Annotated in this window: 45 protein-coding genes (2 of these 45 only partly in view); 14 read left to right on the top strand and 31 right to left on the bottom strand. The window is 71.7% G+C overall.

The window, feature by feature from the left end; genetic code table 11:
• The 4 genes from QBL25_RS26595 to QBL25_RS26580 all read right to left on the bottom strand — a co-directional run.
• Positions 1-420, bottom strand: the 5' end (the start) of a protein-coding gene (locus QBL25_RS26595) for an ABC transporter permease (RefSeq protein WP_409059490.1). It extends 510 nt beyond the left edge of the window; 420 of the gene's 930 nt are visible here — the first part of the coding sequence; it begins with the start codon at positions 418-420; its stop codon lies beyond the left edge, outside the window.
• A gap of 90 nt (positions 421-510) precedes the next feature.
• Complete coding sequence (locus QBL25_RS26590; protein WP_409059489.1) at positions 511-2,136, bottom strand: ABC transporter substrate-binding protein; 1,626 nt, start codon at positions 2,134-2,136, stop codon at positions 511-513.
• 647 nt (positions 2,137-2,783) lie between these two features.
• Positions 2,784-4,658: a translational GTPase TypA gene (typA, locus tag QBL25_RS26585; protein ID WP_409059488.1), complete on the bottom strand. Its 1,875-nt coding sequence runs from the start codon at positions 4,656-4,658 to the stop codon at positions 2,784-2,786.
• Positions 4,659-5,023: 365 nt separating this feature from the next.
• Positions 5,024-7,366, bottom strand: coding sequence for an ABC transporter family substrate-binding protein (locus QBL25_RS26580; RefSeq protein WP_409059487.1), 2,343 nt, complete (start codon positions 7,364-7,366; stop codon positions 5,024-5,026).
• Positions 7,367-7,844: 478 nt separating this feature from the next.
• Between QBL25_RS26580 and QBL25_RS26575 the strand changes: the two genes are divergently transcribed.
• From QBL25_RS26575 to QBL25_RS26545, 7 genes are all read left to right on the top strand, one after another.
• On the top strand, positions 7,845-8,159 hold the full coding sequence (locus QBL25_RS26575) for a hypothetical protein (protein WP_409059486.1): 315 nt from the start codon (positions 7,845-7,847) through the stop codon (positions 8,157-8,159).
• Between the two features lie 123 nt (positions 8,160-8,282).
• Positions 8,283-9,116: a hypothetical protein gene (locus QBL25_RS26570; RefSeq protein WP_409059485.1), complete on the top strand. Its 834-nt coding sequence runs from the start codon at positions 8,283-8,285 to the stop codon at positions 9,114-9,116.
• The gene (locus QBL25_RS26565) at positions 9,116-11,053 is read left to right on the top strand and encodes a fumarate reductase/succinate dehydrogenase flavoprotein subunit (protein ID WP_409059484.1); all 1,938 of its coding nucleotides are present in this window, start codon (positions 9,116-9,118) and stop codon (positions 11,051-11,053) included. Before QBL25_RS26570 ends, QBL25_RS26565 begins: the two co-directional genes overlap by 1 nt.
• Positions 11,050-11,916, top strand: a complete 867-nt coding sequence (locus tag QBL25_RS26560) for a succinate dehydrogenase/fumarate reductase iron-sulfur subunit (RefSeq protein ID WP_409059483.1) — start codon at positions 11,050-11,052, stop codon at positions 11,914-11,916. The genes QBL25_RS26565 and QBL25_RS26560 overlap by 4 nt, the downstream gene beginning before the upstream one ends.
• Positions 11,917-12,087: 171 nt before the next feature.
• Positions 12,088-13,404, top strand: a complete 1,317-nt coding sequence (locus tag QBL25_RS26555) for an alpha/beta hydrolase family protein (protein ID WP_409059482.1) — start codon at positions 12,088-12,090, stop codon at positions 13,402-13,404.
• Between the two features lie 73 nt (positions 13,405-13,477).
• Positions 13,478-15,583, top strand: a complete 2,106-nt coding sequence (locus QBL25_RS26550) for a TPM domain-containing protein (RefSeq protein WP_409059481.1) — start codon at positions 13,478-13,480, stop codon at positions 15,581-15,583.
• Positions 15,584-15,778: 195 nt separating this feature from the next.
• The gene (locus QBL25_RS26545; RefSeq protein WP_409059480.1) at positions 15,779-16,492 is read left to right on the top strand and encodes a PspA/IM30 family protein; all 714 of its coding nucleotides are present in this window, start codon (positions 15,779-15,781) and stop codon (positions 16,490-16,492) included.
• Positions 16,493-16,543: 51 nt separating this feature from the next.
• On the opposite strand, the gene QBL25_RS26540 is transcribed toward QBL25_RS26545, so the two are convergent.
• From QBL25_RS26540 to QBL25_RS26500, 9 genes are all read right to left on the bottom strand, one after another.
• Positions 16,544-19,162, bottom strand: a complete 2,619-nt coding sequence (locus QBL25_RS26540) for a SpoIIE family protein phosphatase (RefSeq protein WP_409059479.1) — start codon at positions 19,160-19,162, stop codon at positions 16,544-16,546.
• Between the two features lie 166 nt (positions 19,163-19,328).
• A complete protein-coding gene (locus QBL25_RS26535) occupies positions 19,329-19,745 on the bottom strand; it encodes an ATP-binding protein (RefSeq protein ID WP_409059478.1) in 417 nt (138 codons plus the stop codon).
• Between the two features lie 157 nt (positions 19,746-19,902).
• A complete protein-coding gene (locus QBL25_RS26530) occupies positions 19,903-20,289 on the bottom strand; it encodes a (deoxy)nucleoside triphosphate pyrophosphohydrolase (protein WP_409059477.1) in 387 nt (128 codons plus the stop codon).
• 18 nt (positions 20,290-20,307) lie between these two features.
• Positions 20,308-20,493 (bottom strand): SPOR domain-containing protein, encoded by a 186-nt coding sequence (locus tag QBL25_RS26525; RefSeq protein WP_409059476.1) that lies wholly within the window; start codon positions 20,491-20,493, stop codon positions 20,308-20,310.
• Between the two features lie 205 nt (positions 20,494-20,698).
• A complete protein-coding gene (locus QBL25_RS26520; protein ID WP_409059475.1) occupies positions 20,699-22,393 on the bottom strand; it encodes a purine-cytosine permease family protein in 1,695 nt (564 codons plus the stop codon).
• A gap of 178 nt (positions 22,394-22,571) precedes the next feature.
• Positions 22,572-23,324 (bottom strand): GntR family transcriptional regulator, encoded by a 753-nt coding sequence (locus QBL25_RS26515; protein WP_409059474.1) that lies wholly within the window; start codon positions 23,322-23,324, stop codon positions 22,572-22,574.
• A 176-nt stretch (positions 23,325-23,500) separates the two neighbouring features.
• On the bottom strand, positions 23,501-24,766 hold the full coding sequence (locus QBL25_RS26510; RefSeq protein WP_409059473.1) for an alpha/beta hydrolase fold domain-containing protein: 1,266 nt from the start codon (positions 24,764-24,766) through the stop codon (positions 23,501-23,503).
• Positions 24,767-24,904: 138 nt separating this feature from the next.
• Entirely contained in the window at positions 24,905-26,182 is a 1,278-nt protein-coding gene (locus QBL25_RS26505; RefSeq protein ID WP_409059472.1) for a DUF4190 domain-containing protein, read from the bottom strand.
• Positions 26,183-26,421: 239 nt separating this feature from the next.
• Positions 26,422-27,996, bottom strand: a complete 1,575-nt coding sequence (locus QBL25_RS26500) for a S8 family peptidase (protein WP_409059471.1) — start codon at positions 27,994-27,996, stop codon at positions 26,422-26,424.
• A gap of 266 nt (positions 27,997-28,262) precedes the next feature.
• Between QBL25_RS26500 and QBL25_RS26495 the strand changes: the two genes are divergently transcribed.
• From QBL25_RS26495 to fxsT, 3 genes are all read left to right on the top strand, one after another.
• Positions 28,263-29,369 carry a threonine synthase gene (locus tag QBL25_RS26495; protein ID WP_409059470.1) on the top strand — a complete coding sequence of 369 codons (1,107 nt, stop codon included), beginning with the start codon at positions 28,263-28,265 and terminating at the stop codon, positions 29,367-29,369.
• Positions 29,370-29,596: 227 nt separating this feature from the next.
• Complete coding sequence (locus tag QBL25_RS26490; protein ID WP_409059469.1) at positions 29,597-31,048, top strand: effector-associated domain 2-containing protein; 1,452 nt, start codon at positions 29,597-29,599, stop codon at positions 31,046-31,048.
• 363 nt (positions 31,049-31,411) lie between these two features.
• A complete protein-coding gene (gene fxsT / locus QBL25_RS26485; protein WP_409059468.1) occupies positions 31,412-35,314 on the top strand; it encodes an FxSxx-COOH system tetratricopeptide repeat protein in 3,903 nt (1,300 codons plus the stop codon).
• A 151-nt stretch (positions 35,315-35,465) separates the two neighbouring features.
• On the opposite strand, the gene QBL25_RS26480 is transcribed toward fxsT, so the two are convergent.
• The 7 genes from QBL25_RS26480 to QBL25_RS26450 form a co-directional block, all read right to left on the bottom strand.
• Positions 35,466-37,322 carry an HEXXH motif domain-containing protein gene (locus tag QBL25_RS26480; RefSeq protein ID WP_409059467.1) on the bottom strand — a complete coding sequence of 619 codons (1,857 nt, stop codon included), beginning with the start codon at positions 37,320-37,322 and terminating at the stop codon, positions 35,466-35,468.
• 53 nt (positions 37,323-37,375) lie between these two features.
• A complete protein-coding gene (locus QBL25_RS26475) occupies positions 37,376-37,540 on the bottom strand; it encodes a hypothetical protein (RefSeq protein WP_409059466.1) in 165 nt (54 codons plus the stop codon).
• A gap of 124 nt (positions 37,541-37,664) precedes the next feature.
• Complete coding sequence (locus tag QBL25_RS26470) at positions 37,665-38,732, bottom strand: effector-associated domain 2-containing protein (protein WP_409059465.1); 1,068 nt, start codon at positions 38,730-38,732, stop codon at positions 37,665-37,667.
• An 11-nt stretch (positions 38,733-38,743) separates the two neighbouring features.
• Complete coding sequence (locus QBL25_RS26465; RefSeq protein ID WP_409059464.1) at positions 38,744-39,052, bottom strand: trypco2 family protein; 309 nt, start codon at positions 39,050-39,052, stop codon at positions 38,744-38,746.
• 111 nt (positions 39,053-39,163) lie between these two features.
• Positions 39,164-39,571, bottom strand: a complete 408-nt coding sequence (locus QBL25_RS26460; RefSeq protein WP_409059463.1) for a rodlin — start codon at positions 39,569-39,571, stop codon at positions 39,164-39,166.
• A 112-nt stretch (positions 39,572-39,683) separates the two neighbouring features.
• The gene (locus QBL25_RS26455) at positions 39,684-40,769 is read right to left on the bottom strand and encodes an LCP family protein (protein WP_409059462.1); all 1,086 of its coding nucleotides are present in this window, start codon (positions 40,767-40,769) and stop codon (positions 39,684-39,686) included.
• 473 nt (positions 40,770-41,242) lie between these two features.
• Positions 41,243-41,653 carry a rodlin gene (locus QBL25_RS26450; protein ID WP_409059461.1) on the bottom strand — a complete coding sequence of 137 codons (411 nt, stop codon included), beginning with the start codon at positions 41,651-41,653 and terminating at the stop codon, positions 41,243-41,245.
• Positions 41,654-41,857: 204 nt separating this feature from the next.
• Between QBL25_RS26450 and QBL25_RS26445 the strand changes: the two genes are divergently transcribed.
• The 3 genes from QBL25_RS26445 to QBL25_RS26435 all read left to right on the top strand — a co-directional run bounded on the left by QBL25_RS26445 (position 41,858) and on the right by QBL25_RS26435 (position 43,679).
• Positions 41,858-42,268 (top strand): rodlin, encoded by a 411-nt coding sequence (locus QBL25_RS26445; RefSeq protein WP_409059460.1) that lies wholly within the window; start codon positions 41,858-41,860, stop codon positions 42,266-42,268.
• Positions 42,269-42,475: 207 nt separating this feature from the next.
• Positions 42,476-42,733 (top strand): chaplin, encoded by a 258-nt coding sequence (locus tag QBL25_RS26440; RefSeq protein ID WP_409059459.1) that lies wholly within the window; start codon positions 42,476-42,478, stop codon positions 42,731-42,733.
• Between the two features lie 97 nt (positions 42,734-42,830).
• The gene (locus tag QBL25_RS26435; RefSeq protein ID WP_409059458.1) at positions 42,831-43,679 is read left to right on the top strand and encodes a chaplin family protein; all 849 of its coding nucleotides are present in this window, start codon (positions 42,831-42,833) and stop codon (positions 43,677-43,679) included.
• Between the two features lie 245 nt (positions 43,680-43,924).
• On the opposite strand, the gene QBL25_RS26430 is transcribed toward QBL25_RS26435, so the two are convergent.
• On the bottom strand, positions 43,925-45,193 hold the full coding sequence (locus QBL25_RS26430; protein WP_409059457.1) for an FAD-dependent oxidoreductase: 1,269 nt from the start codon (positions 45,191-45,193) through the stop codon (positions 43,925-43,927).
• Positions 45,193-46,560, bottom strand: coding sequence for an ATP-grasp domain-containing protein (locus QBL25_RS26425; RefSeq protein WP_409059456.1), 1,368 nt, complete (start codon positions 46,558-46,560; stop codon positions 45,193-45,195). Before QBL25_RS26425 ends, QBL25_RS26430 begins: the two co-directional genes overlap by 1 nt.
• Before the next feature lie 130 nt (positions 46,561-46,690).
• On the opposite strand from QBL25_RS26425, the gene QBL25_RS26420 reads away from it, so the two are divergent.
• The gene (locus QBL25_RS26420; protein WP_409059455.1) at positions 46,691-47,983 is read left to right on the top strand and encodes a glycoside hydrolase family 26 protein; all 1,293 of its coding nucleotides are present in this window, start codon (positions 46,691-46,693) and stop codon (positions 47,981-47,983) included.
• A gap of 32 nt (positions 47,984-48,015) precedes the next feature.
• Here QBL25_RS26420 and QBL25_RS26415 read toward each other — a convergent pair whose 3' ends face one another.
• The 9 genes from QBL25_RS26415 to QBL25_RS26375 form a co-directional block, all read right to left on the bottom strand.
• Positions 48,016-49,125, bottom strand: a complete 1,110-nt coding sequence (locus QBL25_RS26415; protein ID WP_409059454.1) for a GNAT family N-acetyltransferase — start codon at positions 49,123-49,125, stop codon at positions 48,016-48,018.
• Positions 49,125-49,784 (bottom strand): lipopolysaccharide biosynthesis protein, encoded by a 660-nt coding sequence (locus tag QBL25_RS26410; protein ID WP_409059453.1) that lies wholly within the window; start codon positions 49,782-49,784, stop codon positions 49,125-49,127. Before QBL25_RS26410 ends, QBL25_RS26415 begins: the two co-directional genes overlap by 1 nt.
• Positions 49,781-50,914, bottom strand: a complete 1,134-nt coding sequence (locus tag QBL25_RS26405) for a glycosyltransferase (protein ID WP_409059452.1) — start codon at positions 50,912-50,914, stop codon at positions 49,781-49,783. The genes QBL25_RS26410 and QBL25_RS26405 overlap by 4 nt, the downstream gene beginning before the upstream one ends.
• Entirely contained in the window at positions 50,911-51,612 is a 702-nt protein-coding gene (locus QBL25_RS26400) for a polysaccharide deacetylase family protein (RefSeq protein WP_409062788.1), read from the bottom strand. Before QBL25_RS26400 ends, QBL25_RS26405 begins: the two co-directional genes overlap by 4 nt.
• 73 nt (positions 51,613-51,685) lie before the next feature.
• Positions 51,686-53,356: a murein biosynthesis integral membrane protein MurJ gene (gene murJ, locus QBL25_RS26395; RefSeq protein WP_409059451.1), complete on the bottom strand. Its 1,671-nt coding sequence runs from the start codon at positions 53,354-53,356 to the stop codon at positions 51,686-51,688.
• Positions 53,353-54,621 carry an O-antigen ligase family protein gene (locus tag QBL25_RS26390; RefSeq protein ID WP_409062787.1) on the bottom strand — a complete coding sequence of 423 codons (1,269 nt, stop codon included), beginning with the start codon at positions 54,619-54,621 and terminating at the stop codon, positions 53,353-53,355. Before QBL25_RS26390 ends, murJ begins: the two co-directional genes overlap by 4 nt.
• Positions 54,622-54,718: 97 nt before the next feature.
• Positions 54,719-56,197: a sugar transferase gene (locus QBL25_RS26385; protein ID WP_409059450.1), complete on the bottom strand. Its 1,479-nt coding sequence runs from the start codon at positions 56,195-56,197 to the stop codon at positions 54,719-54,721.
• Positions 56,194-57,348, bottom strand: coding sequence for a glycosyltransferase (locus QBL25_RS26380; RefSeq protein ID WP_409059449.1), 1,155 nt, complete (start codon positions 57,346-57,348; stop codon positions 56,194-56,196). The genes QBL25_RS26385 and QBL25_RS26380 overlap by 4 nt, the downstream gene beginning before the upstream one ends.
• Before the next feature lie 34 nt (positions 57,349-57,382).
• Positions 57,383-57,671 carry the 3' end of a DUF3344 domain-containing protein gene (locus QBL25_RS26375; RefSeq protein ID WP_409059448.1) on the bottom strand. 809 nt of this gene lie beyond the right edge of the window, so only the last 289 of its 1,098 coding nucleotides appear in the window; the start codon falls outside the window, past its right edge; its stop codon occupies positions 57,383-57,385.

Genomic DNA, 57,671 nt, shown 5'->3' with positions numbered 1-57,671 from the left:
CACGAGCAGCGTGAAGAGCGTCACAGAGTTGTCGAGGATGCGTCCTCGCTTCACCCCGGCCAGTACGCCCAGGCTGATGCCGACGACGAGCTCGAACGTCCAGGCCATGGCGGCGAGCCGCGCGGAGACCGGGAAGGCCTGCGTGATCTCGTCGAGGATCGGCCGGTTACCGGCGATGGTGTTGCCGAAATCGCCCTGCAGCAAACCGCCCATGTAGTGGAAATACTGCTGCCACAGCGGCAGATCGAGCCCGCGGTCGTGCTTGATCTGCGCCACCTGTGCAGGGTCTGGCGGCTTGTCTCCCCAGAGTGCCGCGACCGGGTCGCCGGGCAGCACGTTGACCATCAGGAAGATCAGCAGGGTTGTCCCGATGAAGACCGGGATCATCTGGAGCAGTCGCCTCGCGACGTAACGCCCCATGGTGGTGCCTCCGTCCATTGCGGAGCCGTCCGTGAAGCGACGCCCGGGATCGCCGGGCGTCGCTTCACGGATACGGAACTCCGGCGACTGCTACTTCTCGAAGACCTCGACCTCGGTGAGGATCGGGTCACCGGCCTGGTCGAACTCGATCTTCTTCACGTTGTTCGAGTACGCGGAGAGCGTCTTGTTGTACCAGAGCGGAATGCCCGGGAAGGTGTTGACGAGCTGCTTCTCGGCCTCGCCGTACAGCTTCGCGGACTCGTCGATCGTCTTGGCCGCGTCGGCCTTCTTGGTCAGCTCGTCGAACTTCTTGTCCGAGAAGCCGCCCTTGTTGCCGTCGACGTTCGTGCCGTAGAGGTCGGCGAGGAAGTTGCCGTTGAACGGGTAGTCGAGCACCCAGCCGGAGCGGTACATCGACTTGACCTTCTTCTGGTCACGGATCTCCGTGTCCGCCGCGAAGTCGGTCACCGGGTCGCCGACGCACTTGACGCCGGTCGCGTTGGTGATCGAGTTGCAGACCGCGACGACCCAGTCCTTGTGCGGCTGGTCCGCGTTGTACTGGATCTGGATCTTGTTGCCGGGAACGCCGCCGCCGTCCTTGATGGACTGCTTGGCCTTCTTGGCGTCGAACTTGCAGAACTCGCCACAGGCGTCGTTCTGGTAGCCCTTGACGCCCTTGGCGACCCAGCCGGTGGCCGACTCACGCGTGCCGTTGAACACCGTCTTGGCGATGGTGTCGCGGTCGATCGCCATCGACAGGCCCTGGAGGACCTTGACGTCGACGTCCTTCCACTGCTTCGTGTAGAAGGCGAAGTTGACCGTGTTGATCGCCGAGAAGTCCTGCTCGATGGCGCGGTCGCCGAAGTCCTGCTTGAAGTTGGCGATCTCGCTGTTCGGCACGATCGGCATGGAGTCGACGTTGTCCGACTTCAGGTCGGCGTACGCGGCCGTGTCCTTGTTGTACGCCTTGAAGTTCACGCCGCCGTTCTTGGGCTTGTTGGAGCCCTTGTACTGCGGCCAGGCGGTGACCTGGATCGACTTCTTGTGGTCCCAGCTCTTGAACTTGTACGGACCGTTGCCGACCGGCTTCTCGCCGTAGCCCTTCGGGTCCTTCAGCGCGCCCGAGGGCAGCGGGTAGAAGGGCGCGTAGACGAGCTTGTACGCGTAGTACGGGATGCCCGAGTTCAGCGTGATGGTGAAGGTGTTGTCGTCGACGACCTTCAGGCCGTCCATGGCCTTCGCCTTGGCCTTGCCCTTCTCCGGGTGGACCTTGTCGTAACCGACGATGTCCCGGTACCAGGCACTGTTCTGCTGGCCGTTGGCCGGGTCTGCGGCCCAGTTCCAGGCGTCCACGTACGACTTGGCGGTAACGGCCTCACCGTTGTGGAACTTCCAGCCGGGCTTCAGCTTGACGGTCCACACCTTCGAGTCCTTGTCGGGGGTGACCGACTCGGCGTTCTCGTAGGTGATGTTGCCCTGCTTGTCGTAGTGGACCAGGCCCGTGAAGAGCGAGTCGATGACGACGCTGCCGTACGCCTCCATGGTGTTGGAAGGCTGCAGGGCGTTCTGCGGCTCGCCGTTGGCGTAGCTGACGATCCCCTTGGGGTCGACCTTGCCACTGTTGCCGCTGTCGCTGTCGCCGCCGCCGCAGGCCGTTGCCGTCAGCGCCACGACACCCGCTATCGCGACCCACTTGGCGCTCTTGGCACCACGCATGGGGTTCCTCCTCATGAGTCCACTTGTTCACTACAAGAGGGGGTACAAGAAACCGCGCCGACACCCCTGACGGCGCGTAGATCGAAGTACCCCAGTGTGCTCGTGAGTCGGCGCTCCCCACAGCGCGTGACCCATTGACCCGAGCTATACGCGGTCAACTATTAGCCATGAGGTACCGCCCGACCACACTCTTTTGGTCTCGGTTCAATCACACCTGGTGCGTACAACTTCCAAAATCCGGACAAACCGATCCGAGATAGATGGTTGCGAAACGGACGTGTTACACATCTAACGGTCAACGGTGTCCGTATTCCGGACAGATGGCTCAGGAAAACGGGTTGCGGCGGGCCGTGCGGAAGACCGCTCGTGACGCTTCTCGTGACGCTTTCGGAGGCGAAGGCGCGGACGCGCGTAGATGCGCGGAGAGTCGCGACGGCGGGGGAACGATACGGAACCGTCACCCCCGGAGGCCTGGGCCAGCGTAGTGCCGCTGAGGCCCCCGCACAGGGGTATCCCCCGCAGACGCGCGAGAGGCCGGCCTCCGCTTCTCCCCGGGGAGAGGCGGAAACCGGCCTCGGATGCCGAATTCGCCGGGCGTCTGCGGCAGTTGAGCGAGCCCGAGGTTTTAGCCGGGCTTTGCCGCGGCCTTAGCCGTGCTTGGCGCGCGAGGCGGTGCGGCCGCGCTGCTTCTGGTCCAGGACGACCTTGCGGATGCGCACGGTCTCCGGGGTCACCTCGATGCACTCGTCGTCGCGGCAGAACTCGAGCGACTGCTCCAGGGAGAGCTTGCGGGCGGGCACGACGTTCTCGGTCGTGTCCGCGGAAGCCGCACGCATGTTGGTGAGCTTCTTCTCCTTGGTGATGTTCACGTCCATGTCGTCGGCGCGCGAGTTCTCGCCGACGATCATGCCCTCGTACACCTCGGTGCCGGCCTCGGTGAAGATGACACCGCGCTCCTGGAGGTTGACCATGGCGAACGGCGTGACCGAGCCCGAGCGGTCCGCGACGAGCGAGCCGTTGTGACGGGTGCGCAGATCGCCGAACCACGGCTCGTGGCCCTCGAAGATCGAGTGCGCGATGCCGGTGCCGCGGGTCTGGGTCAGGAACTCCGTACGGAAGCCGATGAGGCCGCGGGACGGGACGATCCACTCCATGCGGATCCAGCCGGAGCCGTGGTTGGTCATCGTCTCCATGCGGCCCTTGCGGGTCGCCATCAGCTGCGTGATGGCGCCGAGGTGCTCCTCGGGCGAGTCGATCGTCATGCGCTCGATCGGCTCGTACGTCTTGCCGTCGATCTGCTTGGTGACGACCTCGGGCTTGCCGACGGTCAGCTCGAAGCCCTCGCGGCGCATCTGCTCGACCAGGATGGCGAGCGCGAGCTCACCACGGCCCTGGACCTCCCAGGCGTCGGGACGCTCGGTGTCGAGGACACGGAGCGAGACGTTGCCGATGAGCTCCTTGTCCAGACGGTCCTTCACCTGGCGGGCGGTGACCTTGTGGCCCTTGCCGCCCTTGCCGACGAGCGGCGAGGTGTTGGTGCCGATGGTCATGGAGATCGCGGGCTCGTCGACCGTGATGAGCGGCAGGGCGATCGGGTTCTCGGGGTCGGCGAGGGTCTCGCCGATCATGATGTCCGCGATACCGGCGATGGCACAGATGTCACCGGGGCCCGCCTTCTCGGCGGGCTTGCGGGTGAGCGCCTCGGTCATCATCAGCTCGGTGATGCGGACGTTGGACTGCGTTCCGTCGCGCTTGATCCACGTGACGGTCTGACCCTTGCGCAGCTCGCCCTGCTCGACACGGCAGAGAGCGATACGGCCGAGGAAGTTGTCGGCGTCCAGGTTCGTGACGTGAGCCTGGAGCGGCGCGTCCTCGTCGTACTCCGGAGCCGGGACGGTGTCCAGGATCGTGGAGAAGAACGGCTCGAGGTTCTCGCTGTCGGCCGGGACGGTGCCGTCCTCCGGCTTGGTCAGCGAGGCGACGCCGTCACGGGCGCAGGCGTAGACGATCGGGAACTCGATCTGGTCCTCGTCCGCGTCGAGGTCCAGGAAGAGGTCGTACGTCTCGTCGACGACCTCGGCGATGCGCGAGTCGGGACGGTCCGTCTTGTTGATGCACAGGATGACCGGCATCTTGGCCGCGAGGGCCTTGCGGAGCACGAAGCGGGTCTGGGGCAGCGGACCCTCGGAGGCGTCCACGAGGAGCACCACCGCGTCCACCATCGACAGGCCGCGCTCGACCTCGCCACCGAAGTCGGCGTGGCCGGGGGTGTCGATGATGTTGATGGTGATGACGTCGCCGCCATCCTTGGGGTGGTACTTGACGGCCGTGTTCTTGGCCAGGATCGTGATGCCCTTCTCACGCTCCAGGTCGTTCGAGTCCATCATGCGGTCGTCGAGGGACTCGGCTGCGTGCGCGGCGAAGGAGCCGGCCTGCTTGAGCATGGCGTCGACCAGGGTGGTCTTGCCGTGGTCGACGTGGGCGACGATGGCAACATTACGAATGTCATGGCGCGTGGGCATACGAGCTGCGCTTCTCCCGGGAAGAGTGGATGGCCGCGCGTACGGTCTGGCACGCGTGCCCTGCCGGGCAGAACACGCCACGGCCTCACCCCAGTCTACGTGCCTTACGCGGAGGTGACCTCCGCGGGGGGCTCGCGGCGGCCCTGACCAGGGGTTTAGCCGCTCAGACGGCTCTTGTGGCGGGCCTTCGCCGGACTCCGCCGGACTCCGCCGGACGCGTGGGGCCCGTGAACGCGCCGCCCGTAGGCGCGGGGGTGGGTGTGGGGTGGGGAACGTGCAGGTCAATGGGTGGAGACGACCTTGCCCGCCGCGGGTGGCGGCGGGCAAGGGAGTTGAGGGGAATCTGAGCGTGACCCGCGGCGGAGCTACTTCTCGGCGGGCTTTGCCGCGGGCTTGGCGCCCTGCTTCAGGAAGCCCATGTCCTCGTAGGCCGGGGCCTGGAAGCCGAAGGCGCCCGCGTTCGCGAGGTTCGTGCGGGCCGCGAGGAGCTGGGGCCGCTGATAGAGGGGAATGGAGCCGGCCTCGGCCCAGATGCGGGCGTCGGCCTTCTTCACCAGGGCCCGGCTCTCGTCCTCGTCCAGTTCACCCATCGCCTGGTCGAACAGCTGATCGATGTGATCCGTACCGACCCGCGTGTAGTTCTGCTCGACGTTCAGCGAGCCGTCCGCGGCCGGCACCGGCTTGGCGAAGATCGGACGCGCGTCCGTGGCCGGGAAGGCCGACGCGGGCCAGGAGTAGAGGGCGAGGTCGTACTGGCCGGACGCGATGTGGTCCTTGAAGTAACTGTCGTCGGCGACCTTCGCCGTCTCCGTGCGGACGCCGATCTTCTCCAGCATCCGCGAGATCCGCTCGGCCACCGTCCGCAGGGACTCCGAGCCCTCACCGGAGGGCAGGACGAAGCGGAGCGTGAGGGGCTTGCCGTCCTTGGCCATGGGGCCGCCGGCCGCCGGGTTCCCCGACGCGGGCGCCGCCGTGCCCTTGGGGGCGTACGCGCCGGGCGCGCCGCCCTTCGCCGCCTGCTTGTCCGTGTGCTTCTCGGCGTGCTTCTCGGCCTGCTGCTTCGCGGGCCCGCCGGGGTCCTTCTTCTTCTCCTTGTCCGCCTCGCGGGGAGCCGTGAGGGACGCGGCCTGGCGGGTCAGCGCCGCCCGCTGGTAGGCGGCGGCCGGAGCGGGCGCGAGCACCGAGGTGCCGCTGTCGCCCGGCTTCTGGTCGTCCTCGCCGACGACGTACGTGCCGTCGTCACCCGAGTCCTGTCCCGAACCCGCCGCGGAGTCCCCGTCCGAGTTCTCGTCCGAGTCAGCGTCCGCCTTCGCCTTCTTGGCGTCCGACTCGCTCCCGGCCGTCTTCCCCTTCGGCTCCTTCACCGGGCCGCCCGGCGTCCACCCCGCGTCGGCGAGCAGCGCCCGCGCCTCGGTGGTGTCCTGGTCGCCGAGGGCCCCGCTGTTGTCCGCGTACGCCTGCTGCCCGGCGAGGGCCAGGTGGCTGCCGACCGGCTTCGCGGGCAGGCCGAGCGGCGAGAGGACCGCCTTGGCCAGCTCGTCGCGGTCGAGGGCGCGGGCCACGGCCCGCCGCACCCGGTCGTCGGCGAGCGGGCCCTCGGTGCCGTTGAGGGCGAGCTGCGTGTACGCCGGTTCGAGGGACTTGCGGACGGTGTAGCCCCGCAGGCCCGACTGCTCGGTGGCGTACCTCTTGATCGCCTTGGTGGTCCGCTCGCGGACCTGCTTCTCGCTGTCCGCCGCCTCCTCGTCGGAGCCGTGGGCGAGCGCCCAGGAGCGCAGCGCCTTGGCGGGCGTCAGCTGCGCCTCGGGTCCGTGGCTCAGCGGCCCCTGCGCGCCCTGGTCCCTGGCCGCGTTCGCGATGCGCCGGGCCTCGGGGGCGTCGATCTCGGCCAGGTCGACCTTGCCCTCGGCGAGCGCGGCGGCCCGCTTCTCGCGCGGCACCTCCCGCAGCACCAGCTTGGAGAGCTTCGCGGGCCTGCCCCACCAGCGCGGGTTGCGGACCAGCGTGACCTCGTCCGCCTTGGCGTCGAAGACCTGCACCGCGAACGGGCCGGCGCTCACCTTGAGCTTGCGCCGCGCGCCGTCGTTGAAGGAGTCGGGCGTGCCCATGACCTCCTTCGGGTACAGCGGCGAGAAGAGCGAGCGCCAGTCCGCGTACGGCTTGTCGAAGGTGACGCGCACCTCCAGGTTGTTCGCGCCCCGCTCGATCTTCTCGATGCGGTCGTAGCCCGCGTTGCGCGCCGTCCAGTACGCGCTGTCCTTCCCGGACAGGGCACGCTGCTGCGCCGCGAAGTCGTCCGCGCCGATCTCCCGGCCGTCGCTCCACACCGCCTGCTGGTTGAGCTTGTAGAGCACGACCTGCTTGGGCTCGCTCTCGACGACCTTCGCGGACTCCAGGAAGTCCTTGTTCTGCTGCGCCCTGCCCTGCGCGTCCAGTCGGAACATCGACGGCAGGACGGCTCCCGCGATCCGTGAGGTGCCCGCGTCCGCGTCCGACTGGAAGGAGTTGAGGGTCTCCGGCATCGAGTCGAGGGCCCAGTTCATGGTCCCGCCGTCGGCGACGAGGTCCCGGGCCGCGGGCGCGATGTCCTGGCCCGCGGTCGGGACACCCGCCTCGTCCTGGGAGCTGCAGGCGGAGAGGGTGGGCAGGGCTAGCACGCCCGTGACGAGGAACACGGCAGATCTCAGTCTGGCGCGGTCTGGGGACATGACGGGAACCTCCGGGGCTCGCCCGGCCGCCCGCTACCAGGACCGGGCCGGGTTTGATCACGTTTGGCGGTATATGGAGCTGATCACATCTATCGATCCACTGAAGGGGACGGGAACCGGCGCACGGGGACGACACGGCGTGGGGGCGCCAGATCCCACTCGTGCGGCCCAACCGCGCGTCACCGAGCGTGACCGGGCGGGGCCGCAGGCCCGTACCGGGCCCGCGAGAGGACCAGGAGAGGCCCGGCAGGCATGCGGGAGAGGCCCGGCGGGCGGCCGGGAAAGGCCCGGGAGAGCGGCGAGGGCCCGTTCGGGACGCGGCGGGGGCGGAGGCGCACACCCCCGGCGCGTATCGGCAGCGCGTTTCCGGCCGTACGAGCCGGGAATCCCGGCAGATCCCTTCACAAGCCGGGATGTGACGCGCGACACTCGCAGGCGCATGAACGTTGCCGCCGCACCCCTGAAGTGAGGGCAAGTCATGGCTCTGCAGGATGATCTGACGGCTGTTCAGCGATGCGTCGACGATCTGGTCCGCACCGTCGGCAAGCTGGAGCAGCAGGTAGGCGCGGGCTCCCAGGGTGGCCTTGCCGCGATCGACGTACGCCGCGTCCGCACGGACGCCGACCACCTGCGCGAGAGCGTCGCGCTCCTGCGCGCCGCCGCCACGGATCCCGCGGGAGCTCCGCTGAAGCGGCCCGACCTGGTCACCATCCCCGACACGCCGTACGACAGCTCGCTGTGGACGGACTCGGACGACGAGGGCCTGGGGGCGCGCGACCGGCGTGCCCCCTGAGGCGCCGCCCCCGCACCGGGCACCACCGCTGAACCGGTACCGCCACCGGACCGGTACGCCGCCGGTGCCGTACCGCCGAACTTCCGAGGACCGCCGATCTGAGGACAAAGGAGTGGAGCCTCGTTGGCCACTGGCACGGAACCCCATCTGAAAAGCGGTCAGGATCCGGGCGGCGTACGAGCGGCGACGCGCGCCGCGATCAGCGCTGCCCATCTGCGGACCGACCGCTGGTGGCTCGCGCCCGCCGCGACGGCCGCCGGACTCCTGGCCTTCATCGTCTACTCGACGTGGCGGGCCTTCGCGAACGCCGACTACTACGCGGCGCCCTATGTCTCACCGTTCTACTCGCCGTGCCTCGCCGAGAACTGCGAGCCGATGCGGTCGGGGCCCAACTGGGAGATCTTCGGCAGCTGGTGGGGCCTGTCCCCCGCCCTGCTGATCCTGATCTTCCCGCTCGGCTTCCGCCTGACCTGCTACTACTACCGCAAGGCCTACTACCGCGGCTTCTGGGCCTCGCCGCCGGCCTGCGCGGTGGCCGAGCCGCACAAGAAGTACTCCGGAGAGACCCGCTTCCCGCTGATCCTCCAGAACATCCACCGCTACTTCTTCTACGCGGCGGTTCCGGTGGCGGGCATCCTCACGTACGACACCGTGCTCTCGTTCCGTGACGAGCACTACGAGTGGGGCCACATGGGCCTCGGCACGCTCGTCTTCCTGGTCAACATCGTGCTGATCTGGGCGTACACGCTCTCCTGTCACTCCTGCCGGCACATCGTCGGCGGCAAGCTCAAGCACTTCTCCAAGCATCCCGTGCGCTACCGCATGTGGCAGTGGGTCGGAAAACTGAACGCACGCCACATGCTGCTCGCCTGGGCCTCCTTGGTGAGCGTGGCGCTCGCCGACTTCTACGTGTATCTGGTCGCGTCCGGCGTCTTCGACGATCCGAGGTTGTTCTGATGTCTCAAGTGGAGCGGCAGCAGTGGGATGTTGTCGTGGTGGGAGCCGGAGGAGCGGGCCTGCGGGCCGCGATCGAGGCACGTGAGCAAGGCGCGCGTACGGCCGTGATCTGCAAGTCCCTGTTCGGCAAGGCCCACACGGTGATGGCGGAGGGCGGCATCGCCGCCTCCATGGGCAACGTGAACTCCGGCGACAACTGGCAGGTGCACTTCCGCGACACCCTGCGCGGCGGCAAGTTCCTCAACCAGTGGCGGATGGCCGAGCTGCACGCGCGCGAAGCGCCCGACCGCGTCTGGGAGCTGGAGACCTGGGGCGCCCTGTTCGACCGTACGGCGGACGGGCGGATCTCCCAGCGGAACTTCGGGGGTCACGAGTATCCGCGGCTCGCGCACGTCGGCGACCGGACGGGCCTCGAACTGATCCGCACGCTCCAGCAGAAGATCGTCTCCCTCCAGCAGGAGGACGAACGCGAATTCGGCGACCACGAAGCGCGGTTGAAGGTCTTCCAGGAGTGCACGGTCACGCGGGTCCTCAAGGAGGGCGAGCGCGTCAGCGGCACGTTCTGCTACGACCGCGAGTCGGGCCGCTTCTTCGTCCTCGAGGCGCCCAGCGTGGTGCTCGCGACCGGCGGCATCGGCAAGTCCTTCAAGGTGACGTCGAACTCGTGGGAGTACACGGGCGACGGGCACGCGCTCGCGCTGCTCGCCGGAGCCCCGCTGCTCAACATGGAGTTCGTGCAGTTCCACCCGACGGGCATGGTCTGGCCGCCCTCGGTGAAGGGCATCCTGGTCACCGAGTCGGTGCGCGGCGACGGCGGGGTCCTGCGCAACTCCGAGGGCAAGCGGTTCATGTTCGACTACGTGCCGGACGTCTTCAAGGAGAAGTACGCGCAGTCGGAGGACGAGGGCGACCGCTGGTACGAGGACCCCGACAACAACCGGCGCCCTCCGGAGCTCCTGCCCCGCGACGAGGTGGCGCGCGCCATCAACTCCGAGGTGAAGGCGGGCCGCGGCTCGCCGCACGGCGGGGTCTTCCTCGACGTGTCGACGCGCATGCCCGCCGAGGTCATCCGGCGCCGGCTGCCGTCGATGTACCACCAGTTCAAGGAGCTGGCGGACGTCGACATCACGGCCGAGGCGATGGAGGTCGGACCGACCTGCCACTACGTGATGGGCGGCATCGCGGTCGAGTCTGACACGGCGGCGGCCCGGCGCGTACCGGGCCTCTACGCGGCCGGGGAGGTCGCCGGCGGCATGCACGGCTCCAACCGGCTCGGCGGCAACTCCCTCTCCGACCTGCTCGTCTTCGGCCGCCGCGCGGGACTGCACGCGGCGCAGTACGCGGCCGGGTTCGCCGGGAGCGACGCGCGTCCCCTGGTGGACGAGGTCCAGGTGGACACGGCGGCGGCCGAGGCGCTGCGGCCGTTCAGCGCGGAGGGCCCGGAGACCGGGACCGCGCCGGAGAACCCGTACACCCTGCACCAGGAACTCCAGCAGACGATGAACGACCTGGTCGGGATCATCCGCCGCGAGGCCGAGATGGAACAGGCCCTGGAGAAGCTGGCGGAGCTGCGGGTACGGGCGCGGCGGGCCGGCGTCGAGGGCCACCGCCAGTTCAACCCCGGCTGGCACCTCGCGCTCGACCTGCGCAACATGCTGCTGGTCAGCGAGTGCGTGGCGCGGGCCGCCCTGGAGCGCACGGAGAGCCGGGGCGGGCACACGCGCGAGGACCATCCCGGCATGAACCGCGAGTGGCGCCGCGCGAATCTGCTCTGCCAGCTCACGGACCCCTCCGGCGGTCTGGCGGCGACGGATCCCGTGCGCGGCCAGATCGACCTGGTGCGGGTCACCACCGAGCCCATCCGTCCCGACCTGCTTGCTCTCTTCGAGAAGGAAGAGCTGGTCAAGTACCTGGCCGAAGAGGAGCTTTTCGAGTGAGTACCGCAACGGGCGCTTCAGGACCTTCTGGCCCTTCCGGCCCTTCTGGCACCTCTGGCACCTCTGGCACCTCTGGCACCTCTGGCTCTTCGAACACGTCCTATGACGCGCGGTTCCGGGTCTGGCGCGGGGACGTCGGGGGCGGCGGCCTGGAGGACTTCACGGTCGAGGTCAACGAAGGCGAGGTCGTGCTCGACATCATCCACCGCCTCCAGGCGACCCAGACCCCCGACCTCGCGGTGCGCTGGAACTGCAAGGCGGGCAAGTGCGGTTCGTGCTCGGCGGAGATCAACGGCCGGCCGCGGCTGATGTGCATGACGCGGATGTCGGTGTTCGACCGCGAGGACGTCATCACGGTGACGCCGCTGCGGGCCTTTCCCGTGGTGCGGGACCTGGTGACGGACGTCGGCTTCAACTACACGAAGGCGCGCGAGGTGCCGGCCTTCGTGCCGCCCGCCGACCTCGGTCCCGGCGAGTACCGCATGATGCAGGAGGACGTGGACCGCTCCCAGGAGTTCCGCAAGTGCATCGAGTGCTTCCTGTGCCAGGACACCTGCCACGTGGTGCGCGACCACGAGGAGAACAAGGCGGCGTTCGCCGGGCCGCGCTTCCTCATGCGGGTCGCGGAACTGGACATGCACCCGCTGGACGCGGCGGCGGAGTCCGGCATCGACCGCAAGCAGACGGCCCAGGACGAGCACGGGCTCGGCTACTGCAACATCACGAAGTGCTGTACGGAGGTGTGCCCGGAGGGCATCAAGATCACGGACAACGCGCTGATCCCCCTGAAAGAACGGGCGGTCGACCGGAAGTACGACCCGCTGGTCTGGCTGGGGAACAAGATCCGGCGGCGGGGGGAGTAGCCGCCTGCGGATCCGGATCCGGATCCGGATCCGGGTCCTGAGGCCTGGGGCCTGAGGCCTGAGGCCTGAGGCCTGAGGCCTGAGGTCTGAGGTCCTGGGGGTTATCCCCCAGGGCGAAGACTCGAGATTTCCCCCATGGTCACGGGGGCGGGGCGAGATCAGCATGGAGGCATGAACTCTTCCTCGGACGTGACGTGTTCGGCTGCTCGGTACGCCGTGACCCGCCGCTCGGCGCTCGGCCTCGCGGCGGCGGGCCTCGCGGCGGCCGGCCTGGCGACGACACCGGGCGTATCGGCGCAGGCCCATGCGGGACCGGCGGATCCGGGCCCGGCTGATCCAGGCCCTGCTGATCCAGGCCGCCGGGGCATGGTGGCGAAGCTTCCCGCGCCCACGGGACCGCACCGGATCGGCACGGTGTCGACGCGTCTGGTCGACACCTCCCGGCGCGATCCCTGGGTGAAGTCCGTGCCGTACAGAGAGCTGATGATCAGCGTCTGGTACCCCGCGGCGGGAACGTCCGGCGGCGCGGGCCACCCGCTCGCCGCGTACATGGCGCCGGGCGCGGCGGAGCGCTGGAACGCGACCGCGCCGCACGGCATCCCCGAGGACGCGATCGACTTCGCGGCCCTGCGCACACACGCGCGGGAGGGCGCCCCGGCCGACATGAGCGAGGGCCGGCGTCCGGTCCTGCTGTACGCGTCGGGGGCCAACGATCCCCGTACGTGGGGCACCTCCCTGGTCGAGGAGCTCGCCAGCCGCGGCTACGTGGTGGTGACGATCGACCACACGTATGAGGCGCCGGGGGTGCAGTTCCCCGACGGCTCGGTCAAGGACGACGCCCCGCTCCGCAAGGCCTTCGCGGACGCCCAGCAGAGCGGGACGGTGCCCGCGCTGCTCAAGAAGGTCCTGGACGTCCGGGTGGCCGACTCGAAGTTCGTGACGGACCGCCTCGGTGCGCTGCCGAACGGCCTGTCCGAGGTCGTGGACCGCCGGCGGGTGGGCATGCTCGGCCAGTCGGCGGGCGGCGTCGCGGCCGCCGAGACGATGTACGAGGACCGGCGGGTCAAGGCCGGCCTGAACATGGACGGCACCCTGGAGCACAACCCCGAGCCGAACGGCACGAACCTCACGCCGGTGGCCCGGCACGGCCTGACCGGCCCGTTCCTCCTGATGGGCAGGGAGGGCAGCGACCGGACGACGGAGCCCTCGTGGCGCGCGTTCTGGACCCACAGCACCGGCTGGAAGCGCAACCTCACCCTGCGCGGCTCGATGCACCAGACGTACACCGATCTCTCCGCGCTGCTGCCGCAGGCCGGGGTGGGCCGCGAGGTCGTCGAGGAGCACCTGGGCACGGTCGACCCGGGCCGCGCGATCACGGCGATACGGTCCTACCCGACGTCGTTCTTCGACCGCTGGCTGCGCGGCGATGACGACCACCTGCTGGACGGCCCTTCGGGACGCCACCCGGACGTGGAGTTCGCGGGCTGAGGGTCTTCGCGGGTGCTGCCGCACCGGCGGCCCCCGGTCGCGCGCCCCACAAGACGGTCATACGCTCCCAAATGTGACGCCGCCCTCGCACATAGCCGTGCGGGCCGCAGCGGCAGCCACCGCAGTGCTCACGTGGTGCCTGCTGCTCCTGCCCGCCCCCGCAGCACTCGCCGCCCCGGCCGACGACCCGGTCACGCTCTCCCGTGACGGCCAGATCACCGACAAGGTGGGTGCGCTCGGCGACCGCGAGGACGCCACCGCCCGGGCACTCGACCAGCTCTACGACGATCGCGGACTCCAGCTCTTCGTCGTCTACGTACGCGACTTCTCCGGGCGCGGCGCGCAGGACTGGGCGGACGCCACAGCCCGGCGCAACGGCCTCGGCCTGGACGACCTGCTGCTGGCCGTGGCCACGCACGACCGCCAGTACGCCTACTCCGCGGACGCCGACTCCCGGCTCACCGAGGCCCAGCTCCAGGACGTGGCCACCACCGCGATCAAGCCCGCGCTGCGGCAGAACGACTGGGCCGGGGCGGCCATCGGCGCCGCGAACGGCTACAGCGCGGTCCTCGCGGGCCGGGCCGTCCCCACCCCGGCGATCACCCCGGGGGTGGCCGACCCGGGCGGCGGGGGCGGCGGCAGCGGCGAGGAGGCCGGCGCCGGGGACCTCGTGCTGCCGATCGTGGCGGTCGGCGGCGCCGGGGCCCTCGCGGCGGTCGCGTACAGCCGCCGCAAGAAGCGCACCCGGACCCGTACGACGCCGGGAGGCGGTGGCTGGGGAACGGGGGCGGCGGGCGAGGGGCAGACCCCGCTCCCCGAGCTCGACCAGCGGAGCAAGCAGCTTCTGGTGGAGACCGACGACGCGATCCGCACCAGCGCGGAGGAACTGGGCTTCGCCACCGCCCAGTTCGGCGACGAGGCGGTGCGGCCCTTCACGGAGGCGCTCGCCCACGCGCGCTCCGAGCTGACGAAGGCCTTCAAGCTGCGCCAGCAGCTGGACGACGCCTATCCGGAGGACGACGCGACCCGGCGCACCATGCTGGACGAGATCGTCGCGCGCTGCACCGATGCGGGCCGTCGTCTGGACGCGGAAGCCGCGGGCTTCGACCAGTTGCGCGCCCTCGAACGCGACGTGACGGGCGCCCTGACCCACGCCGAGCAGGTGTTCCGTGAGGTCACGGGCCGCACCACGGCGGCGGACACCACCCTCGGAAAGATCCGCGAGCAGTACGCGGCATCCGCGTCGGCGCCCGTCGTCGGCCACGTGGAGCAGGCCAAGGACCGCCTGGTCTTCGCCACGACGCATCTGAACGAGGCCCGCCAGGCCATCGACGCGGGCGACAACGGCAAGGCGGCCGTGCACCTGCGGGCCGCCGAAGGGGCCGTCGACCAGGCGGGCACCTTCGTGGACGCCGTCGACCGGCTCGCGGACGAGCTCGCGCAGGCAGCGGAGAAGCTGCCCGCCGCGCTCACCGAGACGGAGACCGACCTCGCCGAGGCGCGCGGCCTCCTCGAAGGGACCGCGGCGGGAGCCTCCACGGCCGACCTGCACGGCCGCATCGCCCGTGCGGAGACGGTCGCCGCCGAGGTGCGCGCGAGCATGGCGGCGGGTCCGTACGACCCGATCGACGCCCTGCGCCGGGTCGAGGAGGCCGACACGGTCCTGGACGAGTCCCTCAAGGGTGCCCGCGAGCGCGAGGTCACCGGCAGGCGCGCGGCGGCCCTCCTGGGCCAGGCCCTGCTCACCGCGCGCAGCGCCGTGGGGACGGCCGCGGACTTCGTCGACACCCACCGGGGCGGGGTGGGCAGCGAGGCGAGGACCCGGCTGGCGGAGGCCCAGCGGCACCTCTCGGGCGCGGAGGCCGCCCGGGACAGCGATGCCGCCGCCGCCCTCGCCGAGGCCCAGCAGGCCGACGCCCAGGCCCGCCAGGCCCTTCAGCTCGCCGAGCGGGACGTCCGGGGGTACGGCAATCCCTACGGAGGCGGTGGCGGGCGCGGCGGCGGCATGGGCGGCGCGGTCCTCGGCGGCATCATCCTCGGCGAGCTGTTCGGCGGCATGGGGCGCGGGGCGGGCGGCGGGGGCGGCGGCTTCGGAGGGGGCGGTTTCGGCGGAGGCGGCCCCGGAAGCTTCGGGGGCGGCGGGACGCGGGGGCGGATGGGCGGGGGCGGGAGGTTCTGAGACCGGCGCCCCACACCGCCCTCGCGGCGACCATGCCCTACGTCCCCCATGACCGTTTCGTACGTCCCCCGTAGCCGTCTCCTACGTCCCCATAGCCGGTTCGTACGTCCCCGCAGCCCTTTCGTACGCCCCCGTAGCCCTCGTACTCCTCGACTGCACTCAGACGCCACTCAGACTCCACCCAAGGGAGCCCCCATGACGAAGCAGACGATCCTCGGACGCGTGGCCCAGCTCGCCAAGGCCAACATCAACGCCCTCCTCGACCAGGCCGAGGACCCGCAGAAGATGCTCGACCAGCTGATCCGCGACTACACGAACAACATCCGGGAGGCCGAGGAGGCCGTCGCGACCACGATCGGCAATCTGCGGATGCTGGAGCTCGACCACAAGGAGGACCAGGACGCGGCGGCCGAGTGGGGCACCAAGGCGGTCGCCGCGAGCAAGAAGGCGGACGAACTGCGCTCCGGCGGGAGCGCGGTGGAGGCCGACAAGTTCGACGGGCTCGCCAAGGTCGCCTTGCAGCGCCAGCTCCAGTCCGAGCGGGAGGCCAAGGACGCCGAGCCGACGATCGCCTCGCAGACCGAGGTCGTCGACAAGCTGAAGTCCGGCCTCGACCAGATGCAGGTCAAGCTGACCGAGCTGCGGTCGAAGCGCGACCAGCTGGTCGCCCGCGCCAAGACCGCGCAGGCGCAGAACCAGATGATGGACGCCGCCCAGAGCATCGACGTGCTCGACCCGGCGAGCGGGTTGAGCCGCTTCGAGGACAAGGTGCGCCGCGAGGAGGCCAGGGCCCTGGGGAAGCAGGAGCTCGCCGCGTCCTCCCTCGACGCCCAGTTCGAGCAGCTGGACAGCATGGGCGACGAGGCGGAGATCGCGGCCCGCCTCGCCGCCCTGAAGGCCACGACGTGACGGCGGAGGCAGCCTCCTCGACGACCTCAGGACAGGCCTGGCCCGAAGCCCTCAGAACAGGCTGAGCAGCGCCTCCGCCGCGTCCATCTGCCGCACCCCGCTGTCCGGCAGCGACATCTCGAACCACACCGTCTTGCCGCGCGGCGTCCTGCGCGAACCCCATGCGGCGCTCAGCAGGCCCACCAGTTGCAGTCCGCGGCCGCCCTCGTCGGTGTCGCGCGCCCGGCGGCGGCGCGGCTGGACGAGCCCCGCGTCCCACACCTCGCACACCAGGGTGCGGTCGAGCAGGAGCCGCACCCGGATGTCGCCCTCGCCGTACCGCAGGGCGTTGGTGACGAGCTCGCTGACCAGGAGTTCGGTGGTGTCGCAGAGGGGTTCCAGATCCCAGGAGCGCAGCTGCTCGCAGGCCAGTTCGCGGGCCCGGCCCACGGACTTCGGGTCGCGCTCCAGCGTCCAGTCGCCGACGGCCTCGGCGGGCAGGCCCTGGATGCGCGCCATGAGCAGCGCGATGTCGTCCTCTCCGTGGTGGGTGTCGAGGGTGTTCAGGACGTGGTCGCAGACGTCTTCGAGGGCGGGCGCGGGGTCGTCGAGCGCCCGTACGAAGGCGTTCAGGCCCTCGTCGAGGGGGTGGTCGCGGGATTCGACGAGCCCGTCCGTGTAGAGCGCGAGGAGGCCTCCCTCGGGCAGCTCGACCTCGACCTCCTCGAAGGGCTCACCGCCGACGCCCAGCGGCATGCCGGGCGGCACGTCGAGCATGAGCGGCGACTCCCCCGGCTCGACGAGCACGGGCGGCAGGTGACCGGCGTTGGCGAACGTGCAGCGGCGCGTGACGGCGTCGTAGACCGCGTAGACGCAGGTGGCGAGGTAGACCTCGGAGAGGTCCGTCTCGCTCGCGGACCGCGTCTGGCGGGCCGCTCGGGTGGCCTGCTGGGTGCCCGAGGGGTCACCGAGGCCGCGGGCGATCTCGTCGAGCGCGGAGAGCACCTCGGCGGGCTCCAGGTCCAGGAGCGCCAAGGTGCGCACGGCGGTGCGCAGTTCGCCCATGGCGACGGCGGCCCGCAGGCCGCGCCCCATGACGTCGCCGACGACCAGGGCGGTGCGGTGGCCCGGCAGTTCGATGACGTCGAACCAGTCGCCGCCGACCTCGGTGGCCGCGTTGCCCGGGAGGTAGCGGCAGGCGATGTCCAGGCCGGACGCCTCGGGGTCGTCGGGCGGGAGCAGGGAGCGTTGCAGTATCAGCGCGCGCTCGTGCTCGCGGCGGTAGAGACGGGCGTTGTCGATGCAGACGGCGGCCCGTGCGGCGAGCTCGACGGCGAGGGCGCGGTCACGCTCGCCGAAGGGTTCGCTCCCCTTCGTGCGGGAGAACTGGGCGAGGCCGACGACGGTGTCGTGGGCCACCATCGGCACGGCGAGCGTCGACTGGACGAGCCCGCCGGTGAGCCGGCTCGCGGAGCCCTCGTCGGCCGCGGAGACGAGCCGGGGCCGAGCCGTGCGCAGGGCGTCGGCGCAGGGCGACGTGAAGCCGAACCGGTGCACGGCGCCCACGTCGATGGGGGTGCCGCCGTCCGGGAAGGGGGCGTCGGCGACCGCGCTGGCGTAGGCGACGCGGCGCAGTTCGGCGCTGCCGTCGGCGAGGCCCGGAGGGGTCTCGTCGCCGTCGAGCAGCCCTTGGTAGAGGTCGACGGACGCGAGGTCGCAGAAGCCGGGGACGGTGACGTCGAGCAGTTCGCGCGCGGTGGTCTCCAGGTCGAGGGAGTTGCCGATGCGGGCGCCCGCCTCGTTCAGGAGGGCGAGGTTGCGGCGGGCGTGGGCGGCTTCGCGGGCGGCGGCGTGCCGCTGCGTGACGTCGTTGCCGAGACCGGCGACGCCGATGGGGCGTCCCGAACCGCTGTGCACGCGGTAGAGGTTGATCGACCAGTGGCGGCGGTCCTTGCTGCCGGGGGCGGGGCCGACGATCTGCATGTCCGTGACGGACTCGCCGGTCTCCAGGACGCGCTTGAGCGCGGCGGCCATGCGGTCGGCCTCGTGGCGCGGCAGATAGTCGTGGACGGTGCGGCCGCGGTGGTCGTCGACGCCGCCCCCGAAGACGGCGGCGAAGCGGCGGTTGGCGCGCAGCACCCGTAGATCCGTGCCGAACAGCAGGAAGCCGAAGGGAGATTGGCCGAAAATGGCCTGCGAGGCGGCGAGGTCGGTCTCGATCTGCCGCAGCGCCCGTACGTCGACGACGATGCAGACGGCGGCCCGCTCGCCCTCCTCCGTCTCGGTCGGCATCACATAGATCTCGGCGATCCCCTCGGAGCCCCCGAAGGACGCCGCGTCGGGCCCTTCGGTCTTCGCGGGCGCCCGGAAGGGAACCGATCCGGTCCACTCCCTGCCGTCCAGGATCTCCGCCATCTTGCGGTGCCCGCTGCCGCGCAGCTCGGCGGGGACGAAGGCCTCGATCGGGTCCCTGCCCACGGCGTCCTCCGCGGCCACGCCGAACAGCCGCTCGGCCCGCAGACTCCACTGGTCGATGAGACCGTCGGGGCCGATTGAGAACGAGGCCACCTTGATGTAGTCATAGATCGAACCGGGTGGACTGCTCTGCCACATCACGTCATCCGCAGCTTCGCCCCTAGCGTCACCCGACGGCCCGTCCTGCTCCGTCGCCTTCGCTGGTATCTCGCTCACGCGAACCGTCCCCTCCAGCTCACCACGTCCGGCACCGGTCACCGGATGCGGCTGCCCGCAGTATCCAGCACTACGGAGCCATGCCACACGGCGTTCACGATCACAGCACGGACTCAACTCTTTTTGGCCCGTGACCGTCTTGTGTCCGTCTCACGCTGCCAGTCTTCTAACCCGGCAGCACCAGCTCGAACCACACCGTCTTCCCCGTTTTCCCCGTCCTGCCCTGTCGTGTCCCCCACCGCCGTGACGCGCGGGCCACCAACTGGATACCCCTGCCCCCCTCGTCGTCGGGTGCCGCGTCGCGCTCCTGGGGCGGGTCGGGAAGCGGATCGGAGACTTCTACGAGAAGGGTGCCCGAAGGTCCGGCCGGGCGCACGAGCCTTACCCCGATGGGGCCCGAAGCATGCCGCAGCGAGTTGGTCACCAGTTCGCTCACGAGAAGGACGGTGATGTCACCGAGGGCGGCCAGACCCCAGGCGCCGAGTTGTTTGCGGACGACGGCACGGGCCATGCGGACGGCGCCCGGTTCCGCGGGAAAATCCCACTCGGCGCAGTCGCCTTCGGTGTCGATCACGCCGATCACTTCCAGACCAGCAACAGCGGACCCTTGTCCGGTTTCATGGGGTTAATGGGCACATACCCGATATCCCGGCGGAATTACCGCTTACCTGGGCGCACTGTGGCACGAACGGCGTAGGAGGGGCTCAAGTGAGCGAGTTCTGACCTCGCGCGCTCCCCGGTCAGCGGCTCTCGATCGCGGCCGCCACCGCGGGGACGTCCGCGTCCAGCCACTCCACCGACCAGACCTCGTCCGGCGAGAGCCAGCGCAGCGCGTCGTGGTCTTCCAGGGGCTCGGGGGCTCCGGAGAGGAGCTTCGCCGTCCACACCCACAGGACGTATCCGGGCTTGAGGGGCCACTGCCCCGGCACTCTCGCGACCGGCTCGGCGACGACGCCGAGTTCCTCGCGCAGCTCCCGGACCAGAGCTTCCTCGGGATGTTCGCCCGGCTCGACCTTCCCGCCGGGCAGTTCCCAGCGGCCCGCGAGCTCGGGGGGTGCGCTGCGCCTCGCGGCCAGCAGGCGCCCGTCGTCGTACAGGGCGGCGCCCACCACGATCCGATCCGTCATACGGCGGAGCCTATGCGGTCAGCGCGCGCTGCCGTTCGGGCTCAGCTTCTCCACCCAGTACAGCTGGTGACGGCCGTCGTCGTCGAGGCTGTTCGCGATCCGCTCGGCCTCGGCCTTCGTCGCGTACCTGCCCACCCTGTAGCGGTTGCCGTTGTCGTCCTGCCGGATGACGAACCAGGGCAGTACGGCCGTTCCGTCATTCATCGCGCCCCTCCGCTCGCCGCCCCCGGCGCGCGCCACGCCTCGATCAGTAAGGAAACCGCAATCCGCATATGCCCGAGCCTACGCCCGACCTTTACTCAGCGGATACGGCTTTGCACAAAGAGGTACGCAATCGGCCAACGGACAGGGGGCGCACCTTGGCGGATGCGCCCCCTGGTGTCACCGGTCCGTCCGGTACGAGCCCCCGTCAGTCCGCGCGCACCGTCGGCAGCGGCATGAGCACCGGCTCACTCGGCGGAGACGTACGGCAGACGTCGCCGCACTGCGCGTCCAGCGAGCAGCACAGGGAGCAGATCGGACCCGCCTGGACCGGGCAGTCCGCGATGTCCGGGAGCTCGTACGCCGTCTCGCAGACGGCGCACGCGTGCGTGGCCGTCACGTCGGCGATCTCCACGTGCGGACCGTTCACCGGGTTCGGGCGCGCCAGGTAGTACTTGCCCTTCGTCGCCCAGGCGATCAGCGGGCACAGGACGACGGCGAGGCCGGCCGCGATGAACGTCGAGAAGGCTTCCGCGTACCGCCCGAAGAGGCCGAAGAAGGCCAGGATCGAGACGACCGAGGCGATCACCATCGAACCGAAGCCCGCCGGGTTCACCGCGTACAGATAGGCCCTCTTGAACTCGATGTACGGCGGGCTCCAGCCCATCCGCTTGTTGATGACGAGGTCGGCGGCGACGGCCACGATCCAGGCGATGCCCACGTTCGAGTAGAAGCCCAGCAGCTTGTTGAGGGCCGCGAACATGTTCATCTCCATCAGCGTCAGCGCGATGGCGAGGTTGAGGAAGATGTACCAGACCCGGCCCGGGTGCCGGTGCGTGATGCGGGAGAAGAAGTTCGACCAGGACAGCGAACCGCTGTAGGCGTTGGTCACGTTGATCTTGATCTGCGAGACGATCACGAAGAGGGCGGCGGCGGGCAGCGCGAAGGAGCCGAGCCAGGGCTTGAGGGCCTCGATCTGCGGGGCGATCGGCTCCAGGGCGTGCGTCTTGCCGACCGCTTCGAGGGCCGCGAACGCCAGGAGTGCGCCGCCGAGCTGCTTGGCCGCGCCGATGATGACCCAGCCGGGGCCCGCCGCGAGAACGGCGAGATTCCAGCGCTTCCTGTTCTGCTCGGTCTTGGCCGGCATGAAGCGCAGGTAGTCCGCCTGCTCGCCGATCTGGGCGATGAGCGAGAGCGCGACGCCCGTGCCGAGCCCGAAGGCCACCCAGGAGAAGCCGCTGCCCGCGCCCTCCGTGCCCCCGAAGGAGCTGAAGGCGCCCCAGGCGTCCGGCGCCTCGAAGGCCAGCACCACGAAGGGCAGCACCATGCCCACCAGCCAGATCGGCTGCGTCCAGGCCTGCACCTTGGCCAGGGCTCCCATGCCGCGGAAGACGATCGGGATCACGATGAGCGTCGTGACCAAGTAGCCGATCTCCACCGGGAGTCCGACGGCCTGGTGCATGGCCTGGGCCATGATCGAGCCTTCGAGCGCGAAGAAGATGAAGGTGAACGAGGCGTAGATCAGCGACGTCAGCGTGGAGCCGAAATAGCCGAAGCCCGCGCCCCGGGTCACCAGGTCCATGTCCAGGCCGTACTTGGCGCAGGCCCGCGCGATCGGGATGCCGGTGACGAAGATGATCGTCGCGGCGCACAGGATCGAGGCGAGTCCGCTGGTGAAGCCGTACGTGAAGACGATGGACGCGCCGATGGCGAAGTCCGCGAGGTAGGCGATGCCGCCGAGCGCGGTCGACGCCACCATCGTCGGCGACCAGCGCCGGAAGGAGTGCGGCGCGTACCGCAGGGAGTAGTCCTCGCGGCTCTCGTCGGCCGCCATTTTCGCGTAGCTGCGCCGGGGCGGTGGGCCGGCGGCGGCGCTGGTGTCGCGGGTGGCCGTATCCGTCATGAGGGTTCCTGTCGTCCGACCGGGTTGCGGGTACGGGCGATGAAGTTAGGAGCCGTACATGACAAGTCCGCACAGGACCTGATTGCTCCGGCGTTACGGAAGCCGGGGGCGCGTTAACTCGGGATCACGCAGGGCGGACGGGCCCCACCGGATTCCGGGCGTACGCCGGAGCGTTCGGTCATTTCACCGGCAGGTGGTATGCGACTCGGTACCGGTCGGCGGGGACCACCACGTCCGCCGTCTCGACCGGTTTGCCCGACGCGAAGTACGTCCGGTGCACGACGATCACCACATGGCCGGGGACCCCGCCGAGCGCCATGAGCTCCTCCGCGAGCCCCGGGCGCGCGCCGACCTCCTCCGCGACGTTGTCCACGATCACGTCGATGGCCGCCATGCGTTCGACCACTCCGCAGCCGCCGAGCGGCCCCTCCTCGGGGAGCATCACCGGGGTGCGCCCGGTGACGGCGAGGGGCTCCCAGGAGGTGGAGAGCATCATCACCTCGCCCGCGTCGCGGTACACGTACTTCGTGCACATCACGCGGTCACCCGCGCGGATGCCGAGGCGCTCGGCGATCCCGCTGCCCGCCTCCACCTGCTCGCTGCGCGACTCCCAGGTGCCGCGCGCGCCGTCCTCCGCCTGCTCCTGGCGGAACGGCGTCGAGCCGCCGGAGGCGCGGTAACCGGTCCGTGCCACGCGGCGGGGCACGGGTCGCTCGCGCACGTACGTCCCCGATCCGGAACGTCCTTCGACCAGGCCTTCGGCCATCAGGACCTTGCGGGCCTCCAGGGCGACCGTGTCCGACACGCCGTACTCCTCGCGGATCCTGGCCTGCGAGGGGAGCCGGGTGTGCGGCGGCAGCGAACCGTCGACGATCTTTTTGCGGAGATCACCCGCGACACGCAGATACGCCGGCTGTTCACCGAAAGTCACTGGCCACTCCCATCAGGTTGACAGACAGCAACAGCCTGGCAACCGTGGGTTGTTGGCCGCAACCCAAGGCCAAGGAATCACCCGAAGTGATGATTTTGGGGTGCTCAGGTCTTTACGCAGGGGCTTTCCGCAGCTATGGCGATCACTTTCCCGCGACGCCCCCGGGGGCGCAACGATCAGGCGCTCGCACCCCGGATGTCGAGGAAGCGCGAGATCGCCGACCGCGCGATCTGACTCCCCCAGCCGCCCCAGTTCACGTCGAAGCAGTGGTCGGCCCAGGGGAGTTCGACGTACGTCGCCGGAGCGCCGGCCGCGTCGAGGCGCCGCGCCAGCTCCCGCGCCTGCGCCACCGGCACCGCCCGGTCCGCGCTGCCGTGCAGCAGGAGCGTGGGCGGCACGTCGTTCCGTACGAGCTTCGCGGGGGAACCCAGCAGGTAGCGGGCGGGCACGGCCTTCGCCGAACCGCCCATCAGACGCGGGATCATGGGGTCCCCGCGCAGCGCGGTGCCCGCGATGAGGCGCCCCATGTCGGTCGGCCCGTAGAGGGAGATCACCCCGGCCACCGAGCTGTCACGCACCGCACAGGACGCCGGGACGCGGTCATCACCCTCCGTGTAGGCCGCCGCGAGGGCGAGGTTCCCGCCGGCCGAACTCCCCGCGAGGACGAGGCGTTCGGGATCGACGCCGAACACGCGCGCGTGCCGCCGCACCCAGCCCACGGCACACTTCACGTCGCCGATCTGGTCGAGCTGGGTCACCCGGGGCGCGAGCCGGTAGTCGATGTCGAAGACCGACCAGCCCCGCGCGTTGAACCAGCGGTTCCATGCGGGGCTCTGCCCCCGGTGCCCCTTGTTCCAGCCCCCGCCGTGCACCCACACCACGGCCGGGTGCCGCACCCCGGGGCGCTTCGGCAGGGTCCAGAGGTCCAGCTTCCCGCGCTGCTCGCCGGTGCGCGCGTACCGGCGGGTGCGGTCGCCGTCGGGCGCCTTGGCGTAGTTGACGCCCTGGAAGTAGGCGGCGGGAGCCAGGGGTTGCCCCTGCTCCCGGGCGGTGCGGTAGCCGGCGGCGTACGGCATGACTCCGTACACGAGGGCCACGAACGCGGTCAGGACGGCCAGACCGCCGCACCAGGGGTGGCGCCGCCCCGCGGCCGCTCCGGCCACCAGGCCGACGACCGCGGGCGGCACGAGCACCAGCCCCCAGGAGGTGACCGCCCCCGCGACGAGCACCAGGAGGGAGATGCGGGGCAGCGGGGCGGCGACGAGCACGGCCAGGGCGGCGTTCAGGAGGGCGACGAGGAGAAGGAGCCCGCGGGAGAGGTGCGCGACACGCGAAACCCCGGGCCCGTGCCTGCCGTTGCGGCTGCCCCTTCGGGGAGAGGCCGAGACCGCGGGCCCCGGAGCGCGCGGGCCCGCGACGGTCGGCGTCACGACGGTCGTCACGCCGAAGAACTATCACAGAAGCGGACAAAAGGTCCTTAAGGTGAGCGACTTCGCGGCACCCGCACCCGGTCGCCGCGCCCCGGTTCCGCCACCTCGCCGCAGCACCTCACCGCCCCCCGGGTCACACCGGCCCCCGGATCACACGGCCGCGCCCGCCCCGCCTGCGTCGCCGTCACCGTCGTGGCTCTCGCCGTCTCCGCCGTCCCCGGGGGTCGCGTCACGCGGTGAAGTGGTCGCCAGGCCCAGGGTCTTGCGGACCGCGGCCTCGGGAGGCCCGCTGATGTGCCGCTGCGCGGGCACGTAGTGCTCGGAGAAGGCGTCGGCGTCCGTGGCCGTGGACGCCTTCCGCCAGTGCCTCCGGTCGCGCTCGATCGCCTCGACGAGGGCGGTGACGCGGGCGTCCGCCTTCGCGGGCCAGTCGTGCGCGCGCAGCAGCCGCGCCTGCTCGGCCAGACCCTTGTCGACGCGGCCCGCCCACTCCTTGTGGCCCGGCAGGTCGTCCTCGAACCTCTCCGTCTCGGGCGCGGTCCCGTAGGCGTCGTAAAGGGCCTCGTCCGCCTTCAGATAGGCGAGCTGATCGGCGTCGAGGTTCGTGCGGTCGCGGCGCAGCGAGCCCTTCAGGGTGCGCTTCTCCTCCGCGTCGCCGAAGAGGCAGGTGACGTGGCGGGCTCCCTCGCGCCAGGTGTCCCGGTCGGGCGCGAAGTAGTTGATCTGGGCGTCACCCCAGTCGGTCCAGCCGTCGAGGACATACCCGGCCTGGAGGTCGACGCACTTCCTCTCGGCGAGGGACGCGAGCGCGGAGTCGCCCGGGAAACGGGTGTGGTTCACCCGGAACGAGGCGAAGACCTCCCCGTCGTGGCGTGAGGCGCAGGGCACTTGGTCGACCTCGAAGGCGTACCGCGCCCCTTCGAGCTTGCCGCCGGGGACGTTGAAGCACTCCCCCTTGTCGACGGGGAACCCGGAGCCGTTCCTGGCGTCACGCGCGGCGTCCCTGAAGCCGTCCACAAAGTCACGCGCGCCTCCGGTGACGACGGCGAGCACCAGCAGCACGACGCCGACGGCGGAGAGGATGCTGCCCGCGATCGCCAGGCCCTTGCCGCGCTCCCCCTTCTTCGCGATCTGCGCGAGCGCCACGAGCCCGAGGACCAGACCGACCGCCGGCAGGAAGCACAGGATGCCGAGGACGAGCGAGGCGATCGCGAACCCGTTGACGGGGGGACGCGAGTACGGCGTGTACCCGCCGGGCCACCGCTGGTAGGGCACCTGGGGCTGCCCGCCCGGGTCCGGGGCCTGCGCGGGCGGTCCGTACGGGCTCTGTCCGTACGGGGCCTGTCCGTACGGGGCCTGTCCGTACGGGGCCTGTCCGTACGGCTGCTGGGGACGGCCTCCGAAGTCGGGGGGCGGGGGTATGGCCACGGGTTCCGTGCTCCTGTTTCGGGCGGGTCGGTGGATGCGCGCGGCCTCGCATCGTATGCGGCCTGCGGCCCGGCACCCTAAATGGGGAGATCTGCCCTCATAGCGCCACCCCTCTCACCGCGCCCGCCCCCTCGCACCTCATGCCTCGTCCCCGCGGCGGCCCGGGGCGGTGACCCGGGGCCGGACCGCGAGGACGAGGCTCCAGAAGGAATCAGCCCCGCGAGGGACCTACCGAGGGCTCAGAACTGAAGCCCCCATGAGTCGATCTTCCCGACGTCCTGTGCCGCGTTGTCGCTCACCCGCAGCTTCCACGTCCCGTTGGCCGTCTCGGACGAGGCGTTGACCGAGTACGTGGTGTTGATGTCGTCCGAACTGCCGCCGGTCCCATAGCCCTTCAGCGTGTACGCGCTGCCGTCCGGCGCGATCAGCTGCACCTGGAGGTCACCCACGTAGGTGTGCTTGATGGCGACCGGCACGCTCAGGGCGGCGGGCGCGGACCCGGGGACACCGCTGACGGTGACCGGCGATTCGACCGTGGCGTTGTCGTTGATCGCGTAGTCGGTGGTGTTCTCGAACTTGGGGCCCGGCGGGTTCGTCGACCCGGTGCCCACGTTCAGGAGGCGGTTGGGCGAGCCCGTTCCGGGGCTGGTGACGACGCCCGTGGAGGCCGCGGCCACCAGCGCCGCGGACACCTGCGCCGGGGTCGCCGTACGGTTGTCCGCGAGGTAGAGCGCCGCGGCGCCCGCGGTGTGCGGGGACGCCATCGACGTGCCGGAGATGGTGTTCGTGGCGCTGTCGCCGGTGTTCCAGGTCGAGGTGATGGACGAGCCCGGCGCGAACAGGTCGAGGACGCTGCCGAAGTTGGAGTAGCTTGCCTTGGCGTCGGTGTTGGTGGTGGCGCCGACCGTGATGGCCTCGGTCACGCGCGCGGGAGAGCGGGTCGAGGCGTTGACGGACTCGTTGCCCGCCGCGACCGCGAAGGTGATGCCGGACGCGACGGCGTTGCGTACGGCCGTGTCCAGGGCGCTGTCGGCGCCGCCGCCGAGGGACATGTTCGCGACGGCGGGCTTGACCGCGTTCCGGGCGACCCAGTCGATGCCGGCGACGACCTGCGCGGTGGTGCCGGAGCCCTGGTTGTTCAGGACGCGCACGCCGACGATCTTGGCCTTCTTGGCGACGCCGTGCAGGGTTCCGCCGACGGTGCCCGCGACGTGCGTGCCGTGGCCGTGGCCGTCCTGCGCGGTGTTGTCGTTGTCGATGGCGTCGTAGCCGTAGGAGGCACGGCCGCCGAAGTCGCTGTGGCTGATGCGCACCCCGGTGTCGATGACGTACGCCGTGACGCCCTCACCCGCGGAGTCCGGGTAGGTGTAGGAGTTGTTCAGCGGGAGCGTCTTCTGGTCGATGCGGTCCAGGCCCCAGGACGGCGGATTGGGCTGGGTGGCGTCGACCGTGAACGTCCGGTTCTGCACGACGGAGTCGACCGCCGGGTCGGCCGCGAACTTTCTCGCCTCGGCCGCGGTGAGCTCGACCGCGTAACCGTTGAGGGCCTTCTTGTACGTGCGCTTGATCTCGGCGCCGTACTCGGCGGCCAGTGCCTTGCCCGCCCGGGAGTCGGCCTTCGCGGCGTCCTCGTCGAGGCTGACGATGTAGCTGCCGGGTATCGCGCCGGGGGCTCCGGCGTTCTCGACGGTGCCTTCGGCCCGGGTCGGCTGAGCGGTCGCGGGGAGGGCGGAGACGACGCCGAGGGCGAGGGCCGCGACCGCTGTCGCGCTGATCCCGGCCAGTCTTCGGCGGGTGTGACGCATCACTGCCATCTGAGGGGTCCTCCTCAATAGGTGGTGCGCTGGTGGGGGGTGGTGCTGATCGCGCCGAGGCGGTGCCGGGGTGCGGGAGCGGTGCCCTGCGCGCACGACGACAAAAGACAGGTGCATGTCAAGAAGCCTTACCTGCTCTTGCCTCCTTCGGGACGAAAGATTGGCGGACCCATAGGAAACCCACAAGGGTCAGTACCGGACGCAATATGACCGCCACGCACCCGTCATGACACATCCGCCCCAACTGCCGCAACTAGCGTGCTCACATGACAGCATTGCCGGATTGTTTCTGCCCCGCCGACGGCACCCGCGTCCCCGCGGGCACCCTCGCCTGGTGCTGCCCCGTCTGCCGCGGCCCGCTCGACCTGGACTTCTCCCCCAATCCCGCACCGCTGAAATCGTTGAACGGAAGGGTCAATTCCCTGTGGCGGTACGCGGAGTCGCTGCCGCTGCCCGCCCCCGCCTTCTCGCTCGGCGAGGGCCGCACACCGCTCGTACCGCTGGATGGCGGGATCTCGGCCAAGCTCGACTTCCTGATGCCGACGCTCTCCTTCAAGGACCGGGGCGCGGTCATGCTCGCCGCCCTCGCGCAGCGGCTCGCCCCGGACCGGGTGATCGCCGACAGCAGCGGCAACGCGGGCACGGCGGTCGCCGCGTACTGCGCGCGCGCCGGACTGCCCTGCACGGTCTACGTCCCCGAGGGCACGTCGCCCAAGAAGCTGGAGCAGATCGGCGCGCACGGGGCGCGGCTCGACGTCGTCCCCGGGGACCGCGAGAAGACGGCGTGGGCGGCCCGGACGGCCGCCGACGAACCGGGCACCTTCTACGCCTCGCACGTCCACAACCCCTACTTCCTGCAAGGCACCAAGACGTACGTCCACGAGCTGTGGGAGGACCTGGGCGGCCGGCTGCCGGACGTGCTCGTGGTGCCCGTCGGCAACGGCACCCTGCTGCTCGGCGCGGCCCTCGCGGTGCGGGAACTGCACACGGCGGGCCTGATCGCGAAGGCACCCGCGCTGTACGCCGTGCAGGCCGCCGCGGTCTCCCCGCTGGCCGAGGCGTGGCGCGCGGGCGCCGACGAGCCCCTGGACACCAGCCCGGCGGCGCCCACGCTCGCCGAGGGCATCGCCATCCCGCGCCCGCCCCGCGCCCGGCAGATCCTGCGGGCCGTGCGCGGCCTCGGCGGCGGCTTCCTGACGGTCACGGAGGAGCAGATCCGGGACGCCCAACGGGACCTGGCGGGGCGCGGCCTGTACGTCGAGGCGACCGGTGTCGCCTGCTGGGCCGCGGTGAAGGACGGCGCACTGGACGAACGGACGGCCGTGGTCCCGCTGTGCGGGGCGGGCCTCAAATCCGGACTGGCCGCGAACTGACACCGAACGCAAGGCAGTTGACAGAAAACGACCGTTGGTCACAGCTCGGCGCCGCTCATGGCCGGAGGTCTGCCCCACGCCGGGCCGTGGCCGTACGCTTGTGGCCACCATCGATGTGAAGGTGCCGCACACCGTCCGCGCACAGGAGTGCCGACGGCTGACTGCTGGTGGCGATCGGGGAGGTCACGGGGGTGGAAGGGCGCAGCCCTGCGAGGGTTCGCAACGAATTGGTCGCCGACATCGTCGACGTACTTCAGGAATCGAGCACGGTACGACAGGAGAACAGCGCCGACATCTGGGTGCGCATGCTCGGCGACGAGCTGGGATCCGCCGTGGAGCCCCCGCGCAACGCGGCGCTGCGGCCCTGGCTCCTGCACCTGGTGGAGCGCTGCTCGCAGGCTCCCGACGGGCTGGGCTGCCTGGTGCGCTGCCTGCGCTATCTGGAGCAGCAGTCCTCCACCACCCTGTCGCTGCTGCGCCTGGTGGACGAGTGGGAGGCCGTGGAGTTCTTCGACGGCGCCGACCTGCGCCCCTTGCAGCCCGTCCTGCGGGACATGCGGTCGTCGGCCGGGCTGACCACGCTCGCCCGGCGGGCCAGCCGCTCACGCACCCAGGAATTGCCCGCGTGGTGCGACACGGGATGGGCAGTCTTCTTACGACTGGCCGGCGACAACACCGCAGCGAAGGAGCTCCCCGTCAGCATGGCGTTCCTGGCCCTGGCCGCCGAACGGCTCGTGGAGGACGGACAGATGGAGGCAGCCGAAGACCTGCGCCGCTGGAACCGTCAGCAGGCCAGGGCCTGGGGCCTTGAGGAGCAGATCGCCGACTGGCAGCGCAGCGGCATGACCCAGCAGGCCCCGCCGCCCATGGTGCCGGCGTATCTGATGATCCAGTTCGAGCCGGACGGCGTGGATCCCGACCGCTACTTCCTCTCCCACTGGCGGCAGTCGGACGCCGAGGGCTGGCACCCCGTGCCGGGCGAGACGCTGCACGTGCACCGCGACGACCTGCCCGCCGAGGTCGAGGTCCTGATCGAGCAGACCGAGGAGCGGTGGGCGGACCTGCGACAACCGGTCGTCCTGGAATTCATCCTCCCGTGGGAATTGCTGGGCGAACCCGTGGAGTGGTGGCACAAGGAGTCGTCCTCCGCGTCGCCGATCCCCCTGGTGATGGACTACTCGGTGCTGATCCGCAGCTTCGAGCGGCTGCGCAAGGCCGCCTGGCACCGGCCCTGGCACCGGAAGTGGCGCCAGCTCAAGGAACAGCCCGCCGACAGCCATTCGTACTACAACCCTCCCGGCCAGTCGCACTTCCACCTGGAGCGCGAGCTCAAGGAGGACGACCACGCGGTCTGCCTGGTGCTCAGCCAGCCGCCCGGCACGGACTCGGCGGCCGGCCACCAGGAGTTCATGGCGGGACTGCGGGCCGGGGTGCCCGCGATGATCTGGCACCGCGGTGACTGCGGTGACCCCGCCTTCAAGGAAGCCGTCGCCGAGATGGTCCAGGACAGGGGCCTGTCCAGCCTCGTGACGCGCGCCGGAAATTGGCGCAAGGAGGCTCTGGCGCTGGGCCCCGAGGGCTGGGACAACCACGTGGGACGCCATCTGGCGATCCTGTTCGACGATCCGGAACGCAGACCCGGGCCGCCCGGCCCCGACCGTGCGCCGGTGACGAGTTGACCGGGCCCCGCCGACCGCGGGTACAGGTCCGTGAGCCTCCCGCGCCGGGCGAGAGGGGGTGCCGTGCCGTGCACGAGCCGGTCTGCGCCGCCGTGCGACCTCTGTCCGCCGGGTGCCGAAACGGCGGGTACGGGCGCACGCGTGCGGCGGCCGGGCGCAGGGGACCACACCCCGTAAGCACGACTTTTCCTGCCGAAGGCCCGACTTCTAGCACGATTTCCGTGCGCCCCGGGCCATGCCGCCGTACCCCCTTGCTTGCAGTGCGGGCGCACTGTCAGGCTGCGCTTGTGGATGTCACGCATGCCCGCGCTCTGCGGGACTCCGCACCATTGTCCTGGCCGCCACGACGCCTTGAGGGCGCATATGCATGACGACGGAGGACAGCGGCAGGGACCGGCGACGCGGGCACGCAGAGAGGCCGCGTCCGTTCTCGGCCGGCTCGGGCACGCGCGGTCCGGCCGGTCCGGCGGACCGGAGCGCTCCGAAGCGGTCCTCGTCCTGGACGGCCACCTGACGATGCGGATCTGGGACCACGCGGTCGGCGACCTGGTCGACGAGCTGAACCGCGGGGGCGACTTCGCGCGCGTCCGCGTCCTGCGCCTGCGCGGCACCGACGAGACCGACCCCGCCCGCATCGCCCTGGAAGAACCCCTCGGCAGCGCGGGCGACGCCCGCCGCGTGGTCCTGGTGCTGACCGACGGTCTCGCCGCGGGCTGGCGTTCGGGCGCCGTCATGCCCCTGCTGCGCGCCTGGGGCCGCACCTGCCCGGTGGCCGTGGTGCACGTGCTCCCCCAGCAGCTGTGGTTCCGCACGGGGCTTGACGTCTGCCGGGTGCGGCTGCGCGCCGACCACGCCTGGCCGGTCAACAGCGAGCTCGACTGGGAGCTGCGCGAGGCCCCGGTCGAGGCGCCCGACCCGGACGAACCGGAGACCGGCGGCGACACGGTCCTCGTACCGGTCCTGGCCCTGACCAACCGCTGGGCCGAGGCCTGGACCCAGCTGGTGACGGGCCCCGAGCCGCGCTGGCTGGAGATGACCGCCGTCCGGGCGCGGGAGTGGAAGCGCAGGCCCGACGCCGCGCGCGCCCTGCCCTGGACGAACGACGTCCCCGACCCGCGCAGCACGGTGCCCGCCTCGGAGCGCGTGTCGGACTTCCGCGCCGGAGCCTCGCCCACCGCCTTCACCCTGGCGACGCGCTTAGCCGCGGTCCCGCTGAGCCTGCCCCTCATCCGCAAGGTCCTGGAGACCACCCCGGGGGCGGGCCCGGTGCACGTCTCCGAACTCCTGATGAGCGGCCTCGTCCGGCCCAGCGGGGCACAGGGCGACGACGTGGCGGACGTGGCGTTCTCCTTCGCCCCCGACATCCGCGAGGAACTGCTCGCGCTGGGCCGCCGCAGCGACACGGCACGGATCCTGCGGGACGTCCGCGCGCTGCTCGCGCGCGCCGGAGCAGGGGCCTCCGCGCTGCTCCCCTCGCCGGCCGAACCGCTGGACACGCTGGTGATGCCCCGGGTGAACAGCCGCAACATCGACTTCTTGCGCGTGGAGCTCGCCGCGCTCAGAGCACTCTCGGGACGATTCATGCAGCGCGCCGCCCTGCTGGCAGGGGTACTTGGCTGGCACGATCGTCGATACGCAGTCAGCCTGGAGAAAAGCGGTGGAACCCCCGTCTCTCGGCCCCATTCTGAAGGAGCATCGGTGATGTCGACTACGCCCCAGCAAACGATGGAGGGGAACCGCACATCACTGCCGCGTGTCTGGGGAAACCTGCCGCCCCGCAACCCGAACTTCACGGGCCGCGCCGAGCTGCTCGAAATGCTCGGCGAGCGGCTGCGGGAGGGCACGACCACGGTCCTGCCCGAGGCGATCCACGGCATGGGCGGCGTGGGCAAGACGCAGCTCGCCATCGAGTACGCGTATCGCCATCAGAGTGAGTACGACATCGTCTGGTGGATTCCCTCCGAGCGGCCCGGCCAGATCGGTCAGGCCCTGGTGGAGCTGGCCGGGCGCCTGGGCCTGGAGACCAGCACCGAGGCGAACATCGCGGGTCCCGCGGTCCGTGAGGCACTGCGCGAGGGCCGCCCCTTCGCCCGCTGGCTGCTGATCTTCGACAACGCCGACAACCCCGAGCAGGTACGCCACTACTTCCCCACCGGGGGCAACGGCACGATCCTGGTCACCTCCCGCAACCGGCGCTGGGGACTGGTCGGCGGCTCCCTCGAAGTGGACGTCTTCACGCGCGAGGAGAGCAAGCAGCTCCTGCGCCACTCCGGTCCGCCCCTCCAGGACGAGGAGGCCGACCGGCTCGCCGAGGCCCTGGGCGACCTGCCGCTCGCCCTGGAGCAGGCCGCCGCGTGGCGGGCCGAGACGGGCATGCCCGCGTCCGAGTACCTGCGCCTCTTCGAGAACAAGCGGACCGAGCTCCTGGAGACGTCGCCGCCCCCGGACTACCAACTGCCGGTCGCGGCCGCCTGGAACGTCTCCCTGGACCACCTGGAGACCCGCAGCCCCGCGGCCCTGCGCCTGTTGCAGCTCTGCTCGTACTTCGCGCCCGACCCGATCTCGCGGTCCATCTTCTCCGGCCTGGGGAACAGCAGCATCTTCCCCGAGCTCGACGCGACGCTGAACGACCCGATGCGGCTCGCGCGCGCCATAAGGGAAGTGAACCGCTACTCCCTCGCCCGCATCGACCACCGTACGAACTCCATCGAGATGCACCGCCTGGTCCAGCTGGTCCTGAACAACCGCATGTCCCCCGAGGAGCAGGCCCGGATGCGGCACGGGGCGCACACCCTGCTGGCCGCCGCCGACCCGAAGTCGCCGGTCTCCCCGGCGAACTGGCCGCGGTACGCGGAGCTCTACAGCCACGTCATCGCGTCGGAGGCCGTCGAGTCGGACCAGCCCTGGGTGCGCCAGCTCGTCCTGAACGTCTCCGAGTACCTGTACCGCTGGGGCGACCACGACGTGGCGATCGACTTCTCCGAGCGGGCCTGGGAGACCTGGCGGGAGGTCTTCGGCGAGGAGGACCAGATGACGCTCATCATGGGGCGGAAGCTGGGCTTCTTCTACTGGAGCGTCGGCCGCCACCGCGAGGCCGCCGAGCTGGTGACCCGGATCAGGGAGATCTACGAGCGCACGGCCCCGGCCGACCACGAGGACTCCCGCGAGGACGCCCTGGACGCGATGAACTTCGAGGCGGCCGTGCGCCGCGTCGAAGGCGACTTCGCCCTCGGCGCCGAACTGGACCGGACGGTGTACGAGCGGGCGCGCAGGGCCTTCGGCGAGGAGGACCCGACCACCCTCAACACCGCCCACAACCTCGCGGTGAGCCTGCGTCTGATCGGCGACTACCGCCAGGCGTTCGAACTGGACCAGCAGACCCTGGCGTTGAAGCTGCGGGTGCTCGGCCAGGACCACCAGCAGACGCTGCACACCGAGAACAACGTCGCCATCGACATGCGCGAGACCGGTGACTACGTCGGCGCGCGGGCGCGCCAGGAAGCCGTCATGATCGCGTACCGCGAGGCGTTCGGCCGCGGCAACCCCGCCACCATCGAGACCGTGCGCCAGCTCAGCGAGGCCTGCCGCAAGGAAGGCGACCACGCCAAGTCCCTGGAGCTCGCGCTCGACGCCAGCTCCCGCTTCACCCGCCGGTACGGCGAGAACCACCCCCAGTCCCTCTCCGCCGCCCTGACGCTGGCCATCGCGCTGCGCGAGAACGGCGACCTCCAGGCGGCCCGCGAGCGGGGCGTCAAGGCCTGCCAGGGCTACCGCGCCATCTTCAACCCGACCCATCCGCACGTGCTGGCCGCCGACATCGACCTCGCCGTGACGCTGCGGCTGCTGGGGCGGCCCGACGAGGCGCGCAGGCTCGACGAAGCGGCCCTCGCCTCGCTCTCGGAGCGGCTCGGCCCGGCCCACCCCATCGCTCTGGCGGGCGCCATCAACCTCGCCAGCGACCTGGCGGCGCTCGGCGACCACGTCGCGGCCCGCACGCTCGGCGAGCAGACCCTGGAGCGCTGCCGCGCCACGCTCGGCGAGGACCACCCCACCACGCTGGCCTGCGCCATCAACCTGGCCGCCGACCTCATCACGCTGGGCGAGGAGGACGACGGCAACGCCCTGCGGGCCGACACCATCGCGCGGATGGAACGCGTCCTCGACGAACCCCGGATGAACACGGAGACCGCGGCCCCGCACCCGGCCACCGTCCAGGCCAAGGCCGGCCAGCGCGCCAACTGCGACATCGACCCGGTGCCGCTGTAACCCGTGGCGGCGGGGGCCCGCGCCCCCGCCGCGTCCGTCAGGGTCAGTGCGGTGCATGCGGGCCAGTCCGGTACGTGCGGTGCATGCGCGTCAGTGCGGTGCATGCGCGTCAGTGCGGTGCATGCGCGTCAGTGCGGTGCGTGCGCGTCGGTCAGCGGCCCGCTCGCCCCGCCCCGGCCAGCCACGCCGCCAGCTCCACCGGGTCGGCCCGCTGCCCCGTGGCGTGCTCCAGCGCGCTCTGTACGGCGCGGGCCCGCTCCGGGACGTCACGCAGGAGACGGGACGCCCCCTGGTGCTCATCGGCCCCGGCGAGGGCCAGACCGAGGCCCGCCCAGGCGGCGGACACCGGTTCCTTGCCCGTGAGCTGGGCGACGAACGCCTCCCGCGCTCCCGTGAGATCACCGCGCGCGAGCAGCAGATCGGCGGTGCGGACCCCCTCCACGTCCCCCGGGTCGGCCTCGGGGGCGCCCAGGCGGTAGCGGGCCAGGACCGCCGCGGTGTCGAGGTAGCGGGTCTCGGCGTCCGGCACGAGCGCGGGCGGCGCGGCGAGCGCGGCCGGCGGCCGGGCGTCCCCCCGCAGCCAGGCCCGCACGGTCTGTGCCACCGCGTCGGCGGGCGGCATCAGGTGGTGGGCGCGCCAGCGGGCCCGGTGGTCGGCCGCCGCCTCATCGGCCATCGCGAGCGCGGCGGGCGGCACCGGCTCCGCCATCCACCGCGCGCACCGCCCGTGCAGCGCGCCGAGGAGCCGATGCCCGAGGGGCGTCAGGTTCTCGTGACGGTGGACGAGCCGGACGGTGGAGGACACCTGGGTGCGCCACAGCGCGAACTCGAAGTGCGCCATGGGCGCGTACGCCGCGTCGGCCGCGTGCCGGTGGACGGACCAGAACCGGGCGACGCCCGCGAAGGCGTAGATCCCCTGGAGCAGTCCGCTCAACGGCCGCGGATCGTCCCGCCAGGGGGCGTAGAAGAGCGGCTCGCCCGTCCCCCGCCGGTCCGCGGGCTCGCTCAGCGGGCCCAGGTGGATCAGGCCGCCGAGCTTGGTGTGCTGGAACTCGTGGACCAGCGTCGCGGCGAGCTGGGCCACATCGTCCGGCCGCGAGGCCATGACCCCGCCGAACGCGTCCCCGGCCGTGACGCTGTGGGGCCGGTACCGTTCCCTGGCCGGCGTGGGGGCCAGCGACAGCAGCCCCACCCGCATGGCGTCCGCGCTCTCGGGCTCGTCGCGCCGCAGGATCGCCCACGCCTCGACGAGCAGGTCCTGCCAGGTCCGCGCCTCGGCCGCGGACAGGAAGCGGGGCGGGCTGGGGTACGGCAGGGTGCGGTACGGGTCGATCTCGTCGAGGTCGAGGAGCTTTCCGGGGCCGGTGCCCGCCAGCCGTACGCGCCGCACGGCGTGCCAGCCCGGTGCGTCCAGGGACCAGTCGGGGCCGGCCGTCACCGTCTCGCGGCCGCCGGTGATCCGCAGCCGTCCGCCCCGCGTCTCGACCCGGGCCGTGCCCCACGGCTGCGGCGCGTCCTCGAACACCGCGCAGCCCAGGGTGGGCAGCGGCACCCCGCCGTGCCGGATGGGGACGGTGAGGGAGAAGTCGAGGCCCGCCCGGGTGGCCGCGGCGGCGGCCAGCGCCGACAGATGGCCCACGACCACCCACAGGGGCGCTTCCTCGTAGGTCGCGGCGCCCCGCAGTCCGCGCAGGGCGATCGAGAGCCACATGCCGGTGTGCGGTGACATCAGGATGTCCTCGAACGCCTGCGCGGAGGTTCGTTGGGCCCGGCCGAGCAGCGACCAGGCGTCCTGGTGCGACAGGGCGTCCGTGCCCGCGGGCTGCGGCGGCCCGCCCGCGGCCAGGCCGTCGGCGAGGGCCCGCAGCAGCAGCAGGCGCCGGCTGCGCTCGGCGGCCAGGAGCTCCGCCACGGCCGCGCCGTCGCCCTCGCCGCGCGCGAGGGCGAGCGCGCCGGGCGCCGAGAGCCGGTGGAACGTCAGGCCTTGCGCCGCGTCCCTATCCGCCATGGGTGCTCCACGGCGCGGCCACGGCCCGGTGTCCGCCGGACGCTCCTGCCGTGTCAGTCGAAGCGGGAGGGGCTGTAGGACATGGTGACGGCCCGTGCGTCGTCGATGTGGCGCAGCAGTGGCGCCAGTGACTCTTCGATGGCACTGCCGTCCATGGAGAGCAGCGCTTCAAGAGAAACCCCCGAGAGATCTACGAGATCGGACTCGACGGCAGGCATCGATTGCTCCACGGCTGCCAAGTCCCCTCCCGTGATTCCGTGCATGCGCCATCCCTTTCCCCCTCATGATGACCCAGCACGGCACGCTGCGAAACCCCGCATCCGAGCCGTGCCCGACATCAAGTCAGCAGTATCGCTTGGCCAGTTGGGCCGCCTCGCGGTCGACGCGGGCCACTTGTGCCGACTGCCCCTCCAGCAGCCGGACGGTCTCCAGGAGCTGATCGAGCGTGCCCCGGTAGCGCAGACAGGTGCGCAGGATGCCGTAGATGTCCATCCTGAGCCGGGTGTCCCTCGGCCGGTTCGCGGCGATCTCCGCGTCGATGCTGGAGAGCACCAGAGCGAGCCCGTTCACGTCCTGGAGCGAGGGGATGTCCACCAGTGCGTCGACGAGCCCCATCAGTTCACGCAAGGGCAGGTCAGAGGGGAGATCGGCCAGGCTCGCGGGGGCCGCGGAGCCCGCCGGACCCACGGCGGAACCAAGCGCTCCGAGCGGCGGGAGTCCCGCCTCCTTGTGCAGGTGTTCGACCTCGCCGGGGGACAGTGCGCCGTACCAGTGCTCCACCCTGGAGGCCGCCAGCCGCCCGAGGCCGTCGGACCGGTGGTGGGAGCTGATCACTCCGATGACGGCACCGCCGGACCAGACCACCGCACCGGACATTCCCTCCCAGGGCGAGCGCTGCGGTTCGGGGTCTTCGCGCGGCGCGAGAACGGCCAGTTCGAGTGTGCCCTCGCGGCGGTTGGACAGCACGGAGACGGTTCCGGAGACATGGCAGGAGTCGCGGTACTGGCCGGGAGCGCCGTCGTCGAGGAGGCGCATGGAGTCGTCCCGCAGCTTGAACCGGGGGAAGCCCATCGCGCTGACGGGCAGCACCACGTCGGACACGGGCACGGCGCCGTAGAGCGGACTCACGACGGCCGCGTCCCCGGGCGGGACGGACGAGAGCTCCAGGAGCGCGATGTCCGCGGCCTCGGCGAGCAGCACGACGCGTACGCCGGTGCTCCACTCCCCGGGCAGATCGGCGTCGAAGCGCACCCGCACCGACGCCACGTGGCCCGCGACCACATGGGCGGCCGTCAGGACGGACCTCTCCCCCACGCGGTAGCCGGAGCCGCGTCGTCCGGGCCGTCCGCCCGCCCTCTCCACCAGCACTTCGGCGACACGCGCCGCATCGAGCCCCTTCGCCGTCGGCACGGTGGCGTGGCTCAGCGTTCGCGTGCGGTCGCGTCACCGCTGACCCAGGGGCGTGCACCGGTGCCGTGGGCGCGGGGCTCCAGGCTGAGGGTGACGCGGTGGGTGGTGCTGTTCGCCTGCTGGCCGGAGGCGCCTGCCTCGACGACCCAGAAGCGGATCTTGCCGTTGGCCCCGGCGGTCCGCTGGACGGTGAACTCCGTCTCCAGCTGGACGGGACCCAGTTCGAAGCGCAGGGCGTCGTCCTCGGAGTCCTTCGCCGCGGCCATGGCGGCGGTGAGTTCCCCACGCAACTGCGCGATCATCTCGGCGAGTTCAATCACGCCGGGCCTTTACCCGCGGCGCGTCGCCTCCACACGGCCCGGGCTTCCCCGAGGGAGGGAAAGCCGAAGGGGCCGGCCGGCACGACGACGGCCGGCCCCCTGAGGCGAGGATCAGCCGTTGCCGGCGCCGTTGCCGGACAGGACCGGGATGTCCGACAGGATGTGCGACAGCGGCTCGTCGCCCTTGGCCTGCGTGGAGTTCTCGGTGCACTGCTGGTTCTGCGGGGCCGACAGGACCGGGATGTCCTGGACGGCGATCGGCACGAGGCCCACGAGGGAGCCGACGTTGGCCTTGACCGGGAGGCCGACGCAGGGCTTGTTCAGCGTGCCCTGGACGAGGGTGAGCTGGGGGCTCTGGTTGCCCGCGGTCGCGGAGTTGCCGAACGCCGACTCGGCGCCGTTGCCGCTGAGCGAGGTGGTGCCGTGATCGTCACCGATCGCCAGGGCCTGGGGGGCCATCCCTGCCGAGATACCGGCGACGGAGGCGGCAATGGCCGCGGATGCCCACAGCTTCTTCATTTTGATTCCCTTTCAAGAGCGGGCTCCCTTGGCAGAGCCGCGTGATGATCAACTGCCCGACACGGTGATGGTTGCGACGTTCGACCCGGTTGGCCTAGTAATAAGACGGCCGTCAACGGCATTCGATGGTGTCGCCGCGGACGGTGACGGGGCTCCCGAACCGCGGCGGGTCGCTCAGCCGGGCCTTCGAGTCACGCGTCAGGGGCCGGTCCTGGCCGAGGGCCCGGAAGACCTTGTCGGCCTTGGGCCTGTCCCACTGGAGCGCCCCGTTCAGCGTCTCGCTGAAGCCGTTGACGGGGACCGTGGTGAACTCCATGGAGGACGCCGGGAGTTTGCCGAGATCCTTGGCGAGCGTCAGGATCTGCTCGGCGCTGAACCCCCGGTCGACCTGCGCCGCGCCCACCAGGGACCGGCCAAGGCGCGCCGCCCGGACCGAGTCGGTGAGGACGTTCCCCGTGCGCACGCTCTTCATCGCGGCGACGAGGAAGCGCTGCTGGCGCTGGATCCGCCCGAAGTCGGCGCTCCCGTCCACATGGCGGGAGCGGACGTACTGAAGGGACCGGCCGCCGTCGAGCAGATGGCTGCCGGGCGCGAGGTCGAGCTTGGTCGTCCGGTCCTTGAGGGGGCGGGACGTGCAGACCCGTACACCGCCGACCGTCTCGACGCTGTCCATGAAGCGCCGGAAGTCGAGTTGCAGATACCGGTCGACGCGTACGCCCGTCATCTCCTCGACGGTCCGCACCGACAGCTCGGGGCCGCCTTCCGCGTAGGCGCCGTTGATCTTCCCCGGATGGGCGGGGCGTTCCTCTCCGGTGGCCTCGTCGCGGTGCGCGGGGATGTCGGCGTACGAGTCCCTGGGCAGCCCGACGACGCTGACGCGGTCCCGCGCCTCGGAGACGTGGACCAGCATGAGCGTGTCCGTGCAGTTGCAGGCGACTCCGCCCGCGTGGAATTCGCGCTTCTCCTTGCGGGTGATGGTGTCGCGGCCGTCCGTGCCCATCAGGAGGATGTTCGTGCCGTTACCCGCGTCCGGCCGGTTCTTCATGTCGTCGAAAACGTCGACGCGTTGGACGGGAAGCGGCTGCGCCGCGGCATGTCCCGTTCCGACGGCGGCGACGATCAGAAATACCCCCGGAACGGCGAGACGCAGCCGTCGCGCACGCCGGGATCCGGCCGGTGGGTCGATGTGGGTGAGCAAGCTGAACTCCGCTGCCGGGGAACCGGGACGAAGAAAAGGTAAACCGCTGGACGCCACTGCGGAGCGTGGCAGTTCACGGCACGCACGAACAACAACTCGTTCGCCCTAAGCCGTTCGGTTTCCCCCGGTGCCCCCTGTTTCCCGCGACGGCGCATCTGGAACAGATGGCTCGACACACGCCCGTCGATGGCGAGGGAACATGGCTGACTTCAGGCATCAGTGGAAGCGGCAGGGCCTCATCCCGTTGAGCAGGAATTCCCCGGAACGCCGTGTCGATGACCCCATCTTCACGTCGTTGCAGGATTCCTGGGAAAAGCAGGGCAAGACCGTTCCCGGCCGGCCCGACCAGGAATGGAGAGCCCTCATGGAACGCGACCCCTGGCCGCGGGACTGACGGCGGCTTTCGGAATGTCCCGGGGAACGCGGCAGCGGGCCGCCGGTGAACGGCGGCCCGCTGTGCGGTGCGTGGGGAATCAGCGGTTGGCCGTCCCGTTGCCCGACAGGACCGGGATGTCCGAGAGGATGTGCGACAGCGGCTCGTCGCCCTTGGCCTGCGTGGAGTTCTCCACGCACTGCTGGTTCTGCGGGGCCGACAGGATCGGGATGTCCTGGACGGCGATCGGCACGAGACCCACGAGGGAGCCGACGTTCGCCTTGGCCGGCAGACCGATGCAGGGCTTGTTCAGCGAACCCTGGATGAGCGCCATCTGCGGGCTCATGTTGCCGTACGTGGCGGAGTTGCCGTACGCCTGCTGGGCGCCGTTGCCGCTGAGCGAGGTGGTGCCGTGGTCGTCGCCGATCGCCAGCGCGGACGGAGCTGCGGCGGCCGACATGCCGACGACGGAGACGGCAACCGCGGCTGCAGCCATACCCTTCTTGATCACAACTAATTCCCTTCTGAAGAAACCCCGTTCGCCGGAGCGTGCTGATTAACTCCACGGCCCGCACTTGGTTGCTCCGGTTCACTCCGATGGCCCAATGCGGGTGCGGGGCGGGCCCCAACCGAGTGAAGCCCCGCAACTCAAACTCGTGCCGACAGGTTGGTCAGCCCGCAGTGACTCGAGCGTCTGCCAGAAAAGGAACACAGCATGATGAAGAAGGCTATGGCCACGGCGGCAGTTGCCGTTTCGGTCGTCGGTATGTCCGCCGCCGCGGCCCCGACGGCGCTGGCCATCGGTGACGACCACGGCACCACCTCGCTCAGCGGCAACGGTGCCAAGCAGGCGTTCGGCAACTCCGCGACCCACGGCGACATGAGCCCCCAGCTCTCGCTGGTCCAGGGCTCGCTGAACAAGCCCTGCGTCGGTCTCCCGATCAAGGGCAACATCGGCTCGCTCGTCGGCCTGGTCCCGATCGCCGTCCAGGACATCCCGATCCTGTCGGCGCCGCAGAACCAGCAGTGCACCGAGAACTCGACGCAGGCCAAGGGTGACGAGCCGCTGTCGCACATCCTGAACGACATCCCGGTCCTGTCCGGGAACGGTGAGCTCAACGGCTGATCCGCCGGTCTGAGAAAGCCCGGGCGCCCGCCTGTTTCCAGGCCGGGCGGCCCGGGTTTCTTCATTTTATTGCTGCGGTAATTCGGGTGAATTTTCCGAACGGTCGCGATCGGCGGTTTCCTCAGGACCCTCAACTCGTTTGCAGACTGCGGGTCATGGTGCGAGACGTATACGAAGTTCTCGCTCGGTTTCGACTGCCAGATCGGCATGACCACAGAGAAGGGAACATCTGTGAAGCACAAGAAGAGCGCAACGATCATCGCTGGTGTCGTCATGGCCATGAGCATGGCGGCCCCCGCGTTCGCCGACGCCGGCGCCGAGGGTGCGGCCGTCGGGTCCCCGGGCGTTCTCTCCGGCAACGTGGTCCAGGTCCCGGTCCACGTTCCCGTCAACCTGTGCGGCAACAGCGTCGACGTGATCGCCCTGCTGAACCCGGCGTTCGGCAACACCTGCGCCAACACCTGAGGTAGCACCCAGCCACCAGGCTGTTTTTCATGGCCGGCCTTGGACAGTCGCTACGACTCCAAGGCCGGCTTTCCACTGCTCAGAGGAAGACAACGACATGCGACAGGTCATTGGTAAGGGGATGCTCGCGACCGCGGCCGCGACCAGCATCCTCTCCCTGTCCGGCTCGAACGCGATCGCCGCGGGCGCGGACGGCGTGACGGCGAACTCGCCCGGGATCTTGTCGGGGAACAGCGTGCAGGCGCCCGTGGAGGTGCCCGTGAACGCCTGTGGCAACTCCGCGAACGCGGTCGCCGTGGGCAACCCCGCCATGGGCAACGGCTGCGCGAACGCCGAGGCCCCCCAGCGGCACGAGGCCGCTCCGGAGCGGGCGTCCGGCACCACGCACGGCGACCGGGGATACGGCGACCAGGGCGACCAGGGCGACCAGGGCGACCAGGGATACGGCGACAGCCCGGACAGGGACGCCCACCCCGGCACGCACGCGGGCACCCAGGCGCAGGCCCAGGGCACCACCAGCAACTCGCCCGGCATCCTGTCGGGCAACAGCGCGCAGGCCCCCCTGGACATCCCGGTCAACGCCTGCGGCAACACCGTCGACGTGGTCGGCCTGCTGAACCCGGCCATGGGCAACGACTGCGCCAACGGAGCGCCGACGCCCCCGCAGCCCGAGACGCCCGTGTCGCCCGAGACGCCGCCGCGGACCGTCGAGCCGCCGACCGACCGCTCCGTGCCGCCGGTGAAGCACGCCTCGCCGCCCCGGCAGGTCGACTCCTCGATCGCGCGGGAGGTGCCGACGGCCGCCCACCGGGCGCCGCACGCCGTCGCGCAGCTCGCCGAGACGGGCAGCGACCAGAACCTCCTGGCCGCCGGAGCCGCGGCCGCGGCCCTGCTGGTCGGCGGAGGGATCCTGTACCGCCGCGGACTCGCCACCTCGGGCCGCTAGAGCCCCGGACACGCCGCTGGCGGGGAAGAGACACCCGAGAGTCTCTTCCCCGCCAGAACGGGAGAGGGCCGGCCCGCTGAGGGGGGTGTTGCCTACCCACGGCATGGAGCCGACGGCTGGCGGAGGGCAACCAGGCCCGTCCCACGACGACAGAGTCCACCACCTGACCGCCGGGTCCGAAGAACCGATTCACCCGTTCGCCGACGGCATCACCTGATCGGGTTTCCGAAAGCCCGGGATCCCGGTCAGCGCTTGACGGCGTCCACGGGCGTCCGGGCTTCCCGCCCGCCCGCGGGGGCCGGGACGGGGACGCCCGACGGGCCGCGCCGCAGACTGCGCCGCACGCCCCGCACCAGCCGGCCCGCCGTGAAGGAGGCCCCGTGCACGAAGCGCATGGCCGGACCGAAGCTGGACGCCGTCACCAGACCCGCCAGGAACAGACCGGGGTACGAGGACTCGAACGCGACGGAGGCACGGGGCTCTCCGGCGGCGTTCACCGCCAGGCCCTCGCGCACCTCCGGGGCGAGCAGGCCCAGGCGCGCGGTCGTGGCCCTGAAGCCGGTGGCCGCGATGACGTGGTCCGTCTCGAAGTCCGGGCCGCCGCCCGAGCCGCCGACGGTCGCCAGCCGCACGCGCCCCGCGGCGACCGACGCCGTGGCCACCTCGTGGTCCAGCAGCACCTCGACGCGTGACTCGACCCGGTCGCGCACCCACCAGGCTCCCGCCGGGCCGAGCGCCGACTCCGAGATGCGGGCGCGGGTGGCCTCGGGGAGCCGCCGGAAGCCGCCCGGCACCTCCGCGTAGAACCAGTTGCGCCAGCCGCAGCCCAGGCCGCTGTGCGGGGCGCGGGCGGCCTCGCGCCACGGGCGTTTCCACGCCGGGGGCAGGGTGTTCCAGGTCAGCCGCGGCGAGCGGGCCAGGACCCGTACCCGGGTGCCCTGCTCGGCGAGGAGCGCCGCGGTCTCCAGGGCCGCCTGGCCCCCGCCGATCACGGTGACGTCCCGGCCGCGGAAGCGGTCCAGGTCCCGGTGGTGGCTGCTGTGCGAGACGTGCTCGACGCCGAGCCCGCGCAGCGCCGGGGGGATCTCGACGAAGGGGATCACGCCGACGGCAAGGGCCACCGTGCGGCCGCGGACGGCCTGACCGTCCTCGGTGATCAGCTCGAAGCCTCCGGGGCAGGCGCCGACCGAGGCCACCATCCGTTCGTCGACGTCCGGCACCGCGTGCCGGGCGAACCACAGGCCGTACGAGGCGAACGTCTCCACCGGGATGGGTTCGCCGTGCCGGGCCCGCGTCCCGTTGCGTTCGCAGTACGCGGCCAGGCCGTAGCGGCCGCGGGGGTCGGAGAGGTTCGAGGCCCAGGGCTCCGACTTCAGGAACATGCCGCGCGGCATGTGGTCGCGCCAGGACGCCATGGGCCTGCCGAAGACGCGGACGTCGAGTCCGGCCCCGGCGGCGTGCGAGGCGATGGAGAGCCCGTAGGGACCGGCCCCCACAACCAACAGGTCATACATCAGCAACTGCTCGCTCTCTCGTCGTCGGTACGGGCGTCGTCACTGCGGGCGTCGTCGGTCCGGGCGTCGTCGGTACGGGTGCCGCACGCCTCCTCGGGTGCGCCCGCCTGGCGCACCATCCGCATCCGCACCTCCTCCCCCGGCGGCCCGGTGGGGCGCACCGTCCGCCGCATCCGGCCGAGCAGACGCCGCGTCACGTGCCGGCACCACAGCACCCACATGGCGCGCGCGGGGGCCATGTCGTCCCGGGCGTGCCAGGCCAGCTCGCGGCGGCGGGCGGCGGACGAGGCGGGCCCCGCCGCCGCCAGGACGCGCAGGGCGGCCAGCGGCGAGTAGTTCTCCACGACGAACGAGCGGCCCGGGAGCACGGCGGCGGGCGGCAGCGGCCGGTGCGTCATGTCCAGGTGCTGGGCGCGCACCACGTCCAGGTCGGCCCCGTCGGCGAACAGCCGGAACTGGGCGCCGGGCCGCGGGTTGAAGTCGAGCAGGCAGTGCTCGCCCGTCGCGTGGTCCACCCGGAAGTCGAGGTCGAAGATCCCCCGGTAGCCCAGGGTGGCGACCAGCCGCTCCACGCCGGTCCGCAGGCCCGGGTCGGGCGTCCACGCGCCCACCGCCGTCAGGCCGGCCCCGCGCGGCCAGGAGCGGTGCTTGCGCCCGGAGCCTCCGCCGCGCACGGCCCCCGTGCGGTCGGCGTAGCCGTGGACGAACCAGTCGCGGCCGGGGCCGTCCGGCAGGAAGGCCTGGAGCAGGAGCCGGCTGCCGGCCTCCTCGCTGCGGCGGTACAGCTCCTGGGCCTGGGCGGCCGACCGGACCAGGACCGTGCTGCGCAGGTCCGTCCCGGCGGGGATCAGCCAGGGGCGGCTCCACTTGGCCACCACGGGCAGCCCCAACCGGCGTACGGCGGCTGCCGCCTGGGCCGGGGACTCCGGCAGGAGGGTCACGGGGTGCGGGATGCCGGCCGCGGCGCAGACCTGGACCAGGCTCGCCTTGTCGGCGACGCGTTCCGCGAGTCCGTCCGCCTGGTCCGGCAGGAGATAGGAGCTCGACAGGTCTTTCTGGAGGCGCCCGATCGCGAGGGCGCCCGCGTCATCCATGGGGATGAGGACGGACGGTCTGGCCACCCGGTGGGAAATGCGGCGCAATACTGCGGAGATCTCCTGGAGCGAGGCTCCCGGCGGAGGCGGGGGGTGTGTCTGGTGCAGATAGCGGGAGCTGCGGACGGGGCTTTCCGCGGAATCCGCGGCCGCCACGTGGACCTCCACTCCCGCGCGGCCCAGTGACCGGACGGCTCCGAGCGTGCCGTGGTGGAAAGGGTTCCTGTCGATCCGCAGCAGAACCGCGGGGACACGGGTGTCGAGAGTGAGCACGGCCAAATCCTCTCAATTCGATCCCCCATGCGGGCGATGGGCACGCCCAGAGGATTAGGGGCTCGATTGGCGCAATAGAAATACATATGACTGAGTGTCAGTAGATGGAGGAGCAGCATGAGGAGCGACCATGGCCATGCAGAGACGCACGACCACCAGTAAACGACTGGCATTCATTGCCACCGGAATCGTCGCGTCGGCAGCGCTCGCCGTCGGACCCGGCTACGCGTGGGGGGCCGGCCAGGACCCCGAGCCACCGGTCGCGCTGCCCGGACTGCCGACGGCACTGCCCGCCGAGGTCCCCTCCCCGGCCGCCCCGGCCGTCCCGACGACTCCGGCCGCACCCACCGCCCCGACGGCCCCGACCGGCACGGACCCCGCCCCGACGCCGAGCCCCACGGACGCGGGCGCCACGGCCAAGAAGCCCGCGTTCGGCGCCTACCTCGCCTACGGGCCGCAGGGCGTGGAGCGCATGGCCGAGCTCAGCAAATGGCTGGGCGGCGCCGAGCTGCGCGTGGGGCACACCTACCTGCCGGGCGACCGGTGGAGCAACATCGCGGGGGCGCCGAACTTCCTGGAGAGCTGGGCCGAGTGGCGGCGCGAGAAGGACGACCGGCTCTTCGTGCTCAACGTCCCCATGATGGAGCGCAACGAAGACCGCGTCGGTGACGCGGAGGTCCGTTCGCTGCTCCGCCGGGGCGCCGAGGGCGAATTCGACGAGCATTACCGCACGCTCGCCGAGCGGCTCGTGAAGCTGAAGGTCCCGGACACCGTGGTGGTGCTCGGCTGGGAAATGAACGGCATCACGTACACCCATCGTTGCGGTCCGGACCCGGAGGCCTGGAAGAAGTACTGGAAGCGCATCGTCACGACGATGCGTTCGGTGCCCGGCCAGAAGTTCAAGTTCGACTTCACGCCGAACCGGGGCCGGGACGCCATTCCGTGGACGCAGTGCTATCCGGGTGACGACGTCGTGGACATCGTCGGCATGGATTCGTACGACCAGCCGAGCGGCACCGATTTCGCCGAACAGGTCAGCGAGCCGTACGGCCTGAAACAGCACGTGGAATTCGCCAAGGCCCACGGCAAGGACATCTCCTACCCGGAGTGGGGTCTTTTCCGTAACGGCGACAACGAGGACTACATGCGGAAGATGCTCGCCTGGATGGACGAGCACAAACCGCTGTACAACACCGTCACCGACTACTGCCCGCACGGCGTGTGGCAGTGCGAGGACAACCCCAAGTCCTCCAAGGCCTACCGGACCCTGCTCTACGGCCGTACGGACACCGAGCCGACCGCGCCGGAGCCGACCAAGCCCACGACACCGCCGAACTGCTCGCCGCTGAACCTGGGCGAATGGGTCGAGCACTGGCTGGGCGGCAAGCTGTGCATGCGCCTCGACTGGTTCAAGCGCCCCTAGGCGGGGGCCCCGGGGCCGGCGGCCGGGAACGCTCAGGATCTCTCCTGGCGTTCCCGGCGCTTGCGCAGGATCTCCTTGCCCTTGCTGCGGGCCGCCGCGTCCCACGCGGCGGCCCGCAGCAAGGGGGCGGTGCGCTTGCGGGCGAGGAGCAGCCGGTGATTGGTGGCCTCCTCGGGGCGCCAGTGGTGCTTGTACGGTTCGTTGCCGCGCAGGAGGCTCAGGACGCGGCTCCGGTCGCCCTCGGCGTGCTCGGCGCAGGCGTTCAGGAGCATCGTCGCCACGTCGACCTTCCGCTCCCGCAGCCGCGGGTGCGCCCCGTAGAGGTAACCGCCGACCAGGTGCGGCGAGAGCAGGGTGAGGTCGGCCGCCACCACGTCGTCGTCGAGCCGGAACTCGGTGACCACCGCGTCGCCCGCCCGGACCATGAGCCCCACCGACCTGATGAGGTGCTCGGAGAACCGCGGCTGGAGGTGCTCGGACGTCACCTTGCGCCCCTGCCACTGGAGTTGGTGCAGCCGCAGGAGCGTGCGCACCGACGCGTCCACCTCGTCGTGCCCCACGACCCGTCGCCGGACGCCGAGCGCGTCCATCTTCCGGATCTTGGCGCGCGCCCGCTGGGCCCGTGGCGCGGGCAGCCGTCCCAGCAGCTCCTCCATCGACGCCGCGGGCAGCTCCAGGCAGAGCGAGTCCACCAGGCGCAGCCGGGGCCCGCGCCAGCGGTCGTAGACGCGCTCCACCGCGGCTCCCGAGCGGACCTCGCGGAAGTCGATCAGCGCGCCGCGCGCCAGCCGCGCCAGGCCGTCGGCCAGCGCGTCCGCCGCCTCGTCGGCGCACGTGTCGTCGATGAGCACGTCGGTGAAGTCGGAGATCGCACCGCCGAGGGGCACGAGCGCGGGCAGCGGCAGGTACGCGCGCATCAGCGGCGCCGCGGCGACGAGCTCGCCGCCCCTGCGCACGAGGACCACGCGCAGCCGTCCGCGCCTGCCGTAGGAGAGCCACCACGAGTGCAGCCACGCGTGGCTCTGGAAGGGGGTCGCCGTGCGGCAGCCGCGGTGCAGCCGGGCCCACGCCTGTGCGAGCTCCCCGAACTGCGCCTCGTCCGTGCAGAGTTCGACCGTCAGGGCGCTGTCGGCCACCGCCATCACCTCTCCCGGTCGAGGTCGGCGGACTGCGCGGGTCCCGGCACCGCGGCCGACGGCGCGCCCTCGCCCCGGCGGGGGCGCACGAGGAGGCCGAGTCCGCCGAGCAGGCCTCCCGCGCAGGCTCCGACCAGGGCGGTCATGGGAGCCGCCGCCGACGCGGGAGCCTCGGGCTCGACCGCCCGGGAGAGCTGGAGGAGGCGTACCCGCGTGCTGTCCTTGGTGTGGTTGGCGTTGTTGGTCAGGGAGCGCGACACCGCGTTGGCGATGTCGGCCGCCTTGCCGGGCTTGGCCGCGGTCGCCGAGATGGAGATCATCGGTGCGTCGGGCGAGGTGGCCGCCTGCACGCTCTCGCGCAGGGTCGCCGCCGAGACCCGCGACTCGACCTGGGCGTCGCCGAGCACCGCGAGCTGGGTGGCGACCCGGCCGTACGCGGTGGCGAAGCCCAGTGCCGCGGTGGGGTCGGAGTCCTTCTGCGGGACGGCGATCACATAGCTCGTCGCGGTGTACTCGGGCGTCTTGACCACGCCGTACAGACCGCCGGTGAGGGCGCCGAGCGCGGCTCCCGCCGGCAGGAGCCACCACGCGGGCAGTCGCTTGACGCGGGCCAGCACGGGGGCCGCGCCCACCGGGTGGTGCCGCCTGCTGAGGGTATCGGTCATCGGGAACTCACTCTCGGGGTCGAACCGGAGGCTGCTGCCTCGTAGACGTGCATCAGCTGTGCTGCGCTGCGGGTGATGTCGTAGTGCCGCGCGGCCTCCCGCGGCAGGCGCTGCCCCCGGCCCGCCTCCCGGGCCCGCAGCAGCGCCCGCGCGAAGGAATCCGGGTCGCCCGGCACGCGCTCGGCGCCGGCGGCCGCCTCCGGCGGAAGGTCCTCGACGGCGGGGCACCGTACGTACAGCACCGGCAGACCGGCGGCGAGTCCCTCGACGACGGCCAGGCCGAAGGCCTCCTCGGGCGACGGCGACGCGAGGACGTCCATGGCGGCGAGGAACGCCGGGAGGTCCGTGGCCCCGTCGGACAGGTGGGGCCGCTCTCCCGCGAACACCACCCGGTCCGCCACGCCGAGCCGTGCGGCCGTGGCGCGCAGCCCGGCCTCGTCGGGTCCGCCGCCCACCAGCAGGACACGGACGTCCCGGGGCAGCGCGGCCAGGGCGTGCAGCAGGACGTCGAACCGCTTCCCGGGGGCCAGCCGCCCGACCCCGCCGACGACGAACGCCTCTTCGGGGAGACCGAGTTGGCGGCGTACGGAAGTACGGGCCCGGGGGTCGAAGCGGAACCGCTCGGCGTCGATGCCGTTGGGCACGACGTGGATGCGCTGCCGGGGCACGCCCCACCGGCTGAGCCGCTCGGCGACGGACGGGGAGACCGCCACCGTGGCCCGGCCCAGGCGCTCCCCGGTCAGGTACAGCGCGCGGACGCCCGCGGTGAGCGGACGGCCCTCCATCTGCGAGTCGCCGAGGGAGTGTTCGGTGGCCACGACGGCGCGCGTGCCCGCCAGGCGGGCGGCGACGCGCCCGTAGAGGCAGGCGCGGAAGAGGTGGGTGTGCACGAGGTCGTATCGGCCGGTGCGGATGATCTTCACGAGGCGGGGCACGGCCCCCAGGTCGCGGTTGCCCGCCATGCCCAGGTGGATCACGCGTACCCCGTCGGCGCTCAGGCCGTCCGCGACCGGGCCGGGGTTGGTGAGGGTCACGACGTCGCAGTCGGCGGGCAGGTGCCGCAGCAGGAGGCGCAGCTGCTGCTCGGCGCCGCCGACGCCGAGGCCGGTGATGATGTGCAGGGCCCTCATCCGGTCACCGCCGGTTCGCGGATCGAGCGGCGGCGCAGCCGGTTGAGCCGCAGCTTCAGCTGGAGCCGCAGGGCGGTGTCCTCCTGCCCGATGTGGACGCGGGGCAGGGCGTGCGGCCCGGTCAGGGGGCCCGGGGAGATCGCGCAGGCGTAGCGGTAGCCGGCCGCCCGTACGGTCTCGACGACGCGCTGGTCGACCGTGCCGTACGGGTAGCAGAAGCCCTCCACCTCGTGGCCGATGAGGTCGGAGAGGGCGACCCGGCTGCCGCTGGTCTCCTGCCACAGGAGCCGGTCGTCGGCCCGGGTGAGGTCGACGTGCGTCAGACCGTGCGAGGCGACCTCCATCCCCTCGGCCGCGGCGCGCCGGATGCCGGCCGCGTCGAGCAGCGGTTTGCGCGGGCCGAGCGGGTCCCAGGCGTTCTCGCCGGCGAGGCGGCCGGGGAGCACGAAGACGGTGGCGTCGAAGCCGTGGTGGTGCAGGAGCGGCAGGGCGTGGTCGACGAAGTCGGTGTACCCGTCGTCGAAGGTGAGGCCGACCAGGTCGCGGCCCTCGCCGCGGGCCCGCGCCGTGAGCAGTCGCGACATGCTCACGCCGCGCAGGCCCTGTCTTCGCATCCAGCGCAGCTGGGCGTCGAGGCGTTCGGGCGAGACGGTGATCTTGTACGGGTCGTCCGCGCAGTCGTCCACGGAGTGGTACATCGCCACCCACATCGGCGCTTCGGGCAGCCAGGGCCGCGTGCGCCGCGAGCGCGGGGTCTCACCGAGTGCTGTGTCAACGGACATGCGTCAGCTTTCGTGTGGCGGACGTGACGGTACGGACGACGGGCTCGAAGGCCTGGGCCTTCAGGGCCCCGAGCACGACGGAGAAGACGGCCAGGACGATCACGCAGCCGACGCCGAAGGCGAGGGCCGGGGAGTCGACGCGGCTCGCGAAGGCGCCGCCGAACCCGGTGGCGCACACCATCGCGGCCACCGGTTTGACCAGTTCGCCCAGGACCTGGCGGACCCGGATCGGCACGTTGCGCGGGCCCATGCCGCGCAGCAGCACGAGGGCGGTGACGCTGATGCCCGCGGCGTTGGCGAGCGCGATGCCCCGTACGCCCCACAGGTCCACGGCCCAGACCCCGATCCCGGCGGTCGCCACGACCCCGACGCCCATCGCGCCCAGCGGGTACCAGGTGGCCCGCCCGCCGGAGAAGTACGAGCGGACGAGCGCCCCCACCAGCGTGTGGCCCAGGAGCCCCAGGGCGTAGACGCGCATCACGGCGGCCGTGGCGACGGTGTCCTGGTCGGTGAACGCGCCCCGTTGGAAGAGGAGCTGGATGATCTGGGGCGCGCAGGCGATGACGACGGCGGTGCCCAGGAGGACCACGCAGCCCGCCAGGCCCAGGTCCCGCTCGACGCGCGACCTGGCGCGCTTGACGTCTCCCTCGGCCAGGGCCCGCGCGACGACGGGGAGCGTGACCGTGCACAGCATCAGGGAGAGGATCATCGGCACCTGCGCCACTTTCTGGGCGTAGTTGAGGTGCGAGATGGCCCCCGAGGGCAGCGAGGACGCCAGGAAGCGCTCGATGAGCACCTGCGACTGCCGGCAGAGCGCGAAGAGCAGGACGGTGGCGACGAGCGTGGTGCTCATCAGGGCGGGGGCCGAGGGCCCGGTCGCCTCGTCGTCGGGCGCGTCGGCCGTGTCGCGGGTGAGCCGGCGCCAGAGCGAGGGGGCCTGGACGAGGACCATGAGGACGCCGCCGATGGCGACGCCGAGCGCCGCGGCCCGGACGCCGTAGCGGGGAGCCAGGACGAACACCGCGGTGATGATGCCGATGTTGTAGAAGACGTAGATGGCCGCGGGGGCCACGAACCGGCGGTGGGCGCGCAGGGCCGCGCTGCAATAACCGGCGAGGCCGAACGTGAAGACGCAGGTGGCGGTCAGGAGCGTGCAGTCCACGGCGAGGCGCGGGTCGGGCAGGCCCGGCGCGAGGATCTCGACCAGGACCGGCGCGCCCACCATCAGCAGCAGCGCGACGACCCCGGAGGCCAGCATCAGCCGGGGCAGCGACGCGGCCACCAGGGCGCGGACCGGATCGCGGCGTGCGCCCTGGCCGCGGCGGGCGAGCGCCATGCTGAAGGCGGGGACGAGCGCGAACGCGAGGCCGTCCTCGATGAGCAGGGTGGTGGCCACCTCGGGCACGGTCCACGCGACGAGGAAGGCGTCCGTCTCGGAACCCGCCCCGAAGAAGTGGGCGAGCGCCTGGTCGCGCACGAGCCCCAGCACCGATCCGGCCACCGTGAGGGCGGCGGTGACCAGGGCGGCCTTCGCGAGGAAGCCGTTGGAGGGGTCGGCGCCCTTGACGGGCTCGGCCTCGGTGGCCGGAGCGGGCACCTTGCCGGACGGGTCGGCGTCCCGGGAAGGGGACGGGGACTGGGAGTGGGTCGTCGACGTCATCGCGGGACCTCCCCCGGCACCGGGGCGGCGAGGGCGCGGTCGGACAGCGCCCACCAGGCCACGAGCCCGAGGACCACGGCCATGAGCACCGTCGACGGCCCGCCGATGTCGGCGTACGAGAAGTCGACCAGCTGCCACAGGAGCAGCCCGCACGCGACGAGCGCGCAGTCCGCGCCGGCGCCCTGGCGCACCCGGGCCAGCCGCCGCAGGCCGAGCAGCAGGAAGGCCGCCCAGCTGCCGACGAGCGTGCACAGGCCGAGCAGCCCCTGCTCGCCGAGGACGAGCAGGTACATGTTGTGCGGGGAGAGCAGTGGCTGGCGGCTGAAGGCCGCGCCCGCGCCCCCGGTGTCGCTCGCCGACGACAGGGCCAGGGACGCGTGGCTGTCGCGGTGGTCGGGGAAGGCCTTGAGACCCACGCCCGTCACCGGTTCGTCGCGCCACATGTCCACCGCCGCGGCCCACATCGTGTACCGGTCGGTGACCGACTGGTCGGGGGCGTCGGAGACCTGCGTGATGCTGGTGACGCGCTCCTGGAGCATCTGCGAGCCGATGCCGAACCCGCCGACGAGGACCACGGCGCAGGCCGCGAGCACCGCGAGGGCCCGCAGGGCGTTGCGCACCCCCGCGAGCCCCAGCTGCGCGCCGCAGGCCACGACGGTGGCGATCCAGGCGCCGCGGCTGAAGGAGAGCGCGAGCGGGACGGTCAGGAGGAGCGCGCAGGCCAGCGCCGTCCTGCGCTGCGCCGGGGAGGCCGGGCCGAGCGCGAGGGCCACCGCGGCCACCACGCCGTACGACACGACGGTCGCCATCCCCATGACGTCCGTGGGGCCGAAGGTGCCCACGGCCCGGATGTCCGAGCCCATGTAGCTGGCGCCGGTCCCCGTCGCGTACTGGTAGACGCCCAGCGTGCCCTGGAAGAGGGCGAGGCCGATGAGGGACCAGGCCACCAGGCGGAAGTCGCGGCGGTCCCGGACGAGCAGCAGGACCGCGGCCGGGACGAGGACGAAGATCTGGAGGTAGCGCGCCAGGCCGGTCAGGCCGGCGGACGTGGTGCTCGCGCCGACCGCCGCGACGGCGATGCCGATCACCGGCAGACCGAGCACGACGGCGGCGGTCCGCGTCAGCGGGCGCCGCGCCCCGTGCACGGCGCGGGCCACGCACCAGAGCACCACCAGGGCGGAGACCGCGTCGGCGATCGTGCCGCCGCCACCGGCGCCGCCGTCGCCCGGCGGCACGGGCAGCGCCAGCAGGGCGATCACGGCCATGACGGGCAGCACGGGAGCGGCGCCGCGCAGGGCCGAGAACACCGCGGCGGCCGGTGAACCGGCCGGGACGAGCGTGAGGGGGGCAGCGGTCACCGGGTCAGCTCCCCGTCGGGCGGACGAGGGACGCGGCGGTGCGCAGCAGGATGCACAGGTCCTGCCAGAACGACCAGCTGTCGATGTAGGCGTTGTCGAACCGGCAGCGGTCCTCGATCGAGGTGTCGCCGCGCAGGCCCTGGATCTGGGCGAGCCCGGTGATGCCGGTCGGCATGCGGTGGCGCTCGGCGTAGCCGGGGTGCGCCTTGCTGAACTGGGCGACGAAGAAGGGGCGTTCGGGGCGCGGACCGACCAGGCTCATGTCGCCCCGCAGGACGTTCCACAGCTGGGGCAGCTCGTCGAGCGAGGTCCGGCGCAGGAACTGGCAGAACCGGCTCATCTGCTGCTCGCCCGCGACGGTCCACCGGGTGGCGGCCTCGTGCGGGTCGGCGGGACGGTGCGTGCGGAACTTCAGGAGGGTGAACGGCCGCCCGTCCCGCCCGATGCGCTCCTGACGGAAGATCACCCCGGGGCCGTCGGTGGCCCGCAGGACGACGGCGCACGCGAGGAGCACCGGGCTGATGAGCAGCAGCAGGATCCCCGAGGTCACCAGGTCGAGGGCGCGCTTGCTGAAGCTGATGTGGCGGCGCCGGACGGGCACGAGCTGCCGGCAGGGGAACCCCGCGAGCCGCCCGGTTCTCGCCTGGCGCCCGGGCGCGTCGTAGCCCGGCGGCCGTGTCGCGTCGACCGCCCACACGTCACAGCCCGAACCGCTCAGCGTCCGCAGCCACCCGATCTGCTCGGCGCCCGGGGTCGGTCCGACGACCAGGACGGTGCGTACGGCGTTCTGGATGACCGCGCGGCGCAGCTCCTCCATGGTGGAGAGCACCGGCAGTTCGGCCCCCTCCGGCTCCGGGCGCTCGGTGGGCGCGTCGCCCACGATGCCCACGGGCCGCACCCCGGCCCGCGGATGGCGCAGGACCGCGTCGGCCACGCGCCGCGCGACGTCGCCGGGGCCGACCACCAGGGCCGGGCGCGGCTGGCGGAGCGCCGCTCTGCGCGCCCACCAGTACAGGGCGCCGCGGCCCGCGCAGCACAGCACGCTCTGGAGCGCCGCGCCCGTGCACAGGGTGGTGAGGGAGAGCGGGCTCAGGACGGAGACGCTGGTGGCGAGCAGCGCCACGCCGCACCAGCTCAGCAGGGCCTGCCAGGCCAGCGAGGGGAGTTCGTCGAGCGCGGAGGGCACGGCGAGCGGGCGGTACAGCGCGGCGCGCGCGTTCAGCGCGGTCACCGCGGCCAGGAGCAGCACCACGAGGAGGGGGTGGCGCTGCGGGGCGGTGAGCAGCACGGTGCCCAGGAGGGCGGCGCTGCAGTCGACCGCGAACAGCGGCAGGACCGACGCACGGCGCGCCGAAGTCCCCCAGTTGACGCTCGTCCTGCGGCCGCCCCCGGCCCCGCGGGGCGGGATGACCGAGGCGACGGCGGTGGCATGGTCGGCCGGCCGTGGCTGCGCGGCAGGGGCGACGGTTCGTTCCGCACTCACGGGTTGATGGACTCCCTGCACTTGATGGACCCCACGCCCAGTAGCTCGCGGTACACGGCCGCGACAGCGTCCGCGGTGTGCCGCACGTCGTGGGTGTTCAGAACGTGGCGGTGTGCCGCACGGCCGAGGGATTCACGGAGGTGCGGGTCGCCGAGCAGTCCGGCGAGGGCGCGGGCCAGCGCCCGCGGGTCCTCGGCCGGCACGAGGCCGTGCGGCACGAGGGCGGGCGGCAGGCTCTCGCGCGCGCCGTCCACGTCGGTGACGACCACGGGCCGGGCGCAGGCCATCGCCTCCAGGGGGACGAGGGCCATGCCCTCCCACCGGGAGGGCAGGACCACGACGTCGGCCGCCTGGTACCAGGGGGTGGCGTCCCGGACGCCGCCGGCGAACCGCACGGACGCGGGCGCCCGTTCGCGCAGGCCGGCCTCGTCGGGCCCGTCGCCGACCAGGACGAGCCGGGCGTGCGGCAGCCGTCCGGCGATCTCGGCCCAGGCCCGCAGCAGGACGTCCTGCCCCTTCTGCCGGCACAGCCGTCCCACGCACACCACCAGGAGTTCGTCCCGGGACAGGCCCAGGGCGTCGCGCGCGGGTCGGGTGGCCACGGGCCGGAAGTGCCCGACGTCCACGCCGTTCGGGATCACGGACCAGGGCGCGTCGATCCCGCACCGCAGACCGGTGAGCCGCTCCGCCTCGCTGACGCAGACCAGGTGCGTGGCCCAGCGCGCCCCGAAGCGCTCCCAGTGCCGGGCGAGCCGCGCGGTCACGCCGCCGACGGCCTCGAAGGACCACGCGTGCGGCTGGAACACCGTGGGCACCCTGCCGCGCACGGCGAGCCGGACGGCGAGCCCGGCCTTGGCACTGTGCGCGTGCACGACGTCGGGCCGCAGCGCGTCGACGAGGCGGGCGACGCGCCGTACCTCGTCGGGCAGCCCGGGCCCCGGGGAGCGGGTCGCCGCCCACGCGTGCAGGCCGCCGCCCAGGCCGCGTACGGCGTCGGGGAGCCGGCCGCCGTCCGGACACGCCACGTCGACCCGCATCCCGGCGGCCAGCTGGGACCTCACCAGGTCGGTGACGACGCGGGCCACTCCGCCGTCGACGGGCTGGGCGACGTGGAGGACGCTCGGCCGGGGGTCAGTTGATGACAGTTGCATGCACGGCGCCTTGCTCAGGGGGGAAGGTGGTGCGCTACCGCTTCGCGTCCACGGCGGCGAAGAGCACACCGGCCCACGCGGACTCTCGCTGCGAGGCGAGGCGGATGAGCAGGCCCTTTCGATCGGCCTTGAGGCCTCCGTCGAGGCGGAAGATGTCGGAGTCGTAGCCGAGCGTGTTGGCGTACGCGGGCGTCCTCGCGCTCTGCCTGCCGGGCTCGCTGATGGTCGAGTTCAGTACGTCGCGGGCGGGGTTCGCCGCGTCGGAGAGCCGCACGGGCCTGCTCCGGTCGGTGGACACGGTGAGCGTGTCGCCGGTCGTTCCG

The organism is Streptomyces sp. SYP-A7185, from assembly GCF_046103685.1.
Lineage (GTDB): Bacteria > Actinomycetota > Actinomycetes > Streptomycetales > Streptomycetaceae > Streptomyces.
The sequence above is the reverse complement of the archived record's forward strand: the minus strand, read 5'-3'. Positions and strand labels throughout refer to the sequence as shown.

What these genes read in the sequence shown, in the direction of transcription:
- QBL25_RS26590 (WP_409059489.1), bottom strand. Translation starts at nt 2,136, where the DNA reads ATGCGTGGTGCCAAGAGCGCCAAGTGGGTCGCGATAGCGGGTGTCGTG.
- typA (WP_409059488.1), bottom strand. Translation starts at nt 4,658, where the DNA reads ATGCCCACGCGCCATGACATTCGTAATGTTGCCATCGTCGCCCACGTC.
- QBL25_RS26580 (WP_409059487.1), bottom strand. Translation starts at nt 7,366, where the DNA reads ATGTCCCCAGACCGCGCCAGACTGAGATCTGCCGTGTTCCTCGTCACG.
- QBL25_RS26575 (WP_409059486.1), top strand. Translation starts at nt 7,845, where the DNA reads ATGGCTCTGCAGGATGATCTGACGGCTGTTCAGCGATGCGTCGACGAT.
- QBL25_RS26565 (WP_409059484.1), top strand. Translation starts at nt 9,116, where the DNA reads ATGTCTCAAGTGGAGCGGCAGCAGTGGGATGTTGTCGTGGTGGGAGCC.
- QBL25_RS26555 (WP_409059482.1), top strand. Translation starts at nt 12,088, where the DNA reads ATGAACTCTTCCTCGGACGTGACGTGTTCGGCTGCTCGGTACGCCGTG.
- QBL25_RS26545 (WP_409059480.1), top strand. Translation starts at nt 15,779, where the DNA reads ATGACGAAGCAGACGATCCTCGGACGCGTGGCCCAGCTCGCCAAGGCC.
- QBL25_RS26530 (WP_409059477.1), bottom strand. Translation starts at nt 20,289, where the DNA reads ATGACGGATCGGATCGTGGTGGGCGCCGCCCTGTACGACGACGGGCGC.
- QBL25_RS26525 (WP_409059476.1), bottom strand. Translation starts at nt 20,493, where the DNA reads ATGAATGACGGAACGGCCGTACTGCCCTGGTTCGTCATCCGGCAGGAC.
- QBL25_RS26520 (WP_409059475.1), bottom strand. Translation starts at nt 22,393, where the DNA reads ATGACGGATACGGCCACCCGCGACACCAGCGCCGCCGCCGGCCCACCG.
- QBL25_RS26500 (WP_409059471.1), bottom strand. Translation starts at nt 27,996, where the DNA reads ATGGCAGTGATGCGTCACACCCGCCGAAGACTGGCCGGGATCAGCGCG.
- QBL25_RS26495 (WP_409059470.1), top strand. Translation starts at nt 28,263, where the DNA reads ATGACAGCATTGCCGGATTGTTTCTGCCCCGCCGACGGCACCCGCGTC.
- fxsT (WP_409059468.1), top strand. Translation starts at nt 31,412, where the DNA reads ATGCATGACGACGGAGGACAGCGGCAGGGACCGGCGACGCGGGCACGC.
- QBL25_RS26480 (WP_409059467.1), bottom strand. Translation starts at nt 37,322, where the DNA reads ATGGCGGATAGGGACGCGGCGCAAGGCCTGACGTTCCACCGGCTCTCG.
- QBL25_RS26475 (WP_409059466.1), bottom strand. Translation starts at nt 37,540, where the DNA reads ATGCCTGCCGTCGAGTCCGATCTCGTAGATCTCTCGGGGGTTTCTCTT.
- QBL25_RS26460 (WP_409059463.1), bottom strand. Translation starts at nt 39,571, where the DNA reads ATGAAGAAGCTGTGGGCATCCGCGGCCATTGCCGCCTCCGTCGCCGGT.
- QBL25_RS26445 (WP_409059460.1), top strand. Translation starts at nt 41,858, where the DNA reads ATGATGAAGAAGGCTATGGCCACGGCGGCAGTTGCCGTTTCGGTCGTC.
- QBL25_RS26440 (WP_409059459.1), top strand. Translation starts at nt 42,476, where the DNA reads ATGACCACAGAGAAGGGAACATCTGTGAAGCACAAGAAGAGCGCAACG.
- QBL25_RS26435 (WP_409059458.1), top strand. Translation starts at nt 42,831, where the DNA reads ATGCGACAGGTCATTGGTAAGGGGATGCTCGCGACCGCGGCCGCGACC.
- QBL25_RS26430 (WP_409059457.1), bottom strand. Translation starts at nt 45,193, where the DNA reads ATGTATGACCTGTTGGTTGTGGGGGCCGGTCCCTACGGGCTCTCCATC.
- QBL25_RS26420 (WP_409059455.1), top strand. Translation starts at nt 46,691, where the DNA reads ATGGCCATGCAGAGACGCACGACCACCAGTAAACGACTGGCATTCATT.
- QBL25_RS26415 (WP_409059454.1), bottom strand. Translation starts at nt 49,125, where the DNA reads ATGGCGGTGGCCGACAGCGCCCTGACGGTCGAACTCTGCACGGACGAG.
- QBL25_RS26410 (WP_409059453.1), bottom strand. Translation starts at nt 49,784, where the DNA reads ATGACCGATACCCTCAGCAGGCGGCACCACCCGGTGGGCGCGGCCCCC.
- QBL25_RS26405 (WP_409059452.1), bottom strand. Translation starts at nt 50,914, where the DNA reads ATGAGGGCCCTGCACATCATCACCGGCCTCGGCGTCGGCGGCGCCGAG.
- QBL25_RS26400 (WP_409062788.1), bottom strand. Translation starts at nt 51,612, where the DNA reads ATGTACCACTCCGTGGACGACTGCGCGGACGACCCGTACAAGATCACC.
- murJ (WP_409059451.1), bottom strand. Translation starts at nt 53,356, where the DNA reads ATGACGTCGACGACCCACTCCCAGTCCCCGTCCCCTTCCCGGGACGCC.
- QBL25_RS26390 (WP_409062787.1), bottom strand. Translation starts at nt 54,621, where the DNA reads ATGGCCGTGATCGCCCTGCTGGCGCTGCCCGTGCCGCCGGGCGACGGC.
- QBL25_RS26380 (WP_409059449.1), bottom strand. Translation starts at nt 57,348, where the DNA reads ATGCAACTGTCATCAACTGACCCCCGGCCGAGCGTCCTCCACGTCGCC.